Consider the following 52,876-nt stretch of genomic DNA (forward strand, 5'->3'; position numbering starts at 1 on the left):
GCTCTCCCAGCACTGCGATTTTTCCGAACAGGTCAGCGAACAGGGGGAGGCCGGTCGCCAACGGCCTGACGCCATCATCCGGCTGCCGGGCAACCGGCAGATCGTGATCGATTCCAAGGTGTCGCTGGACGCCTACATGGCTGCCAACGGCACCGATGACGCCGCCCAGCGCGGCGCCCATCTCAAGGCCCACGCCGCCAGCGTCCAGCGCCATGTGAACCTGCTCTCGTCCAAGGACTACCAGTCCAATCTCGGCAACCGGTTCGACTACGTGGCCATGTTCATCCCCGGCGAGAATTTCTTCGCTGCCGCGCTCGAACATGCCCCGGACCTGATCGAGAAGGCGATGGCCAAATCGGTGATCGTGACGACGCCAACGACGCTGATCGCGCTCGCCCGCACGGTGGCCCATCTCTGGCGTCAGCACGAGATGAACGCCAATGCGATGGAGGCGGCCGAGCTTGGCGCCGAGCTTTACCTCCGTATCGGCAAGATGCTGGAGCACATGCAGAAGCTTGGCAAATCCCTGAATGGATCGGTCGATGCCTTCAATGATGTCATGGGCTCGGTGGACAAGCGCGTGATGCCCACACTGCGCCGGTTCGAGGAGCTTTCGATCGCCCCGCCGGCCAAAACGGCCGTCGAACCGAAGCAGATCGAAGCCCGTGCCCGCCCGCCCGCGACGACCGGAGAGCTGGACCTGCCACCGCCGCGCAAGGCGCTGTCGGCGGAATAGACCCGTTGACGCACACGGAAGGCATGCATATCTGACCTCCATGGCCATCCGCGAAATCCTCACAGTCCCCGATCCGCGCCTGAAAGAGGTGTCGAAGCCCGTTATGGGCCCCGTCACCGACGAGCACCGCGCGCTCATGGATGACATGCTGGAAACCATGTACGACGCCCCCGGCATTGGCCTGGCGGCTATCCAGATCGGCGTGCCACTGCGCATCATCGTCATGGATCTGGCCCGTGAGGGCGAGGAAAAAGCCCCGCGCTATTTCGTGAACCCGGAGATCGTGGAAACGGTCGAGGAAACGAAGCCCTATGAGGAAGGCTGCCTCTCCGTCCCGGACATCTTCGACGAGGTCGAGCGCCCGGCCCGCTGCCGCATCAAGTATCTCGATTACAACGGCAACCCTGTCGATGAATGGGCGGAAGATCTTTACGCCGTCTGCATCCAGCACGAGATGGACCATCTCGAAGGCACGCTGTTCATCGATTACCTGTCCCGCCTGAAGCGCCAGCGCGCCATCGACAAGGTGAAGAAGGCCAAGATCCGCGCCATCCGCGAAGACGCGAACTAGCCGCCATTTCCCGGGCTCCGCGCCCTCCCGCGAAAACCGGGATCCCGCGCGCAATTGCGCAAGGCGGGCGGCGGGAACAGGCTTGTGTTTCTCCGCCCGATGATGTTCCGGTGCCAGGCAACCGGGAGACCACATGACCCAGCCCCTCCGCATCGCCTTCATGGGAAGCCCCGACATCGCCGTCGGTGTGCTGAAAGCGCTGACCGAGGCCGGGCACGAGATCGCCTGCGTCTATTCCCAGCCGCCGCGCCCCGCCGGACGCGGCAAGAAGCTGACCCCCACGCCTGTCCATGCCTATGCCGAAAGCCGGGGTCTGGACGTGCGCACACCGAAGAGCCTGAAAAAGGCGGAAGAGCAGGCCGCCTTTGCAGCGCTCGGTCTCGATGCCGCCGTCGTCGTCGCCTACGGCCTCATCCTGCCGCAGCCGATCCTCGACGCGCCGCGCCTCGGCTGTCTCAACATGCACGCCTCCATCCTGCCGCGCTGGCGCGGCGCGGCGCCGATCCAGCGCGCGATGATGGCGGGCGACACAGAAACCGGCATCGATGCGATGATGATGGAAGCGGGTCTCGACACCGGCCCTGTCCTCGCCTCCGTCCGTACACCGATCACGGCAGAGGATACGGCTGGCACGCTGCATGACCGGCTGGCCATCCTCGCCGCTGAACTGGCGCCCCGCGCGCTTGCCGGTCTGGCCGATGGCACGCTGAGGCCCGTGGCCCAGCGCGAGGACGGCATGACCTACGCTGCCAAGATCACGGCGGAAGACCAGCGCATTGACTGGACGCGGCCCGCCGCCGAGATCGACTGTCGGATCCGCGGCCTCTCGCCCGCGCCCGGCGCCTGGTGTGAATGCAAAAGCGATCAGGGTCCGGTGCGCCTGAAACTTCTGTTCAGCGAATTGTCGGACGTCTGGAGCCCCGGCACGCCGCCCGGCACGCTCCTTGACGACCGGTTGACGGTTGCCTGCGGCGATGGCCGCGCCGTCCGCCTTCTCCGGCTGCAAAAGCCTGGTGGCAAACCGTTTGGCGCGCGCGATTTCCTCGTCGGCACACCGCTTGCCGCAGGTGACCATTTCGCATGACCAGCTTCTGGATCCGCCCGACCCAGGCCGGTGACATGGATGCCATTGCGGCGCTGAACGATGCCGCCTTTGGCGGCCCGGACGAGGCCCGCATCACACGCCGCCTTCACGGCGATGGCGACAGTCTGGTTTCCCTCGTGGCGGTTGGGGAGTCCGGCATCTTGGGTCATATCGAATTCTTCCGCATCCGGATCGATGGTGAGCCAACGGGCGTCGGACTCGGACCGATGTGCGCCTGGCCGGGCCTTCAGCGCAGCGGGATCGGCAGCTATCTGGTCCGCACCGGTCTTGAAGATCTTGATGACCTCGGCGAGACAATCGTCTTCGTCCTTGGTCATCCCGCCTATTATCCGCGCTTCGGATTCTCCGCAGAGGCTGCACGACCGTTCGCGGCGCCTTGGTCTGGACCGCATTTCATGGCCCAGCGCCTGCGCGAAGGCGCCCCGGCTTCCGGTACGCTCACCTATCCCCCCGCCTTCAGCTGATCGATACAGGCATCTCGCATGACCCTCTCTCCCCTCGAACTGCTCGGCTTCGTGGCCGGCCTGTTCGGCACCTTCGCGTCCGCGCCTCAGGCGATCAAGATCATCCGCACAAGGCAGGCCCGCGATGTCTCCTTGACGACCTACCTGATGGCCCTGACCGGGTCGGTCCTCTGGGGGGCATATGGCTGGCTCGGGCACGCGCCCAGCATCATCTTCTGGAACGGCATGGCGATCATGCTTTTCTGCGCCATCATCTGGCTGAAGCTGCGCCACAGCGTGCCGGATGCCGCGCCCGGGAGTTGACCAAACCCCGCCGGACTGGCAGCGCCAAGCCATGCCCCGCTACAAGCTCCTCCTCGAATATAATGGCGGCCCGTACCAGGGCTGGATGAAGCTGCCCGGCGTGCCGACCGTGCAGGCCGCGCTCGAAGACGCCGCCGCCAAGCTCGACGGCCAACCGGTCGAGGTGACCGGGGCAGGGCGTACCGATTCCGGCGTCCACGCGACCGGCCAGGTCGCTCATATGGACCTCGCGCAGGACCGGCCGGACAAGGTCGCCGACGCAATGAACTTCCATCTGCGCCCGCATCCGATCGCCGTGCTCAAGGCCGAGCAGGTCAGCGACGACTTCCACGCCCGTTTCTCGGCCACCGCGCGCCACTACCGGTATGTCATCATCAACCGGCGCGCCGATCTGGCGTTGGAGCGCGGCCTGGCCTGGCGCGTTCCGTCAAAGCTGGACGCCGCCGCAATGCACGCGGCGGCGCAGCGCCTGCTCGGCCATCACGACTTCACGACCTTCCGCGATACGGCTTGTCAGGCTGCCAGCCCGGTCAAGACGCTCGACCGGCTGGACGTCGCCCGCTTCGGCGACCGGATCGAGATCACCTGCTCGGCGCAGAGCTTCCTGCACCGGCAGGTGCGCTCGATGGTCGGCAGCCTCGTCGAAGTCGGCCGTGGCTTCCAGCGCCCGGAATGGATCTCGGATATCCTCGCAGCCGCCGACCGCACCGCCTGCGGTCCCGTCGCGCCCAGTGACGGGCTTTATCTCGAGCGCGTGGACTATCCGGCCGCCCCCTGACGCGAAGGCAGCCTTTTTTGCCTGCGGGTTCGGGTTTAGCCTCTCCCCAAACAAACAGGGAGAAACGCCATGGCCATCGATTTCACGATTCCGGAAGAAGCCAACGAGATCCGCGCGCGCGTGCGCAAGTGGGTGCAGGAAGAATGCATCCCCGCCGAAAAGGAAATGGCGGCCGGCAAGGCGTACAAGACGGTGCTGAAGGAGTTGCGCCAGAAAGCCCGCGCGCAGGGCCTGTGGCTGCCCTTCTTCCCGGTCGAGCATGGCGGCATGGGGCTTGGCCCGCTCGCCAACGCCCTTGTGCAGATGGAACTCGGCCAGAGCCATCTCGGCGCCCTTTCGATGAATTCTCAGGGTCCGGACGATGCGACCATGCTGACGCTGCTCGCCCATGGCACGGATTTCCAGAAGGAGAAATACCTCAAGCCGCTGATCAACGGTGACAAGCGCATCTGCTATTCGATGACTGAGAAGGCCGCTGGCGCCGACGCGACCGGCATGCAGACCACCGCCGTGAAGGACGGCAAGGGCAATTATGTCCTCAACGGCGAGAAATGGTTCTCCTCCGCCGCCACCGCCGCCGACATCGCGGTCGTCATGGCCAGGACCAATCCGGAAGCGCCGCGCCACCAGCAATACTCAACCTTCATCGTCGAGCTGCCGAACCCCGGCTACAACATCATCCGAGACATCCCCACGATGGCCGTGCATGGGCCCCACTATGCCGAGATGGGCGGCGGCCATGCCGAGGTGAAGATCGAGAACCTTGTCGTGCCGGAAGAAAACCTGCTCGGCGGGGAAGGGCAGGGCTTCGCGATGGGCCAGCACCGGCTCGCTTACGGCCGTCTGCGCCACGGCATGCACAATGTCGCCATGGCCCAGCGCGCACTTGATCTGGCCACGGAACATGTCACCAAACGGTCCACGTTCGGCAAGAAACTCGACGAGCGCCAGGGCGTACAGTTCATGCTCGCCGATTGCGCGAGCAAGATCTATATTGCCCGCCTGATGCTGATGCACATTGCCTACAAGGCCGAGAACGGCATGGACATCCGCCAGGAAAACGGTATCGCCAAGGTCTATCTCGCCAACATGGTGCATGACGTGGTCGACACGGCGATCCAGTTGCACGGCGCGCTCGGCTATTCGCTCGATACGCCGCTCGCCGCCTGGTACACGCACGTTCGCTCCCAGCGCCTCGTCGATGGTCCGGATGAAGTGCACAAATGGATCACTGGCAAGAACGTCATCCGCGCCTTCAAGAAGGATGGCACGACGGCCGCCGCCTGCGGCGGGGATCTGCTCTAGTCCTTGCGCCGCATCACGCCGCGGATCAGCGGGAGTTGCCACAGCACCAGACCGCTGAGCGCCAGCCCGGGGAAAATCACGTACTTCGTGCTGGTCACGAAGAACGGGTTTTCCACCAGCGGCGAGTAGACATAGGCCAGAAGGATCATGCCGCCGGTGATATGCAGCCAGCGCAGGATTTCCCGTGTGAAATTACCGCCCATCACACGCCTCTGTCAGCCGGTACACGCGAAATCGTCCTTGCCCACAGGCTTGCACCAGGCGGGAAACCCGCGCGATTTCCAGAGGGCGAGGACGCCTTGCTTGCGGACCTGAGCTTTCCATTTCGGATGCTGGTAAATGCTGGCGGGTCTGAGGAAGAAAAGCGCCGGTTCGCTCTGGTATGCTGCGTCCCATGCAGGTTGCATCATGGCAATCGTCAGGTCCGGGTCCTTCAGCAAGATGGCAATCGTGCCGTCTAGGGTCGGGTTCGCCGCAAGCAGGGCGCGAAGCGCTGGCGCGCCCGCTTCTCCCTGACGGGCGGCAGACAGGGCTGACTTCACGTCCGCCATTGCGTCAGGCGGTATCAACCCCCTGTCAACAGCCATCTGGAACATCGCCTCGGCTTCGTCGAATTTACCGTCAATCAGGAGGGTTCGAAAAGGGTTCGTGTAGCCGTAGATCATGTCGGGGTTGATCTCCCTGACCTTTGCATATTGTTTCAGTGCTTCTTCTGCCGGATCGGGCGCGTCCGGACTTGCGCCGCTAAACGCCACTGCATTGCCGAGCGTGTTCCGGTAGATGGAGACCAGCGGATCACTCTCGACCGCCCGCTGTGCAAGGCTTCTGGCTTCCTGGCGATACCCTAGAGCTAACAGCATTTGCGCCGCAAGATCGAGGACGGCCGCGTTGTCAGGGGCAAGGTCAACCGCCTTGTCCAACTCTTCCGCGCCTGGGATAAGGTCGCCTGAGTAGACCATAAGCGACGCACGGCTCATATGGGCTTCAGCATTGCCCGGGTCGAGGGTAATCGCCCGTTCCGAGGCTGCAAGTCCGATCGCGCGCCACTGATGCCAATCGCCATCTGGTGGATTGCCCGGCTGGTAGGCTTCGTAGACGACATAGGTGTTACCGATCAGCGCCCAGGCAGGCGCAAAGTCCGGATCGCGCGCTGTGACTTCGTTCAACAGCAACAGCGCAGCATCAAGATTCTCCCGGCCGCGCGCCAGGAAGAGCTGGCGGGCTTTCAGGTATTTCTCATAGGCCTCGATGTCGTCCGTCCGGTCAACAATCAGCGACTCGTCTGACTTGAGGCCGAGCGACAGCGCAAGCTCCCCGGCCACCGCCTTGGCGATGTCATCCTGAATGTCGAACACATCCGTCAGTTCACGGTCATACGTTTCCGACCACATATGGAAGCCATCATTCGAACGGATCAGCTGCGCCGTGATGCGCAGCTTCGTGCCGGATTTGCGCACGCTGCCTTCCAGCACATGGTCGACGCCCAGCGCCGCGCCGATCTCGCGCAGGTCCTCGTTCTGTCCCTTGAAGGAAAAGCTGGAGGTCCGCCCCGCGACTTTCAGTTTCGGAATGCGCACGAGCACATTCAGGATTTCCTCGGAAATTCCGTCAGAGAAAAACTCCTGATCACCATCCGGCGAAAGGTCGATGAACGGCAGCACCGCCACGGACGCCGACGCCTCGCCTTTTGCCACTTGCGGCCCGGCGGCGCCTATCCCCGTCTCCGGCATCAGGCGGTCGCCGATGATCAGCGCGCCGACCAGCGCAAGACCGCCAATGATGATGAAGTCCAGCCGGCTTCCGGTCTTTGCGGCGATGCTCTCGCCTTGAGACACAGCCGCTGTGCGCTTCATGCCCTCCGGCGTCATCTCGAACGCCCACGCAAACAGCATCGCAATCGGGAATCCCGCCAGCACCAGCACGATGAAGAACGTATCCGTCCAGCCCGGCAGGTCCAGCGGTGCCTTCACGGCCACGATGATCTGGATCAGCAGCCAACCGACGACGGCGTACACGCCTGCCACCCGGAACACGTTCCGGCGCCGCAATTCCTGAAACAGTTTCCCCAAAAGTGTTTCCCCACTGACTTACGGTCCAAGGCCTATCATGCACCGAGAATCGCGCAACGCTTCTTCCGCCAAAGCCCCGGATTGAATGGAAAGAGGCAAGGGGCGCGCCTGGCTTGCGGGCATGATCAAACTCAACTTCTACTTCCGCCGCTTGCCGCAGCGCAGCCAGGAAGAGTTCCAGCGCTATTGGCGTGAGGACCATGCGCCGCTGGTGGCCAAGCACGCCAGCGCGCTCGGCAGTCTGCGCTACGTCCAGGCTCATACCGGCCATGGCTCCCTGAATGGCGCCATGCAGGCGTCACGCGGCGGCCCGGATGCCTATGACGTCGTCGCCGAACTCTGGTTCGAAAGCGACGCGACCATGGCCGCCAACACCAGTGAAGCTGCTGCCAGGGCCAGCGCTGAACTCCTCGCGGACGCAACGAATTTCATCGACCTTGCCAACTCACCGCTCTCGTTCAGCAATGAGCATGTGATCGTCGGCTAGCGCGCGTTGGTCCCCAGCGCGTCGGCCAGATCTGCGATGATGTCCTCGACATCCTCCAGCCCGACCGACAGGCGCACCAGCCCGTCGCTGATGCCATGCTCTAGGCGCTCTTCGCGCGAATAGGTCGAGTGCGTCATGCTGGCCGGGTGCTGGATCAGCGTCTCCGCATCGCCGAGGCTCACCGCGCGGCGGATCATCTGCAGGCGGTTCATCATCGCGATGCCCGCCTCATAGCCGCCTTTCAGTTCTAGTGCGATCATGCCGCCGAACCCGTCCATCTGGCGCTTGGCCAGCTCATGCTGCGGGTGGCTTTTCAGGCCCGGATAGTACACGGCCTCAACGCCCGGCTGCGCCTCCAGCCATTCGGCCACGCGCATTCCGCTCGCGCAATGACGCGCCATGCGCAGCTGCAGGGTCTTCAGGCCACGCATCACCAGCATCGCGTTGAACGGCGCCATCACCGAGCCGGTCATGTCCTTCACGCCAACCATGCGCACGTCCTTGATCGCATCGGCGCGGCCCAGCATCATGCCGGCGATGAGGTCGCCGTGTCCGCCGAGATACTTGGTCGCCGAGTGAACCACGAAGTCCGCGCCCAGTTCGATCGGCCGGGTGATCAGCGGCGAGGCATAGGTGTTGTCGACCACCACAAGCGCGCCGGCGCCGTGCGCGATCCGGCTCGCCGCAGCAATATCGACGAGGCGCATGTTGGGGTTCGCGGGCGTCTCGAAATACACGATCCGCGTCTTCGCGCTGATCGCCGCGGACAGGTTCGCCGGATCGCGCAGGTCCACATGCGTGATCTGGATGCCGAAGCGCGCGAGACCGTCGCGCATGAAGGCGAAGGTGCAGCCATACAGTGTCTTGTCGGTGATGATCTCGTCGCCGGGCTTCAGCAAGGTCCACATCAATGAACTGATCGCGCCCATGCCGCTGGCGGTGGCGAGGCCCGCCTCGGCGCCCTCGAGGTTCGCGATGCGCGCCTCCAGCAGGGCCACGGTCGGGTTCGAGATGCGTGAGTAGATGTGCCCCTCGGCCTCACCGGCGAACAGGGCGCCGCCTGTCTCGGCGTCGGGGAAGGCGAAGGTCGAGGTCAGGTGCAGCGGCGGGGTCAGCGCATTGCCGTTCTCGGCTGGGTCATAGCCGTGGTGGATTGCGCGGGTCGCGGGCCCCGCCGGGCGGGTTGCGTCATAGGCCATCGGTCAATCTCCCTTGTCTGACCCCAGTATAGCGCTTTCCCTTGGGTAAATCCTGCCATATTGTGCTTAAAATAGTTTGCAGATTGGCATGAAATACCATTATTAATCGATATGGACGCAATAGATGCCAATATCATTCGAGCCCTCCAGCGCGATGGCCGCCTCACCAATCTCGAACTGGCCGAGCAGGTCGGCTTGTCGCCTTCGCCCTGTCTGCGCCGCGTGCGCAACCTCGAGGCGTCGGGACTGATCCAGGGCTACACCGCCCTCGTGGACCAGAAAGCCTGCGGCTATCCCATCACCTGTCTTGTCCGCATCCGCCTCGCCAGCCATTCTCAGGAAAATGTGCAGGCCTTCGAGCGAAAGATTGCCGAAACCGATGCCATCCTGGATTGCTACCTGATGACCGGCGGCGCCGATTACGAGCTGCGGGTCGTGGCGCGCAGCCTCGACGATTATGAGCATCTGGTGCGTGAAACCATCCAGAAACTCCCGGCCATCGCCTCCATCGAGACGAGTTTTGCCTATGGGGTCGTCAAGAAGTCGCGGATCTTGCCGGTTCTCAGCGAAAGGCGCCCGTAGAACGCGCTTCCAAACCTGCTATGCTGGCAGCACATGACCCCACCCGACTCCCCGAATTCCCCTCCGACGCTGGTCAATCGCGCGCTCTCGTCCCGGCGCCCGGGCCGCTGGCGCATTGCCGATATCATCGACGGTCGGGCGCTGCGCGTAAAGCTGACCGCGGCCGCGCTGGACAACCTGTCCGACCCGTCTGCCGCCCGCAAAGGCGCACTGAACCTGCTGCATGGCGCCATGTTCCGTGGCCGCCTGATTGCGCAGGAGCGTCTCCAGCAAGGCGCTGACGGCCTCGACACCGGGCGCCTGCTCGCCGCCGTGCAGGACGAGGTAATCCACGCGCTCTACGATTTTACCGTCACCCACGTGCACCGTGCCTCGAACCCCACCGAGGCCGAGCGTCTCGCGATCGTGGCAACCGGCGGCTATGGCCGCGGCGTCATGGCGCCGTCCTCAGACACGGACCTGCTCTTCCTGCGGGCCTACAAGGCCAGTCCGCATACGGAGAGTGTGATCGAATACATGCTCTATGCCCTATGGGACATGGGCCTGAAGGTTGGCAACGCCTTCCGCACACCGATGGAGTGTGTGAAGCAGGCGCAGGAAGACGTCACCATCAAGACCAGCCTCCTGGATTCGCGCTTCATCTGCGGCGATCAGGATCTTGCCAATGACATGGTGGCGCTGTTCCAGCGCGAGGCCGTAAGGGGCAACGATGCCCAGTTCATTGCCGACAAGCTGGCCGAGCGCGACGCCCGCCATGCCCGCATGGGCGACGCGCGCTATGTGGTCGAACCGAACCTGAAAGAAGGGAAGGGCGGTCTGCGCGATCTGCAGACGCTCTACTGGATCGTCAAGCACATGAACGGCGGCATCACACTGGAAGACGTGATGCGCGATGGTCCGTTTACAGACCATGAGTACACGGTCTTCATCCGCGCAGCGCGGTTCCTGTGGACCGTGCGTTGCCACATGCATTTCGTCACCGGCCGCGCCGAAGACCGTCTCAGCTTCGACCTGCAGCCCGAGATCGCCGCCCGCATGGGCTACCGCGACCGCGAAGGCCAGCAGGGCGTCGAGCGCTTCATGAAGCGCTATTTCCTTGTCGCCAAGGATGTCGGCGGCCTGACGCGAATCATCGCGGCCAAGCTGGAAGCCGAGCACAAGAAAAAGCCGGAAGGCCTGCGCCGCTTCCTGCCGGTGCGCCCGCCCCAGGCGCTGCCGGAGCCGGGCTTCCTGATCGAGGCCGGCAGGATCAACATCACCAGCGACGATGTCATGGCGGCCGATCCACTAAACATGATCCGCCTGTTCACCATCGCCCGGCGCGAGCAGAAGGACATCCATCCCGCCGCATTGACCGTGCTCACGCGGAAGCTCCGGGGGCTGAACGAATCGGTCCGCGAAACGCCGGCCGCCCGCACCCTGATCCTCGACGCCATCCTCGGCGGCAGCGATCCGGGGCCGACGCTGCGCCGCATGAACGAGGCCGGCGTGCTCGGCCGCGCGATTCCCGAGTTCGGCACTATCGTCGCGCAGACCCAGTTCAATATGTATCATCACTATACGGTTGATGAGCATACGCTGCGCGCGGTCGCCATCATTGCAGACCTCGAACACGGGCGCGGCGACATCGCCCCGCTGGCCCATGAACTCTTCGGCACGATCGAAAACCGCCGCGCGCTTTACCTCGCGATGCTGCTGCACGATACAGGCAAGGGCAAAGGCGACCAGCAGATCGCCGGCATGATCACCTCTCGCAAAGCCTGCGAGCGGCTCGGCCTGCCGAAGGAGGAAACCGACCTCGTCGTCTGGCTGGTTGGCCACCATCTCGAAATGAGCGAGACGGCCCAGAAGCGCGATATCACCGATCCGCGCACCGTGGCGAAATTCGCCGGCCTCGTCGGGTCGCTCGAACGCCTGCGCCTGCTCTACATCCTCACCGTGGCCGACATCAAAGCCGTCGGGCCGGCCGTCTGGAATGCCTGGAAAGGCCAGCTCCTCGCCGATCTCTACCACAACACGGCCGCCGCCCTGCGTGGTGGGCGTACGGACGAAGCGGGCGTGCAGAGCGAACTTGAACGCCGCGCCGAAGACCGCCGCGCCGCCATCATCGACCGGCTCGGCAGCCTGCCGCCGCTCCTGCTCGAACTCGAAACAGCCTACTGGACCGGCTTCGATGCCGACGACATCGCCTGGCACGCCTCGGCGCTCGCCAAGGGCGGCGATGTCGTCACCACGCGAATGGCGCCCGAGGGCGGCGCGGTCGCGCTGCTCGTCTCGGGTGCGGACCGCACCGGCCTCTTCGCCGATCTCGCCGGCACGCTTGTGCGCCAGGGTGCCAACATCGTCGCCGCACAGGTCTTCACCTCGCGCGGCGGACGCATCGTCGACGTGTTCATGCTGCAGGACATCCGCGGTCTGCCCTTCGGCGAGGGCGATCCGGCGCGTCTGGTCACGCTGGAAAAGGCGATCCTGGCGGCGCTGGCCGGCAATCCGCCGAAAGGCGGCGTCAAGTCCCGCGCCAGCCGCCGCGAGGCTGCCTTCCTGGTCCAGCCCTCGGTGCAGATCCATGACGACATCTCGGCCGACTATACCGTGGTCGACATCGCCGCCCGCGACCGGCCGGGCCTGCTGCATGAAGTGGCCGAAGTCCTGGCCGAGCTGAAATTGTCGATCCACTCCGCGCACGTCGGTTCCTACGGTGAGCGGGTCTTCGATGCGTTCTATGTCCAGTCCGAGACAACCGCCGGCGGCCATCTGTCAAAAGCCCGCAAAGAGACCCTGAAAGAACGTCTTATGGCCGTTCTCTCGCGCGAAGAACCGGACGCGCCCCATACGCCGGCCCGCAAGCTCCGGCGGTCACGGGCCGTGGACAGCTTCTGAGAATTCAGGGAAAGCGGACGTCATGAGCCTGGTTCGCAACACCGCCGTGCAGGCGTCCCTTACCTTCGCAAGCCGTATCCTCGGCTTTGCGCGCGATATCATTCTGGCCGCCAAGATCGGGGCAGGGCCTGTCGGCGACGCATGGGCGACCGCCCAGCAATTCCCGAATCTGTTCCGCCGTATCTTTGCCGAAGGCGCCTTCGCCTCGGCCTTCGTGCCCACCTATGCCCGCACGCTGGAGGCCGAAGGGCCGGAGGCTGCCCGCGCGGTGGCCGACGACGCGATGCGCGTTCTCTTCGCCGCCACCGCCGCCCTCACCATCCTGGCCCAGGTCTTCATGCCCTGGGTCCTGCTGGTCATCCATGGCGGGCAGGCCGACGACACGGCGAATTACAATCTCGCGGTGATGCTGACGCGCATCACCATGCCCTACCTCACCTTCATGGCCATCGCGGCGCTCCTGTCGGGCGTGCTCAACTCGCTGGAACGCTTCGTCCTTTCGGCCGGCGCGCCGACGCTGCTCAATCTCTGCCTCATCCCGGCGGGCCTGCTCGGCACCTCGCCGCAGACTACCGCCACCTACGCCGCCATTGCCTTCTTCATCGCGGGCCTGCTGCAGGCCGGCGTGCTCTGGTGGGGCGTCTCGCATCAGGGTGTGAAGCTCGGCCTGATCGGCTGGCCGCGCCTCACCCCCGCCGTGAAGAAGGTGCTGATGCTCGCTGTGCCGGGTACGATCGCGGCCTCCGGCACACAGATCAACATCATCGTCAGCCAGTCCCTCGCGAGTTTCGAGGTCGGCGCCAAGAGCTGGCTCTACGCGGCCGACCGTCTCTACCAGTTGCCCCTCGGGCTGGTCGGCGTTGCGGTCGGCGTCGCCATCCTGCCGCGCCTCAGCCGCGCCGCGCGGGCAGGGGACACCGAAGCCGGTGCCCGCACCATGGATGAAGGCCTCGGCCTCGCCATGGCGCTGACCTTCCCCGCCGCTGCTGGCCTGATGATCGCGCCGGTCTTCCTGATCGATGCCTTCTTCGTGCGCGGGGCCTTCCTTGCGTCTGATGCCGCTGCCGCCGGCGGCGCACTGTTCCACTTCGCCTGGGGTGTGCCGGCCTTCGTGCTGATCAAAGTGCTCGCGCCGCCCTTCTTCGCCCGAGAAGATACCAAGACCCCGATGCGCTATGCGCTCGTCTCGGTCGCCATCAACACACTGCTCGGCGCGGGCCTGTTCTTCTGGCTGAACTCGGTCGGCCGCGAGGGATTTCCCGGCCTCGCCATTGCCACCAGCACGGCGGCCTGGTGCAATGCGCTGCTGCTTGGCTTCGCCCTCGCGCGGCGCGGCTGGTACCGGCCAGGCGCGCGCCTCGCCGGCGGCCTCATCCGGGCCGGCCTCGCGACGATGATCCTGTCCATCGGCATTGCGCTGATGCTCTGGCAGTTCCCCGCCATCCAGGCGGCCGTTTACGGCTCCAAGTCGCTCGCGGCCGGTCTGGTCGTCCTGGCCGCCGCCCTGATCTACGGCCTGGCCGCCCTGATCACCGGCGCCGTCCGGATCAGCGACATCCGGCAGGCTTTGCGGCGCTGATCAAACAGGCTAAACGCCCCGGATCATGACGAACACGACCCCCGCCTATACCGGCCCGCAACGCGTATTCTCCGGCATCCAGCCGACGGGAAACCTCCATCTCGGCAACTATCTCGGCGCCCTCAAGAAATTCGCAGACCTTCAGGCCGAAGGCCATGACTGCATCTTCTGTGTTGTGGACCTGCACGCCATCACCCTGCCGGTCGAGCGCGGCGCGCTGATCGACCAGACCCGCCAGATCGCCGCGGCCTTCCTGGCCGCCGGTGTCGATCCGGAAAAATCAGTGATCTTCGCGCAGTCCTCGGTCCTCGCGCATGTCGAACTTGCCTGGATCTTCAACTGCGTCGCCCGCATGGGCTGGGTCGAGCGGATGACCCAGTTCAAGGACAAGGCCGGCAAGGATTCCGAGCGCGCCTCTGTCGGCCTGTTCACCTATCCGGTCCTGCAGGCGGCCGACATCCTCGCCTACAAGGCCACGCACGTCCCCGTGGGCGAAGACCAGAAGCAGCATCTGGAACTCAGCCGCGACATCGCCGACCGGTTCAACCGTGAATACGGTGTGCCCGGCTTCTTCCCGCTGCCCGAACCCATGATCAAGGGCCCCGGCGCCCGCATCATGTCGCTGAAGGACGGCACCAAGAAGATGTCGAAATCCGACCCGTCGGACCTTTCGCGCATCACGCTGATGGACGATGCCGACGCGATCTCGAAGAAGATCAAGAAGGCCACGACGGATGCCGGCGTTATCCCCGCCACCGCCGAAGAGCTGAAAGGCCGCCCCGAGGTCGAGAACCTCGTCGGTATCTTCGCCGCGCTCTCGGACCGCACCGTCGACAGTGTGCTCGCGGAATTCGAGGGGAAGGGCTTCGGCGTGTTCAAGCTGGCGCTTGCGGAGGTCACGGTCGCCCACCTGTCACCGATTACCGCGCGCTTCCGGGAACACCTCGCCGATCCGGCGGGCATCGACCGTGTGCTGGCAGACGGCGCTGCACGCGCCAACGCCGTCTCGGCCCCGATCATGGACGAGGTCCGCCGCGTCGTCGGCTTCTGGCGTCCCTGAGGCGCGGCGCGCGGTCGCTGCGGCAGACTAAACGCTTGTCTTAAGCGGCAACGCTCCGCATCCTTCCGGTACCCCAACCGGAGGAACGACCATGCGCGTCCTGAACCGCCTCATTCTGCCCGCCATCCTGCTGCTCGGTGCCTGCGGTGGACCGGCTTCGGCGCCCGCCGCGGTTGAAAGCGCCGAGATCGAAGTGCGCGATGCCTTCATCGTCCAGCCGCCTGAAGGCCGCGCGGTCACCGGCGGCGGCCTGCATGTCAGCGTCACCGGCGCCCCCAAAGTACTCACCGGTGTCACCACGCCCGCGGCAGACAAGGTCGAGCTGCACACCATGTCGATGGAAAACGGCATGATGCAGATGCGCCAGGTCGAGTCCTTCCAGGTCTCGGAAGCCACCCCACTCGTGCTGCAGCGGGGCGGAAACCACCTCATGTTCTTCGGCGTTAAACCTCTCCAGCTGGGCGAGTCCGTGGACCTGATCCTGACGTTCACAGACGAATCAGGCACCGAAGAGCAGGTCATCACCCAGGCCGAAGTAATCCCGACCGCTGGTTAATGCACTTTATGTGGCCAATCACTGCACATATCTGAAATTTCATGCACCTTCGCCCTGTTATTGGCACAGTGTTCGCAGCATAGTTGTCTAATATGAAACCCTCCCAGCAACCCGCTCAGGACAGGCGCAAACCGATGCCCTCACGCGCAGCTGCCGCGAAGCTCCCGAAGGCCTATGACGAGGACCTTCGTGCCAAGCCGCGTCCGGCGCCGGAGCCCGAGCATTTCATTTCGCTGGAGCATGCTGAACCAAGCCCGATCATGCTGGGTTTCCAGAAGGCCTGGCGCCGGTTCGTCGGCCTGCTGAAGGTGTCTGCCTTGCTGGCCGTGATCGGCGCTTATCCGGCCGCCACGGTCCTCTCCAGCCATATCGATGACAGCGCCATCGTGATCCCTGGAGACCAGAGCTGGTCGGTCTCGGTCGTCGGCGTCGCCATCCACAAGATCGCCCGCGAGCTCGCCGGCGCCGGCTGGGCGGCCGACCGTCCGGCCTGGCATCCGCAGGCCCGTCTCACCGCGCTACCGGCTTGGCAGGAAGCCACCGCCTCCGGCCTGTCGGACCACACCGCCCTCCTCGCCGAGGTCGCTGCCAATGCCGATGGCCCGGACGATGACCTTTCCGCCGCCTCGCGCCTCCTGAAGGCCGTACCGGGCGAAGACATGCGCCCGCGCCTCACCGCCGCAGCCGAAGCCCTCAACCGCTTCGACACACGCGCCTCGCGCGGTCTCGCGGTTCGTCCTTCCCCGGAAGAAACGCTGCCGCGCGAGATGCAGCTCTTCGCCGCCTGGGCCGGGCAGGACCGCGCCGCACTGTCGGACCGGATCAATGCCGAGCAAAGCGCCTGGCCCGCCAGCACGGAAGACATCACCGCCTTCTACGCCGCCAAGGCCCGCGCTCATCTCGCTCACCAGTTGATCGTCGCCGGCAAGGCCCGCGCCTATGGCCTCACCGGTGACACCGAACTCTCCGTCGCGCTGAACCGTGCCGAAACTGCCTGGAAACGCGCCGCCGACATGAAGCCCGTCTTCGTCTCGAACCAGATCGGGTCCGGCGCCCTGTTGCCCAACCACCTCGCCACGATGGCCTATTACCTGACCGAAGCGGAGAACGCCTCGCGCTATCTCGCCGACCGTCTGGCCCCGCCGGCGCCGGTGATCGACGAGGTGGCCTCGGTCACGGCTGAGGACGAGGCGACCGGCGTCCCTTGAACTGGGGCTCGTTGCAGGCCATGTCTCCTGCAGAAAGCGAGGCCTGTCATGTTCATCCAGACGGAAGCGACCCCGAACCCCGATACGGTCAAATTCCTGCCCGGGCCGCCTGTCGCGGGCCATCTGGGCCCGTTTGACTATCCCGACGCCGCCAGCGCCCGCGCCAGCCTCCTGGCCCGCGCCCTGTTCCAGGTCGACGGTGTGGACCGTGTCTTCCTCGGCTCGGATTTCGTCTCGATCAGCAAGACCGCCTCCAGCGACTGGAAACATGTGAAGCCGATGGTGCTGGCCGCCATCATGGACCATTACATGGCTGGCCTGCCGGTGGTTGACGAGTCCGGGGTCGGCGCCAGCGATGATGAAATCGTCTATGAGGGCGAGACCGCCGAGATCGTGAACGAGATCAAGGAACTGATCGAAACCCGCGTGCGTCCGGCCGTGGCGCAGGATGGCGGCGACATCACCTTCCGCAGCTTCGATGCCGAAACCGGTGTCGTCCACCTCAACATGCGCGGCGCCTGCGCCGGCTGCCCGTCGTCCACGATGACGCTGAAATCCGGGATCGAGAACATGCTGCGCACCTATGTGCCCGAAGTCACCGCCGTCGAGGCCGTGCTCTAGACCCCCCTGTTCCTGCTCTTTCCCTCATTTCCAGACCTGATCAAAGGACCCCGCCATGGCCCACCCCGTCAACGATCATGCCCTTGATGTGATCTTCCGCGATGCCCGCAGCCAGAACGGCTTTCTCGAGAAGGACGTGCCCGAGATCCTCGTCCGCGCGGTCTACGACCTCGCCAAGATGGGCCCGACCAGCGCCAACTGCTCGCCCGCCCGGTTCGTCTTCGTGCACACGCCCGCCGGCAAGGAACGCCTCCTGCCGCTGATGAGCGAAGGCAACCGCGCCAAGACCGCCGCCGCGCCGTGGACTGTCATCGTCGCTTTTGACCTCGCCTTCCAGGAAAAGATCCCGCAACTTTTCCCGCACGCGCCCGGCGCGAAGGACTGGTTCAACAACAACCGGGATGAAACTGCCTTCCGCAATGGCTCGCTGCAGGGCGCTTATCTGATGCTCGCGGCCCGCGCCATCGGCCTCGATTGTGGCCCCATGAGCGGCTTCGATGCGGCCGGCGTCAACCGCGAGTTCTTCGAAAGCGAAGATGGCGAGATGACGCATTGGCGCGCCAACTTTCTCTGCAATATCGGCTATGGCGACAAGTCCAAGCTGTTCGACCGCAGCCCGCGCCTCGACTTTGACCAGGCCTGCCGCATCTTCTAACGCAGCGGCACCCCGAAAAGAAACGCGAATGCTCGTCCTTGGCCTGAACACCGCTTTCAGCACGATGGAAGCCGCCCTCGTTCGGGACGGCGAGATCCTGACGGACCTGCGCGAGGCGATGCCGCGCGGCCAGGAACGCCGCCTGCCTGGGCTCGTTGCCGAAATTCTGTCCACAGAGCATCTGACGCTCGCCGATCTGGACCGGATCGCGGTTGTCACCGGCCCGGGCAGTTTTACCGGCCTGCGCATTGGCGTCGCCTATGCCCGCGGCCTCGCCCTCGTGACCCGCGCCGAAGCGATCGGCGTCACCAGTCTTGAAGCGGCCATTCCGCCCGGCTTCGAAGGGCCCGCCCTCGGCTGCCTCCAGGCGCAGCGCCGCCCGCCGGACCAGACCTGGTGGGTGCAAGGCATCGCGGAAGGGGAGGGCATCGCCGAGGTGATGGAGGTTTCCCTCGCGGACCTGACGCACATGCTCACGGGCTTTCACGCGCCCGTCTTCATGGACGGCGCCGAAGCTCTCGGCCCGCTCGCAAAGTCGCTCGACCTGCGCCCGCTGCTGCCCAGCGCCATCACCGCCGCCCTAAAGGCTTCCGCCTTCAGACCCGCCAAACACCCCCCAACCCCCGTCTACGCCCGCGCCCCCGACGCCACACTTCCGGCGCCGAGGGGTTAATCTTACAGGCTCAGAATTTCAGCCGCACACCGCCATTCACGATGAAGCCGTCATTGCGCGACCAGATATCTGTCGTCCACTGACCATCCGGCGCCCGCTGCGGCAGCAAGAGTGGCTCCTCCTTCGTCTGGCGCACATCGAGGATGTTCTCCGCGTTGATGAACCAGCTTGCAGGCCCCCGCGTGATTTCTGCGAGGAAGCCGACATCGAGATAGGGATTGCTGACCGTCCGGTAAGGGCTGTCCTCCACGCGCTGTTCGCCTGTGTAGTACATCTCTAACCCCGCCCGGAATTCGCCGTGCCGTTCCCACATCGCCACCAGCCCCGCGGTATGCCGCGGTGTCAGGGCGATGTCCTGGCGTCCGCCGCCCGGGACTGGCTCGCTCGAATCGAGGAAGAGGTAGCTTCCTGTCAGCTTGAAGTCGCCCCACAGGTAGCGCAGCAACAGCTCGCTGCCCCGCAGCTCGGTCGTGCCGGTTATGTTGACCATCCGTACCCGGTCGAGTGCGCCGCCCGGGGTGCCGGCAAATGGCTCGAGCACCGTGACGTCGTCTAGGTCCGCCGCGAACAGGGTGGCATTCGCCTCGAAGCTGCCGCGCTTGTAGGCGGCATCCAGCGAATAGGTCCGCGCCGTCTCCTCGGAAATTCCCGAGAGCGGTTCGAGCCGCGACAGGCCGGCCGCCTCGATTTCCTCGACAAACGGTGTCGGCGCAAAGAAGCCCTTGGCAACCGAGCCCCGGAACGCCCAGTCCCCTGGCCGGTAGAGCGCCGACACGCGCGGGCTGAACTGCGCGCCATACGTACTGTGATCGTCGAGCCGGCCGCTGACCGAGATCGACAGGTCTTCATTCAGATCATGGTCGACCTGCCCGAACAATCCGGGCACGTCATAGTCATAGTCGAAGGCCGGAAAGGCCGCCGAGGCGTAGCGCTCGGACTGGAGCGCCACGCCCGCCACCCAGTTGGTGCGCCCCGCATCACCGGATACGGAAGCCTCGATCAGGTAGCTTTCGTGCCGGTCGTCCTCGCGGTCCGCGCCGAACACATGCTCATGGTTCTGCACCGTGCCCGACGCCCGCACCTGTGCGGCAAGCGAGTCCGACAATGGCAGGTCGGCAATCATACCGCCGTCTAGCCGTGTCGTATCCTGGTCCTGCGGAAAGGTGTTTCCATCCGCCACCGTGCGTCCGGTGCGCGTGCCGCCCCGGCGCTGCTCGGTCATGAAGCCGGCCGTGGCATACACTTCCGCGCCATTGTCGCCTTGCCAGAACAGGCGCGGCCGGGCCGTCCAGCGCTCATATCCGGGAAGGTCGATCCAGCCGTCCTGGTCGAAATCCTCAAGGCCCTGCCGGTGCTCGCCCGCAGTCAGCGACGCGCCCAGCGACCCGGTGAGCGGCGCGGCGGCATAGGCGGTCAGGTCCTGTCCGTCGCGAGACGTGATGTTCATCAGCACCTCGCCCTCCGCCTCATCGCCCGGCCGGCGGGAAACGAGGTTGATCACGCCGCCCAGTGCGGAAGCGCCATAGAGGGAGGTGGCCGAGCCCTTGATCACCTCGACCTGCCGAAGGTCCGTAGGCGGAATTTGCAACAGGCCCAGCGATGAGGCCTGCCCGCCATAGAGCGCCAACCCGTCGGACAGGAGCTGCGTGTAGCGGCCATTCAGGCCTTGCACGCGGATATTCGCCGCCCCAAGCGCAGGGGAGGTGACCTGCAAGCGGATGCCGCCCGTTTCGCTGACAATCGTTGCGATGTTGCCGGGCCGCATGATCGCCTTTTCCTCGATCTCTTCGCGGTTGATCACTTCGACCCGCATGGGCTCGTCCTGCAGCAGGCGGCCGGAACGCGTCGCCTGCACGACGACCGCTTCGAGTATGCGCGACGCCTCGTCGTGGCCGTCATGGCCGTCGCCCGCTTCATGCGTGTCGCCGGCCGGTTCGGTCTGGGAGAAAGCCGCGGCCGGCAGGAGACCGGACAGGGCAAGGGACAGCGCCGCAAGGCGCAGATAGTCTGACATTTGGAAAATCCTCTGGATGACTCTGGTTGAGGCAGCGTCAGCCTGTGACGCGCCGGTTCACGCAGAGTCAGGCCCGGGGAGGACGGAACAGTTCGCCCGGAAGCGGCGCAGGAACGCCCGCGACCCGCAGAGGATGGACGTCCGCGCGCCGCGCTGCCGGCAGGGACGGCCAAGGGCTGGCGGGCTCGATCAGGTGGACATGGCAAGAACCGCAGCCATGGGCGTGGTGGTCATGTCCGGTATGGTCGTCCGCGCCGCCCGGTCCTGACCCGGCGTCGCAGGCCACTTCCGCGACCGGTTCGCCCGCCGGCTCGGCCGACGCCACCGGCGCCAGCATGAAGGCCAGCATCGCGAGCGCGGCGACCAGCTTGCGCAGGAAGAAGACGGACGGATTCGAATACATGCGACGTCCCTCCTACAAGCAGACCTTCAGGCCCGCAAACCCCTCAGCGGATGCGGCATGCAAGCCATGTGCCTCTTTGGGTCACTTGGCCTTCGCCAGCCACGGCTCCAGGTCGTCCTCCTGCGCGATCAGCGCGAGGCCGTTGGCGATCGAGACGAACTGGTCGCCGGTCTCCACTTTCTCCCCGCCGAAGCGCGCCTCGAAGCTTTCGCGCAGCGCCGGCACATACGACGTGCCGCCGGTCAGGAACACCCGGTCGATTTTCGCCTCGGTCAGGTTCGCCCGTTTGAGCGCCTCGCTCACCTGCGCTTGGATCGCGCGCACATCGTCGCCGATCCAGCTGTCGAACTCCGCCCGCGCAATCGTGCGGCTCAGCTTCAGCTTACCGACATCAAGATCAAACAGGCCCTGGCGTTCCTGCGACAGCTGCATCTTCAGCTGCGCCACGGCGCGGTAGAGCAGGTAGCTCGCGTCCGCATCGAGGAAGGTGATGAAGGCCTGAATCAGCTCCGGCTCATTCGCCACCTGCAGCAGCTTCACGAGCTCCGCATAATCCTTCGTGTGCCGCATGATCGACAACTGGTTCCACTGTGCAAACCGGCTGTAATAGGCGAGCGGGATCGGCAGCGTCTTGTCGCCGCTCTTGAAGGTGCTGTCCTTGCCGAACAGGGGCGCGACGACATGCTCGATGATCTTCTGGTCGAACGCATCGCCCGCAATCCCGATCCCCGCATGCGACAAGGGCTCAGCGCTCAGCCGCCCGGCGCCCGGATCGAAGCGTATGATCGAGAAGTCGCTCGTGCCGCCGCCAAAGTCGGCCACCAGTATCGTCGCCGGCTCGGTCAGGCGCTGCGCATAGAAGAAGGCCGCCGCCACCGGCTCGTAGACGTGGTGGATCGTCTCGAAGCCGAGCCGTTTCAGCGCCGTCTCATAGCGTTGCTGCGCCAGGGCCCCGTCGGGCTGCGCGCCCGCAAACTGCACCGGCCGGCCAACCACAACGCGGCGCGGCCACGGCGTTTCCGACCGTTCGGCCAGCCGCCGCAGATAGGCCGACAGCAGGTCTTCGAACCGCCAGTTCCTGTTGTGGATCACGGTGGACGCAAACAGCGGGCTTGCCGCGAAGGTCTTGAACGACTGGATGAACCGGCAATCCCCGCCCAGCTCCAGGAACTGGTCGATCGCCCAGGGTCCGATCTCCATCCGCGCGGGCGATCCGCGTTCTTCCTCGTCGCGCCAGAAGCACAACACGGAGCGGCAGGCCGCGAAGGTCTCGCCGTCATGGCTGAACATCATGGCTTCGGTCGCGCCATTGCGGCCGGCAACCGCAGCCACGCTGTTGGTTGTGCCGAAATCGAGGCCGAGGGTGGAGATCGGTTGGGTCATGATGCGCACTTGTGCCAAGGCAAAGGGCAGGCGAACTAACAGAGGCAGGGGGCCGCAAGCAACCCTGCGATTGGACCATCTGGACCCGGAATGACCCTGCACCTGTGTGCCCTGACCCCTGACGACGCGGCCGCCGCTGCCGCCTTGCACGCGCTGGCCTTCGCGGATGCCTGGAGCGAGGCGGCTTTCGCCGCCCAGTTCAACGCCGCGGGCGCGGTCACCCTCGGCGTCTTCGAAGAGGGCGGCCTCGTCGCCTTTGCGCTGTTCCAGAACACCGGCCTCGAGGCCGATCTCCTGACCGTCGCCACCCATCCGGACCGGCGCAGCCAAGGCCTTGCACGCCGGCTGATTACCCGCCTGATGGACGATCTCGCGCGGGAGGCCGTCACGCGTGTCACGCTCGATGTCGCCGAAGACAACGCGCCTGCGCTCCACCTCTACGCTTCGCTCGGTTTCACTGAGGATGGCCGCCGCCCGTGCTACTACACAGCCGGCCGGCCTGTGCCCGTCGCCGCAATCCTGATGTCGAAAACGCTGGCCGCCTAGCCGCAGCCGGGCAGGGGTCTATATTCGGGGTCCAAGCAGAGGAGACCCGCCATGGCCGACGACCTGAAGTCCATCGACGTTCCGAAAGAGGTGTTCGGCCTCTACGACGCCTATTGCCACGGTGACCTCTCGCGCCGCGCCTTTTTCGACGGGCTCGCCAGATACGCTGTCGGCGGGCTAACCGTGTCGATGCTCGCGGCCTGCGTCCTGCCGGATTACGGCCGCGTGCAGACAACTGAAGGCGCCGAAGCCGATCTCGTCGAGGAGACGGTCACCTACGCTTCGCCCAACGGCGCGGGCGAAATGTCGGGCTATCTGGTCCGGCCTGCCGGCGCGAAGGGCAAGCTTGCGGGCATCGTGGTCGTGCACGAGAACCGGGGCCTCAACCCGCACATCCGCGACGTCGCCCGGCGCGCTGCCAAAGCCGGCTATGCCGCCTTCGCGCCGGACGCGCTCTATCCCCTCGGCGGCTATCCCGGCAATGACGATGATGGCCGCGCCCTGCAGGCCCAGCGCGCCGCGCCCGAGATGATCGAGGACTTCATGGCCGCCGCCGAATTCCTCCGCAACCACGAGGCCACCAATGGCCGGATCGCCTGCACCGGCTTCTGCTTCGGCGGTGCTGTGACCAATATCATGGCGGTGCGCCAGCCCTGGCTTAAGGCGTCCGTGCCCTATTATGGCGGCTGGCCGCCGGTCGAGGACGCCGTGAAGGTCGAAGTACCCCTGCAGATCCATCTCGCGGGCGACGACGAGCGCGTGAACGCTGGCTGGCCCACTTATGAGGCCGCGCTGAAGGCGGCCGGCAAGCCCTACGAGGTCTTTATCTATGAAGGCTGCCAGCACGGGTTCCACAATGACACGACGCCGCGCTTCAATCCGGAGGCCGCCGCCCTCGCCTGGAGCCGCACGCTGGACTTCTTCGCCCGCCACCTTGCCTGAGGCGCAATTTCAACCTGATCTGGACTTGCCGGCCAAGCCCGGGCAAAAGGGCGTTCATGGACCGTTTGGAAAAACTCTGCGTCGAAAAAGGTCTCCGCATGACGGAGCCCCGCCGCATCATCGCGCGGGTGCTTTCCGTGGCCGACGATCACCCGGACGCGGAGGAGCTGCACCGCCGCGCCAATTCGCTCGATGCCTCGATTTCGCTGGCCACCGTCTACCGGACCGTGAAGCTGTTCGAGGATGCGGGCATCATCCAAGCGCACGATTTCCGCGACGGGCGCGCCCGATATGAGGAAGTGCCCGAGGAGCACCACGATCACCTGATCAACGTGAAGACGGGCGCGGTAGTGGAATTCCATTCCGACGAGATCGAGCAGCTGCAGGAAGAGATCGCCCGCAAGCTCGGCTTCAGGCTGGTTGACCACCGGCTCGAACTTTACGGCGTGCCCCTCAAGGACAACGAATAGGGCAGGGCCCTATTCTTCCGGCACAACCTTGAAGATGCCGTCGAAATCCTTCGAGGCGACATACAGGAAGCCGTCCGGTCCTTGCACGACATCGCGGATCGCGAGGCTTTCGTCGCGTAGCAGGTCTTCCTTGCCGATCACCTTGCCGCCTTCCAGATCGATCCGCACCAGGACGAGTCCGGCCGGGCCGTTCATGCCGCCGACGAACAGGTCGCCGCGCCAGCCGGGATAGACATCGCTGTTCAACATCGTCAGGCCAGAAGGCGCAATCGACGGCACCCAATAGGTTTCCGGCTGAGCCATGCCTTCGGCTTCGGTCTTGTCGGAAATGATCGTGCCATCATAGTTGACGCCGTATGTGATCGCCGGCCAGCCATAATTGGTGCCCTTGGTGATGATGTTCAGCTCATCGCCGCCTTTCGGGCCGTGCTCGGTTTCCCACAGCGTGCCCGACACCTTGTCGTAGTAGAGGCCCTGTTCGTTGCGGTGGCCGTAAGACCAGACGGCCGGATCGCCGGACACACCATCCGCAAACGGATTGTCCGCCGGGATCGACCCGTCCGGATTGATCCGCACGATCTTGCCGAGCAGTTCCTTCGGATCCTGCGCCAGTTCCTTGTACTTGAAGCCTTCGCCCAGCGTCACGAACAGCGTCCCGTCATTCGCGAAGGCGAGGCGCGACCCATAATGATAGGCCGTGTCGCGCGTCTTGCTGCGGAAGATCTCTTCCACATTCTCCAGAGCCGAATTGTCGTCGCTGAGGCGGCCGCGCACGACCGCCGTGGCGTTGGCTTCCACCGTGCCGGATGACAGCGACACATAGACCAGCCGGTTGTCATCAAAGTTCGGGTCGAGTGCGATGCCCAGATACCCAGCCTGGCCTTCCGTAAGCGCCGGTGGCAGGCCGGAGACGGTCTTCGGATCGACGCCCGTGCCCGGCACCGCGTATTTCAGGCCGCCTTCCTTCTCGGTGAACAGCAGCGCGCCGTCCGATAGGAAAGCCATGCCCCAGGGCTGCTCGGCCGCAAAGAGCGGCTCCAGCTTCACCTTGGTCTCGCTCACGGTGGTCGGCGTAGCCGCGCCGCCCGTAGGCGTGCAGGCCGCCATCGTAGCAGCAAGGGCAAGGGCAGACAGGCGAATTGGGTTCGTCATGGCAGGCTCCGGATGCGGTCAGGATTCAGCACCAGACATAGAGCGTCCTGCCCGCCGCGCCAACGAAAAAGGGGCGGCCTCTCAAGGCCGCCCCCTCTCATTCGGTTTTGAAACCGGGTCTTACCAGCTCTTGGTGACCGACACGCCGTAGGTGCGCGGCTCGGTCAGGAAGATGTTGGTGAACAGGCCCGAGGAGTCATCGGTCATGTAAGCGCCCGTGATGACTTCCTTGTCGGCAATGTTCTTGCCGAAGGCTTCGATCCGGATGCCCGTGTCGTCGTTGAACAGCGAGACCGTGACGTTCACGTTGTCCCACGAGTCCAGCTCGTCGCGCACCGAGTTGTAGACGCGGCTGAAGCTGTCCGACTGGCGGTAGTAGTCGACGCGGCCTGTGAGGCCCCAGGCGCCGAACGAGCCCGGTTCCCAAGTGTATTCCGCGCCGATGTTCAGCGTGGTTTCCGGTGCACCCGGGATGGAGTTGCCATCCAGGTTCTTCGCATCGCCGTCGATCGGCTCGAGGGCCGTTGCGGTCCGCGTCACACCCTGCGAGTCCGTGTAGGTCACGGTCACGCCGGTCAGGCCGAACGCAGCTTCTGCGGCGGCCCGGCTTCCTGCGAAGGGCGTCGACGCCCCATACAAAGCGCCGTTGCAGAGGCCCCGGGTTGCGCCGGTCAGTGCCGGGTTGAGTGCGATGGCCCCCAGGATGGTGGCATAGCCCTGGGCCGAAATCACGCAGTTGGCGAAGGACGATGCGTTCTTCAGCGTGATCAGGTCCGCGCGGCCGTTCGTGCGGTCAAGCACGTCGATGCCGTAAGTGTCCTGGATCTTAGTGTCGAGCAGGCCGAGGTTGGCGTTGACAACGAAGGTCGACACCGGGTTCCAGATCGTCTCGATCTCGAGGCCTTGCAGCTTGGCATCGATGTTGAAGTTGGCAGAGGTGCGGTTCACGATCTGCGTGATCTGGTAGCCGGTATAGTCGTAGTAGAAGCCCGTGGCGTTGAGCTGCAGGGCGCCGTTGGCCAACGTGTTCTTCGTGCCGATCTCATAGGAGTTGATGAACTCCGGCTCGAAGGTCTGCGGGAAGAGGTTCGCTCCAACCGGTTGGGGCGGGTTGATGCCGCCGCCTTTGTACCCGCGTGAGTAGAAGGCGTAGAGCAGCGTGTCGTCGGAGAAGTTGAGATCCGGGGCCCAGTCGAAACCGAAGCGGCCCGTGACTTCTTCGAACTCGGCCTCAAGAAGGCCGGTGGAGCCGAGCGTGGCGCCCGGTGCGAACAGGATCGACGGAACGATGTCCTGCTCTTTCTTGTCGCTCGTATAACGCAGGCCGAGGGTCGCTTTCAGCGAGTCGGACACGTCATAGTAGCCTTCACCGAACACGGCGAAGGATTCGAGCCGGTAAGGCGAGAGCGAACGGAAGTAGTTGCCGCCATCGCCGACCAGCGCGCCGCCGAATGCCGATTCACCGCCCGTGCCATCATCGATGGCCACCGGGCCGCCGAAGAATGCACCGCCGGCCGCGTTGTTGATCTGGGCCAGGGCCGTCAGCGAGTTCGAGAACACATAATAGCCGTCGCCTGTGCGCGCCGGATCAATGGCTTCAAAGTCGACCATGATGGCGCCGAGGTTGAAGTTGAAGGCGCCGTCATAGCTGGACTGCAGGCGGAGCTCATGGCTCTTCTGCTCGGATTCGCCGCCCGACTGGTCAAACGTCCGGAAGATGTTCGAGCTGCCGAGTTGCGGATCCGAAACATTGCCGCCCGGGAACAGGAGCCCGTAAAGGGGCGGGGCCGCAGCGAACGGACCGGCTGTCGTGTTGAAGGTCGTGGTCGGAGCGATCTTGTTGTAGTCTTCCCGCGACAGGACCGAGTTCTTGCTGTAGCTGCCCAGATAGGTCAGCAGCAGCGAATCAGTGAGGTCGAACTCGAGTTTGCCAGTGAACAGTGTCTGTTCGGCCTCATAGCTCGGATCGAAAGCCGACTCGATCTGGCGAAGGTTGGGGTTCATCGGCGCCGTATAGGCGTCGCCGTTCAGAAGGCCGGCGATGATTGCGAGACCGCCGCCAAGGGTGCCTTGCGAATTGACCCGGTCATAGGAGTCGGAGAGCGCTGCTTCCTGACAGCCCAGCGAAGTGACCAGTTGGTCGAGCGGGGTGACTGCAATGCCGGCATAGCTCGAGAAGCCCGGATCCTTCTTGCAGAGCTGTTTGCCCGAACGGATACGGCTGTCGTCTTCTTTGAAGTAGTCATAGATCGCGAGAGCGCGGAACCTGTCGGTCGGCTCATAGGCGACCGACGCGCGGATGCCATAGAGTTTACGGCTGTCGATGTCGTTGCCGGTGACAGTGTTCTCAGCGAAGCCGTCGCGCTCAAGGTAGCTGCCGGCCACACGCACGGCGAGCTTGTCACCCAGCGGCACGTTCAGCATGCCTTTGTATTTCATCGTGCCAAAGTTGCCGAGCGTGGCCGATACGTTGCCCTGCCATTCTTCCATGACGGGCTTCGCCGTGATGGCGTTGAACACGCCGCCGGTCGCGTTGCGGCCGTACAGTGTGCCTTGCGGGCCACGCAGAACCTCGATGCGCTCCATGTCGAAGAATTCGGCTTCGAACAGGGCGTTGGAGGTCAGCGGCACGTCGTTCTGGTGAACGCCGACGCCCGCATCGCCGGACTGGGCCACCGCGTCGTTACCGATGCCGCGGACCTTGAAGTTGTAGCCGGCAAAGTTGCCTTTGGTGAAAGAGACGTTCGGGATCGATTTCACAAGGTCAGGGCCACCGGCCAACTGCATCTTGTTCAGTGCTTCCTCGTCGAAGGCCGAAACGGCGATCGGAACGTCCTGGATGGATTGCTCGACCTTCTGGGTCGTCACGGTGACCGTGCCGAGGCGGCGCGCATCATCGGGTGCGTCCTCTTCCTGGGCGAATGCGGCTTGTCCGAAAAAGCTCATGGCAAGCACGGAGGCACCTGCCAACAAGACGTATTTCGAGTCTGTGAATCGAGTCATTCGAATTTTCCTCCCCTCGGGCCGCAACATGCAAGGCACCGATTCTGTTGCTGATTTTCGAGCAATCCTCATTGGCGGGACCACTTCCATGACATCACAACGGCAGGTTTGGGGCCGTGTCAATCGGTCTCGCTAGGGGAAGGGGAAAACACTTTGCGGGGGTGTCAAAAATGTTACGGAAAGCTCACCTGAGCCGCGGGCGACTACGTACTATCCCCCATTCAGGCGCTGTTTCCCGCCCGAATCCGCCCTATATCCTGCTGAGCGAAGTCGAAACTTGGGCGTGCGCGCCAACCGCTCGATCCTTCGACTTCGCTCGGGATGAGCTCCTTTGCATTGCGCAAGTTCGGGCTTGCGCAACAAACAGGGCCAGAAATTCACCCCCTGCCTGTCCCGGCGCACGAAAGCCGGGATTGGATCAGAAGTTCTTTCGAGGCCGAACTCATCCCGAGCGTTGCCCGAAGTCCGGGGTGGCGCACGGCGGCTGCCAGGCGTGCTAACCTGCAAACACCTATCCTGGACGCTCGCCGCGCGCGGCTCCTCCTAAGGCCGAGCCAAACGAAAACGCGGAGGAAGAACCCCGAACACAACCATCCCCAAGGAGCCCTCGCTGTCTCGATCCCGCAAAGGCCGCCGCTTCCCGGTTCTCCTGCTTCCAACCGAGGTGCTGGCGGACATTCTCCGGAGGGCAGGCCGGCCGCGCAGCCTGATCGCCAGGCTGCACCGCGCCAGCCTCGACCCGCCGCCGAAGGGTTGCGCCCGGGAAGGGGGCCGGTAAGGTCGGCTGAATCGCACCATGGCCTGAGTTCCAGAGAGGCTCGCTTGCTTCACGACGTGTCCGTTCCGTTCCCGGCCGCCCTGCCGGCGGTGGAGAAGCTCTGGAACATGCTCAGCCGATGGGGCCGCGAAGCGGTGGCCGACCTCGCCTCGCCCGACACGGTCTGGCAGATTGTCGCCATCGTCGTCGCGGCGGCGCTGGCCTATCTCTTGTCGCGCTTCCCGCGCAAACACCTCATGGCCGCAGCCGAGGCGCGCGGCCGGATCGATTTCGTGCTGCTCGCGCTCGTCTCGGTGCTGCGCATCCTCTGGCCGACGATCACCGTGCTGATTCTGGTGCCGGTCACCGCCGCCTTCGAATATGCCGAGCTCGGCAGCCGCTCGCTGAACATCGCCATCAGCCTGCTGGTGGTCTGGATCGCCGTGCAGGTCGTCACCGCCAGCATGCGGCGCGGCCTCATCTCGCGGATGGTGGCCTATTCACTGTGGACCCTCGCGGCCCTTTATATCGTCGGCTGGCTCGGCCCGTTGAACCAGGCGCTCGATTCGGTCGTGCTGCATCTCGGCACCGCGCAGGTAACACTGCTGCACCTGATCACCAGCCTCGTCCTGGCGGCGATCGCGCTCTGGGTCGGCTGGCTGATCGGCAATCTCGCCCAGTCGCAGCTGCGCGGCGCGCAGAACCTGCCGCCTTCGGTCGGCGGCCTGTTCGGCCAGACCGTAAAGATCGCTGCGATCATCATTTCGATTTTCGTGGCGTTGAACCTGGTCGGCGTGGATCTCGGCGCGCTCACCTTCTTCTCCGGTGCGCTCGGTGTCGGGATCGGCTTTGGCCTGCAATCGATCTTCTCGAACTTCATGTCGGGCGTCATCCTCCTGATGGAGAAGACCCTGAAGGTCGGCGACTTCATCGAGCTGCAGGGCGGCCTGTCCGGCCTCGTGAAGGAGATCAACTTCCGCTCCACGGTGCTGACGACTAACGACAATATCGACATCATCGTGCCTAACGAGGCGTTCATCAAGAACCAGCTGATCAACTGGACGCACGCCGATGCCAAGCGCAGGATCCACGTGCCGTTCGGGGTCGCTTACGGCACGCCGAAGGAGCTGGTGGAGAAGGCCGGGTTGGAAGCCGCTGCCGCCTTGCCCTGGACGTTCGACGACAAGGCCGAGCGCAAGCCGCAGGTTTGGCTCGTCAAGTTCGGCGAGTCGCGTCTCGAGTTCGAGTTGATCGTCTGGCTGACCGACGAAGCCGTGCTGCGCCCGCAGAAAGTGATGGCGGACTATGTCTGGCAGGTCCATTCCGCGCTCGAACGGCACGGAATCCTGATCCCGTTCCCGCAACGCGACCTGCACCTGAGATCGTCGGAAACGCTCAGCGTGCGGATCACCGGGGACGAATAGGCAGCCTAGTCGACCGTCTCAGCAAAGCGCGTGGCAAACCGGCTCGACGCGCGCTTGGCGTCCTGCCAGGTGGTGATGCCGGCCTGGCGGATGTCATGCTCGTACCAGTCATACTCGAACGGTTCGCTCGCCGCGCCGGAGGCGTCATAGGCCACCGCCGACAGTTTCATGCCGCCGAGGCTGACCGAGCGGAACATGTCTAGACCAGGCGAGTCTCCGCCCTGTTTGAAGGTCGGCCGCGAGGGCTTTGCGTCGAGGATCGTCACGTCCACCCGGGCGACATCCGCGCCGGCCCGCTCCAGGGCGCGCTCGAGGTCGCGGCGGACACTGTCTGCGAGATAGTCGCCTTCGCGCAGGCCATAATCCTCGGTCAGCTTCTCGGTGAAGTCCGGGGCGAGGTTCACATTGATCTCGGTTGCGCCGGCAACCGGCGAAAGACCCAGAAGGACGGCAGCGGCCAGAAGATGTTTCATCGTCATACTCCCGAATAGGCCAGACAAAAGCCCGGCCAGTTGGGTTCATCCTACACCAAACCGGCCGGGCCCAGAAGTCACGCCCGCGTGAGCAGGCCGTCAGATCGTGTCGACCAGCACCAGCTCGGCGGAGTTGACGCCTTCCAGCCTCAGCGTCTCGCCGCCGGAAATGGCCGCGCCGTCACGGGTGCCCAGCGCCTCGCCGTTGAGGGTCACTTCGCCATCAGCCACTACGAGATAGCCGTAGCGGCCCTCGGGCAGCGTATAGGTCAGCATCTCGCCGGCCTTGATCGTTGCGCCGAGCACCTTGGCATCCTGGTTGATCGTCAAGCTGCCGCCCTCGCCGGTGCCGGAGGCCAGCACTGCCCAGTTGCCGGAGCGGTCGCCCTTCGGAAACTTGCGCGCGCCCCAGTTCGGCTTGCCGCCCCGGCTGCGGGGCAGGATCCAGAGCTGGAACAGCTCAGTCTTAATATCCTCGGCATTCCACTCGGAATGCTGGATGCCCGAACCTGCGCTCATCACCTGCACGTCGCCGGCCTCTGTGCGGCCGGTATTGCCGAGCGAGTCCTTGTGCGTGATGGCGCCCTTGCGGACATAGGTGATGATTTCCATCGAGTCATGCCCATGCGGCGGGAAGCCGGTGCGCGGCTGGATCTCGTCATCATTCCAGACGCGCAGCGCACCATGCTGGATGCGGTCGGGGTCATAATACTGGGAGAAAGAGAAGTGATAGTGGGCGTTGAGCCAGTCGTTGCGGAACCGGCCCAGCTTGTCGAACGGACGAACGTCAATCATCGAAGGCCTCCATCGGAAGGGTTGCTGTTGGCCGTCATATGAGCCGGGCCCCGCGGTGAGAGAAGGCGCCGGAACCGGTGACATTCATGCGCAGCGTGCATGAATAGAGCGGCCCACGCGACAGCGCGGCGGCGAAATGGTAGCCAGCCAGCAACGGAAGGCAGGACGTGTCCTTATCGGGACATAGCTGACAGTTCATTCTGATCACATGGTTTACACTTTGACGCATTTGGGGAGGCCCCTGAATGCCCTGGAACGAGTGCAAACCCATGGACGAACGTCTCAGATTCATCGCCCGGCTTCTCGAAGGAGAGAAGATGGCGCCGCTTTGCCGGGAGTTCGGCATCTCCCGCGTCACGGGCTATAAGATCTACGAGCGCTATCAGGGCTGCCAGCAGATCACGCTCTGGCTTCCACAGGACGGATATTCCGGATACGGCACATTCCGCATCCGTGGCTCCGGCGGCGCGCGGCTGGAGGCGGAAGATGTCACCCGCCGCCTCAATGGCCGGGTGCAGATCCTGATCGATACCTATCATTGGCCGCCGGGCGACTACACGATCGAGATCTTCCACCGGGAAGGCTGGTCGCACGAACTCGGCCTCCGGAAGCTGGAGGTGGGCGTCGCCCCGCCCATGCCCGAGCCTCTACCGCCGCCCGAACCGCTCAGCGAGCCCATCGTCGACCACGATGGCACCGGAAAGATCCTGCCCAATCTCGATCTCGAAATGCGCGCCAAGGGCCTTGCCCGCCTCGCGGCCCGGTTCAGCCGGCGGCTTGAATTCGATGGCAGTTTCCGCGCCGGCACGATCCACTATATCGAAGGCGACATCCGCTTGCCCTTCTATCACGAGATGTGCGGTGGCGGCGTGCACTTCAGCATCGACATCCCGCCACCAGAAAAGTGGGAAGCTGCCACCGGCTGCCCGCTCGCCGAGCGCGATGACATCATTGCCTTTCTGGCTGAGGAAACCCAGCGCCGGCAGGCCCGGACATGGAACTACGTGATCCTCGCCGACCGGATCGACTTCGTGGATTAGTGTTGTGTGCGGATGGACAGAGCGCCGAGCCGTTCGACCAGCGCATAAAGGAAGAGACCTGACCCGATCATCTCCAGCGATTCCTCGAACAGGATGATGAAATCGACGGTCCGGTTCTGGAGGGTCGCCAGATCGAGATCCGGCTGGGCGGCTAGAATGCCTTCGACCTGTTTCGACTCGAGTAGTTCGAAGCCCACGGCGCCGAGCACGTAGAGGAAACCGGCGAGGGCAAAACGGATCTGGCTCGGCCGGTCGAGCCGAAGGAACCAGGGCAAGAGCATTACGGCCAGCACCACGAGACCGCCGAAATACGGAACCACCCAGGCGAGTTGCGGCAGCCAGCTGGCATGGAACATCTCCCGCATCGGCGCCGAGACGAATTCATGGATCATCGTTGCTTCATCGACCGCCAGGAAAAGGAAGACACCGCTGAGCACGCCCCAGGGCAGACAGTCCTTCAGCGCCGGCCGGGACAGGCTCGCCGTCAGCGCCAGAACCATCGAACACGAGAGCAGCAGCAGAGACTGGACGTAGGCGGTGACATTGTCCTCTCCGCCGAAATCGAACATGTCCACGAGGCCGAACACGTAGGTCTTGCCGAATCCCCAGACCAGCGTCAGCAGGCCGGACTGGATGACGATCAACCCGCCGATCAGGAGGACCAGCGCCTTCGCGACGCCGCGCGGCGAAATGCTGACCGTCTGCCCGTCTGCGGCTTCGAATGTCGTATCTGTGCTCATGTGAACCGGGCTCCAAAACGCGCTACCCAGAGTGAAGCATTCGGGTGAATTTTTTGCTTCCGGCCGGCGCGGCGGGCCCGCCGGCCCGCGGGCCTTGCCCCGAACCGCGGTGTCCGGCACACCGTGCGGATGATTCCCGGCATTGGTCTCGACGAAGCCCGCGCGCTGCTGAAGCGCGTCTATGGCTATGACGCCTTCCGCGGTCTGCAGGAGGGTGTGATCGCCGATGTGATGGCAGGCCGCGACGCGCTGGCCGTGTTGCCAACCGGCGGCGGCAAGTCGCTCTGTTACCAGATACCGGCGCTGCTGCGGGATGGTGTCGGCATCGTCGTCTCGCCGTTGATCGCGCTGATGGCCGACCAGGTTGACGCGCTGAAACAGGTCGGCGTGCGGGCCGAACGGCTCGACAGTTCGATGGAGTTCATGGCCCGCGCCGAAGCGCTCGACGCAGCCGCTCGCGGCGAAATGGACCTGCTCTACGTGTCGCCCGAAGGCCTCGGCACGAACCTGGCTGAGCGGCTTGCCAGCATGAAGGTCTCGCTGATCGCGGTGGACGAGGCGCACTGTGTCAGCCAATGGGGCCACGACTTCCGCCCCGACTACCGGGCGCTCGGCCGGCTGAAGGGCCTGTTCCCTGGTGTGCCGCGCCTCGCGGTCACAGCGACCGCCGATGCCCGGACCCGCGACGACATCCTGGCCCAGCTGAACCTCGCTGACCCGGCGGTGCATGTTGCCAGTTTCGACCGGCCGAACCTCATCCTCTCGGCCGAGCCGAAGGAAGGCAACCGCACCGCCCGCGTCACCCACCTCGTCAGGGCCCGCAGCGGGGCGAGCGGCATCGTCTATGCGGCCACCCGCAAGGCAGTGGAAGATGTTGCCGAAGCACTGGAAAAGGCCGGCGTGCCGTCGCTCGCCTATCATGCGGGACTCGAGGCCAATGTCCGCGCCGCCCGCCAGCGCCAGTTCCTGCTGGAAGAGGGCCGGGTAATGGTCGCCACGGTCGCCTTCGGCATGGGCGTCGACAAACCGGACGTGCGCTTCGTCATCCATGCCGATCCGCCCAAGACACTGGAAGCCTATTGGCAGGAAGTCGGCCGGGCAGGGCGCGACGGCGAACCGGCCGAGGGCATCGCGCTTTACGGGCCGGCCGACATGAACCGCTCGCTGCAATGGACCTGGTCCAGCGATGCGCCGGATGAAGTGAAGCGTGTGCAGCTGACCAAGACGCGCCAGCTGTTCGCCTTCTTCAATGGCGATGAGTGCCGGCGGGGCGCGGTGCGGCGCTATTTCGGTGAGGAGAAGGTCGATCCCTGCGGCGTGTGCGATGCCTGCAAAGGCGAGCTTGGCACCCGCCATGATGCGACGCGGTGGGCGCAGATGGCAGTCTCCGCCGTGCTGCGCTGCGGCCAGCGGATCGGGCGGGGGCGGCTGGTGCAACACCTGCTCGGTGAAGCGAAGGATGATTTCGATACCGAGCTATCCGCCCTGTCGACCTTCGGCATCGGCAGGGACCTGCCGAAGCCGGCCTGGAACCGGGTGTTCGATGCGCTGATGTTCGAGGGCCTGATCGCCGAAGGCGGCGAAGCGATGCGCCCTGTGGTGATCGTGCCCGATGCCGAAGCGGCCAAGGCCCTGTTCCGGGGTGAGCGGACCGTCAGCCTGCGCGAGGACCTGACGGCGCCCAAACGCCGGCCCCGAACCAAGGGCGCGGCCCGCGCCGCCCTTCAGGCCGATCTGTCGGCGCGCGACCAATCCGTGTTCAATGCGCTGCGCCTCTGGCGCACCGAACTCGCCAAGGCGCGCGGCGTGCCGCCCTATGTGATCTTCCATGACCGCACACTGGCCGAAATCGCCCGCGAACGTCCCTCCAGCGCCGAGGCGCTGCGCGAGATCAGCGGCGTCGGCGAAAAGAAGGCGCAGGCCTATGCCGGCGACGTGAAGCGGATCATGGATGAAGCGGCCTGAGGCCGGGCGTCACTGACGCGCGAGAACTGTTGCCTCGCCGCCAAGGGCGCGGAAGCTGACACCGCCCAGACGTTTGACCATCGTGTAGAGGAACAACGACACGCCGATGAATTCGCAGGCTTCCTCGGCGGTGGCGAGCAGGTCGATGCTGAGGGTGCGATAAACTTCGCGGTCCTCGGGCAAGGACGTGTAGAGACCCGACGCCAGGAATTCGAGGCCGATGGCGCCAAACAGGAAGATGCCGCCCGACATCAACAGCGAGACCTGCATCGGACGGTCGAGTTCGAGGAACCAGCGCAGCAGGTAGGCGCTGGCCAGCAGCACGGCGGCGCCGTAGGGCAGGATCCAGGCGAAGAGCGGCAGGTCGAGCCCGGCAAACTGTTCATGCATCCGGTCGCCCAATTGTTCATGCAGGCTGAGCAACTCATCCGCCGCGAGGAAGAGGAAGACCAGGCTAAGCAACGCCCAGGTGCGCCGATGGCGGGGCCGGGCCGATTCCAGCGCTCTGGTCCAAGCGCAGGTCAGCGCCGAGCACAGGAGCAGCCCGAAGGCGACGAAGGTCGGCACATTGTTCTCGAAGTCGACATGGAACATCGGCACGAAGCCCAGGACGACGGGGTAACCCAGCCCATGCGCCACAAACAGGGCGAGGCCGTTCATGAAGAAGACCGACACAAGCAGGAGTGTGAGCAAGCGTGCCGTTCTGGCCGGCGTCAGGATCAGCCTCTGATAGTCCGGATGCATGTAGCGCCGCCTTGAAAGAGTCCGGCCCGGCGCACAGGCTCCGAGCCAGAAATGTGTAACATTGATGACGGATTAGCCACGCCAGAGGCGGGCAGCAAAACACGATTCCCCCTTGGCGCGAAAAACCGGGCCGGGCGGGCGGTTGGACGGGCTTGGGGAATAGTGAGGGCGGCGCCTTGACCCGGGCAGTGTGGCACCGCACGTATACGGCCTACCGACGATTCCCCTCTCCGGAGCCCGTATGACCCATTTCCGACTAGACGACGAAGACGACAAAGAAAAAGGCCCCGCCACGGAGCCCAATTCCTTCCTTGAGGCGGCCCTGTTCAAGGCCCGCACGATCCTGCTGACCGGCGGGATCGACTTCAAGTCCGCGCAGCGCGTGTGCGAGCGCCTGCTGGCGCTGTCGTCGGAAAGCTCGGACCCCATCCTGCTGGTCCTGTCCTCGCCCGGCGGCCACGTCGAAAGCGGCGACATGATCCATGACATGATCAAGTTCGTGCCCGCGCCCGTGAAGATCCTCGGCACCGGCTGGGTCGCCTCGGCCGGCGCGCTGATCTACTCGGCTGCGGTGAAGGAAAACCGCTATTCCTTGCCGAACACCCGCTTCCTGCTGCACGAACCCCGCGGCGGCGTGGGCGGCCAGGCTACAGACGTCGAGATCCAGGCGCGCGAGATCATCAAGATGCGTGAGCGTCTGAACAAGATCTTCGCTGCGGCCACCGGCAAGTCGCTGGAAGTGATCAAGAAGGATACCGACCGCGACTTCTGGATGAGCGCCGAAGAGGCGATGGCCTATGGTTTGGTCGGCAAAATCGTGAAGCATCACAGCGAGATAAAGTGATCGCGGACGGGCGGGAGGCGTTTGCCTCCCGGTAAGGTTTCTGGGTGATGGTTGCGCCTTAACCATAATCCGGTGCCAGACCCCCTCCCGATGCCAGTCCGTTTGAAAGATATCGCGCTGCCTGTGGCGCCGATCACGCCCGCGACAACCGCTGCGGCGGCCTTCTCCCTGTTCCTGAACGATGCGGCCCTGTTCGCCGTTCCGGTGCGTCTGGGCGAAGGCAGTGATGTGAGCTTCGGCCTCGTGACCCGCACCCGTCTGACCGAGGCCTTGGCCGGCCCCAACGGGCGCGACGTCTTCGCGGCGCGCTCGGTGTCCCACCTTGTCGGTTCCCAACCGGTGGTGGCGACCGGCGACACGCTGGCCGCTGTGATCGCCAAGACGGCTGCGGAAAAGTCGACGAGCGCGTTGACCGACGGCGTGATCGTAATGGAGCAGGGCGCCTATGCCGGCATCGTTTCGCCAATCGCCCTGCTGAAGGCGGTCGCGGAGGAAAACGCGGCCCGGGCCCGCGCCCAGCAGGCTGCGCAGAAGAAGCTGGAAGAGATGCAGCGCCAGATGGCGCGCCTGTCCGATGCCAGCGCCCGCACGCTCGCCTTCGTCGGCCACGAGATCCGCACGCCGCTGACTGGTATCCTTGGCGTCGCCGACCTGCTGGAAGGCCAGCTGCCGGCCGGCGAACCTAAACGCCTTGCCCGCACCATCTCGCAGAGCGGCCAGCATCTGGAACGCTTGCTGACCGATCTCCTGGACCTCTCCCGCATCGATGCGGGCAAGCTGGCGATCGTCAACCAGCCGCTTGATCTGCGCCAGTTCGCCATCGAGGCGCGCGATCTCTGGATGCCGCAGTTCGACGAAAAGCGGATCAGCCTGCGCATCGGCGTGGCCACGAACGCGGTCTCACGCATCGAAAGCGACGCCGCCCGGCTGCGCCAGATCCTGTTCAACCTCGTCAGCAATGCGGTGAAGTTCACCGACCGAGGGCAGGTCACTGTGACGCTCGCCACCTCGCCCTCGCCGGACGGCCTGATGCTGACCATGCGCGTGGCCGATACCGGGCGCGGCATCAGCGATGCCGACAAGAAGCGCCTGTTCCAGATGTTCGAGCAGACCGATCATGCCGACGCCTTCACGGGCAGCGGGCTCGGCCTGTCGATTGCGCGCAGCCTGGCGCGCCGGCTCGGCGGGGATATCATCCTCGCCGACAATCCTGGCGGCGGCTGCGTGTTCACGGTTGCCCTGCCGGTGCAGAAAGCGGGACCGCGTCTCGCCGTCGAGAACAAAATGGAGGCCCATTCTGGCCGCTTCGATCTCGGAGAAGTGCTGCTTGCCGAAGACCATGAGGCGAGCGCTCTGGTCATCCGCGAAGCCTTGATTGCGGCGGGCTGGAAGGTCGAGATCGTCGCCGACGGAGCTGCGGCCGCGCAACGCTTGGGTCAGCGGCGCTACCAGGTGATCCTCACCGACCTGCACATGCCCAATGGCGGCGGCGACGCCGTGCTGAAGGCCGCCCGCTATGGGCATGGGCTGAATGCGCTGACCCCGGTTGTGGCCGTGACGGCGGACACGAGCCCCGAGCGCCGCGCGGCCTGCGACCGCGCGGGCTTTTCAGGCCTGATCGAGAAGCCGTTGCGTCCGCGCGCCCTGGTGGCCACGCTCGCCGACATCCTGATCTCCAGTATTCAAGCGAAGCGGGCTGCGGGCGCCTAGCGCCTCATCGCCTTTCTCCGCATGCGGAATGTGCGCCATTGACGCCGGCGCGCGGTGCAAAACGGCTTGGGCGCCGGTGCCTCGGTCTCGCCATACCCGTCGATCGCGCCCAGCGGGGCGGACGTGTGCGAGGGGGCTTCAAACATTGTCGTCTCCTTTGTTCTGCGACAACGCTTGAAATTGGTCGGGGGAGTGCATAGTTCCAATCGAATGATATGAATATTTCGATAGGAAAAAGCTATTCATGAGGCCTACCCTCCGGCAACTGCAATACATCACCGCCATTGCCGATACCGGCCGGTTCGGCGAAGCGGCGAAGCTGTTGAACGTCAGCCAGCCGAGCCTTTCGGCGCAGGTGGCCGATCTGGAAGAGCAGCTGGGCGTGCTGCTGGTCGAGCGTGGACGCTCCGGGGCTTTGATGACCCCGGCAGGCGAGGAAGTCGTGCGGCGGTCCCGGCTGATCCTGCGCGACGTGGCGGAATTGAAGGCCTCGGCCGGCGGCAGCGAGCATGGTCTGTCCGGCCGGCTGAGGCTGGGCGTTCTGCCGACCATCGGGCCCTACCTCTTGCCATTGGTGACGCGCGAGATGCACAGGAGCTTCCCGCAGCTGCGGCTCAGCGTGCGCGAGGAGCGGACCGTCGATCTTGATACCCACCTCAACAATGGCGGGTTCGATACGGTGATCTCGACGGCAGAGGACCACCCGGAAACCCAGCACGCGCCGCTGTTCTGGGAGAAGCTGTATATCTGCGCGCCGCCCGAGGACCGGCTGGCCAAGATCAGCGGCCCGGTATCGCTGCAGGAGCTAGCCGGCCATGACCTGCTCACGCTGGGGCAGGGCCACCGCCTGGACGCCATCATCCGGCGGATTGCCGAAACGGCCGGTGCGCGGGTGAGCCACGAGTATGAGGGCACCAGTCTCGATGCGATCCGCCAGATGGCCGAGATGGGCGCGGGCGTTGCCATTCTGCCGAGCCTCTACGCGCTGACGGAGGCACGGCGCGACCCGCTATTGGCCGTGCGCCAGATCGACGACCCCATTGCCTCGCGCTGCATTTCGCTGATCTGGCGCGATACGTCGCCCCTGCAATCCGGCTTGCGGCTCATGGCGCAGATCCTGGCTCGGGCGGCGGGCAACCTGCTCCAACATGAGCGATAGTTTTAAACTATCGACCCTGTCAGATCATTCGATTTGATCCTTAATGTGGGTCTGGCGCATAGCCGGGTCACGCACAAGGACGTTCCTTGTCCGGATGAATTCTGACACTCTGGAGAAAACGACTATGCTGACTTTCAAACAAGGTGTGGCTGCTCTGGCGCTGGGCGCCGTTATGGTGCCCGCGACGGCGTGCGCGTCATCGGCGGGTGCCGCGCCAGCCGCCGCCACCGAGATGCAGGCGCCTGCGCCGATTTCGAAAGCCGACGTGCTGGCGGCACAAAAACTCTGGTCGGACGGGATCGTCACGATCGGCGCGGCGTTCAAGGCTGGCGGCGACTACCGCAAGGCCGCCGAAGACCACATCGCGACCCTCTACGCCTACAATCAGGGCGGCGTTCTGTTCAAGCCGACGCTTGCCGCACAGGACCAGTTCCGCGAAACGAAGGATGAGGCGCTGTCTTACTTCGTGGGCGGATCAATCTCGGAAGACAAGGGTTTCGCGATCCGGCCCTGGACGAATGTGCGTTGGGGCGAGCAGGAGATCCTGACGCAGGGCGACACCGCTTACGCTATGGGCAACTACTATTTCACACCCGATGGCAGCACGGATGAAACCAAGGTAGAGTTCACCTTTGTCTACATCCGCGACCCTGAAGGCCAGCTGCGCATCAGCGTGCACCATTCCTCGGTGCCTTACACGCCGTAAGACGCCGGCCGAACAATCCGTAAACGAACCAGGCACCGCCGCAGCCATCCTGAACTGCGGCGGTGCTTTTTGCCTGAGCATATGATGGCCGGCCGCGCAGCGGCGGGCGAAACGGGGGCTTGCCATGGATATTGCTTTCGCCACGCTACTGTCGCCGATGGTGCTGTTTTTCCTGCTAGGTCTCTGCGCGGCGCTCCTGAAATCGCAGATGTCTATCCCCGAGGCCTTTGCCAAAGGGCTCGCCATTTACCTGATGATGTCGATCGGCCTCAAGGGCGGGGTCGAGATGTCGAAGAATGCGCTCGGCCAGGACGTCGTGCTCGTCATGCTGTCCGGCATCGCATTGTCCTTCCTGCTGCCGATCATTGCTTTTGCGTTGTTGCGCGCGACCAGCCGGTTGGAGCGGACGGATGCGGCCGCAGTCGCCGCGCACTATGGTTCGATCTCCATCGTCACCTTCGTGGCGGCAGGGCAGGCGGTCGAAGCCGCAGGCCTCGTCACATCCGGATACCTGGTCGCGGTTGCGGCCATGATGGAAGTGCCCGCCATCATCTCGGCACTGATGATCGTTTATCGCCGCGGCCAGAAGGATTCCGCGATTGCCGGCGCCGAGCGCGGCGAACTGGCGCAGGAAGTGCTGCTGAACGCTTCGGTGGTCGTGCTGATCGGTTCACTGGTGATCGGTTGGCTGACCGGCGCGCACGGCATGGAGCGAATCGCTCCCTTTTTTGTCGAGCCGTTCCAGGGCGTGCTGTGCCTTTTCCTGCTCGATATGGGCCTGTCGGCCGGGCGCGGCCTGCGCAATGGGTGGCGCCTGCTGGGACCCGCGACTATCGGCTTCGGCCTCTACATGCCATTGATTTCAGCCTGTCTGGCGGCTGGTCTTGCCCTGCTGAACCGGATGCCGGCAGGCGATGCGGCCTTGCTGATCACGCTGGCAGCGTCTTCGTCTTACATCGCCGTTCCCGCTGCTATGCGTCTGGCCCTGCCCAAGGCGAAGCCGGCGATCTATCTTACGCTCTCTCTCGGGATCACTTTTCCTTTCAACCTCATCATCGGCCTGCCACTTTACATCTGGTTGGCCGAACTCGTTACGCGCTGAAGGAGGCGACGATGCACATCCGGCACCGGCTTGAGCTGATCATCGAACGCATGGCGACCCGCCGCGCCTGCAATATCCTCGAAGCTGCGGGCCTGACGGGCTATACCGTGCTGCCCGCCTTGTCCGGATACGGACGGGGCAATCACTGGAACCGGGACACCGACCTTTCGGCCGCCGGTGACATGGTGGTCATCGTGTCGGTCGGCAGCGCCGGCGCCATCGAAACAGCGCTTGCGCAACTGGAGGCGCTGCTGTCAGCCCATATCGGCGTGCTGAATGTTTCCGAAGTGAAGGTGCTGCGGCCGGACCGGTTCTGACCTCAGGATCAGAATGTGCGGCCGATCAGCAGGTAGGCGGATTGGCGGCCGCCTTCGGAGCGGCCGAAGGCGAGGTAGACCGGGCCAAATGCGGTGCTGGAGGCGACATAGACACTACCGCCGAAGCGCAGGTCGTCCGTGTCGAAGCTGCTGCTGCCCTGCCACACATCGCCCAGCTCGATTGATCCGCCCACGTACAGGGGCAGGCCGAAGATCTGCTCGGAATCATTGAGCAGCTTGCGCCGGTAGATCATCTGCGCCGTTAGGAAATTCTCGCCCGCGAGTTCCTCTTTTCGATAGCCAGACAAGCTGAATAGGCCGCCGACCCGGTAGAGCGCATCGAGCGGCGCGGTGCCGTCGATCCTCTGGCCGGCGGCAAGGGCCGCGATGAATGTGTTCGGGCCGACGCTGGTTGCCGTCAGCGTCGAAGCGTTGAGCGACTGGAAGTCGGCGTTGTCGCCGAGGGCTTCGAAGCCGTGGATCCATGTCGCTTCGGCCCGCACGCCGCTGCGGGGGAAGAAGGGATCGTCGAGCGTGTCGTAAGCGCCGGAGGCGATGAGGCGGCCGATATCGATGTCGACTTCGGAAAGCGAGGCGAAGCCTTCGTTGAGCTTGGCGCGGCCGGAGCCAAGTTCGACTCCAAGGCGGACTTCGCCAACATTGCCGAACTGATAGCCGCCTTCGAGCGCGGCGAGGCCGTAGGTGAGGTCGAAGCCCGCCTCCTTGAAGCCGCGCGTGGAGTAGAGGTTGACCGGGCGGTTGCGGATCTCGCCGCGCAGGGTGGTGAACCAGTTCTGCGACGGATCCAGCAGGCGGAAATATTCAGCCGAGAGTTCGTTGAAATCGCCGAGCGTGGCGCGCGCCTCGATCTCGGAGCCATAGGCATCGAGCACGGGGCTGCGGAAGTCGACCGACAAGGCGGCGTCGGATTCGGTGTTGAAGTCGTTCTCCACAATCAGGCCGAAACGGACACGGCCGGCATCGGGCACATTGTCTTCGGCGCGCACGACCAGGCCAGTCTGGCCATTCTCGTCCGCATAAGCATAGTCGACCCGTTCGAAGGGGCCGAGAGCATAGATGCGGTCCAGCGCCTCGTCGATCGCGGCCGAGTCCGCCGGCTTGCCGACAAGATCGATCAGCTTGTTTTCCAGCAGGGACTGGTTGAGGCGGGAAGTGTTCTCGATGCGGACGAAGGAGATCACCGGTGACGCGTCAGGCATCGTGGAGGCATAGACCACGGGCGGGCGCGACTGGGCGAGGGCGGCCAGGCGGCTGGATTCCGCGTTCGCGGCCTTGCGGCCGGCGGTGATCAGCTCCACGGCGCGGGCGAAGGCGGTCGGGCCGATATCGCCGGTATCGACCTTGATGAGGAAATCCTCGTCCGTCAGGGTGCCGACTTCCGCACGCTCATTGGCAAGGATCAGCAGGCTGACGGTTTGCGAGAGCACATCGACCACCGAGCCGATATCCGATTCCGGCAGCAGCGCGTTGGGCGTCCAAACAGCGATCACGATATCGGCGCCCATGTCGCGGGCGACGCTGATCGGCACATTGGCGGCCAGCCCGCCATCGACCAGAAGTTTGTCGTCGAGGCGCACGGCCGGGAACACGCCGGGCAGGGAGATGGAGGCGCGCATCGCCATCGGCAGCTCTCCGGACCCGAGCACCACAGCGTCGCCCGTAGCGATGTCTGTGGCGACCGCGCGGAAGGGGATGGCGAGGTTGTCGAAATTGTCGAGGCGGGTGCGGGCCGGCGTGAGGCGGCGCAGTTCCTTCATCAGCATCTGATCGGGAACGGCGCCGGTCGGCAGCAGGATGCCGGCCGGCGAGACGCCGAGCGCGGCGGTGCCAGGGAACTCGGCCTGCTGCTGCTTCTGGCGGAAGGTCAACTTGTCCCGGTCAGGCTGGGGCGAGAAGACGCCGGCCCAGTCGACGTCCTCGACCACCGCTTCCAGTTCGGCGCTGTTGAGGCCGGAGGCATAGAGGCCGCCAATAACGGCGCCCATCGAGGTGCCCACCACCATGTCCGGCCGGATGCCGAGGCGTTCGAGTTCCTGGATGGCGCCGATATGGGCGAGACCCAGCGCGCCGCCGCCGGACAGGACCAGCGCGATCTTCGGATGATGCTCAGGCGCCTCCGGCGCTGTGGCCGATGCCTCCTGGGCTGCGGCCAGACCGGCGAGCAGACCTGCGCCGAAGGCGAGGCCAAGCCCGCGCAGGGCGCTGCGGAAGGGGAGGAAACGGAACAGCAGCATGCGGCCACATCTCTAACTCGCAATGCGCGCAGGAAGCCAGCCGCTTGTGAATGGTGGTTCGGGAGAGACTTGAACTCTCGACCTCGCGATTATGAGTCTGAAAAAGACAGATCGAGAGAGGATAAAAAAGAATAAAAACAAGGCTTTGGAGGCCTTTGGTGATCACAAACTAACACGCAAAATCGCTCAAAATCCGGGTTTGCGTGAGTTGACGCGAAATCCTATTGCGGGGCCATGGCCCGCAGCATCGAATCATATTGTGTTTGGTACGGGTAAACTACCCGGTTGCCTCGACGGGTTTTTAAAACTGCCTGTTGGCTACTTCTGCCGTGCTTAGTTTGAAGGCAGCGGGGTAAGCATCTTGGCAGGGGATTGCCTCCGGATACGGAGCGTTATCTCCAATTTCGTTACCGCCGCCAGGCACGGGGTTCCAAGGCAGCATGTCCTTACGTGTACTGACCGACCGTGAGGCGGCCTGCGCGCGTATTGCAATTACTGCGATGACGGCCTCCGTTGCTCGGCCCGTTACCTTGCCGGAAGGCTTATAGGCTGAGCCCGGCGCAACCTGCTAGAGCCAGCACCGCCGCTACCGCCTGCTTTGGAGATTCCGGCAAGCTCGCGACACTATTGCGAAGCGCTTCCAGGCATTTGACCTGATATGGGAACGTCGGCTGCGTCCATGTGCGCCCGTCTATTTCCGCCGAAAGGCTGCCATCGCTGCGCTCCGCGGCGGCGGCATTGGCAAGCAGAAAGGGAATGTAAACGCGCCCAATTTCGGAGAGCAAAGGACCCAGAGCCGCGCGGGCCTCCTCGGGTGAAAACCATTCGGCTCCATTGGACTTCAGGCCGGATAGGTCTTCGACAAGGTCCACCCAGGCTCGGACGCGTGGAAAGTCGCGGGCCATGATTGCCGCCGACGTTGGCTCGATAACACCCAGCTGTGTCAATTGGCCGTAGATTGCGAAATCTGCAGCGCTCGGCCGAGCGCCAAGCACATAGCCCCGGATCTGCAGGAGTACATCGAGTATACGGAGGAACCGGATGTAGCTATCCTCGATCGTCCGAGCGGTCACCTCATTCGACCCGACGACATAGAGCCGCTCGAACTGCGTCTTCGTGATCTGGTCCGAAAAAGCCTCCGCGTCCTGCCGGGGAGACGTGTTAACACTCCAGTATGCGATCATCGGGCCCGCATTGGCGCGGTCTGGCGCATGGTACCAGCGATAGTGGAACATCGGCTTGGTCAACCATTCATCGGCATAATCCTCGATCAGGTCGCAGTAGAATTGGAGCTCAGGATCGACCGGCAAGGCAGCTCGGCCGGCATAGTCCTTCTCGAGGCGCCGGATGATCGGCGTTGAATCGACTGCCGGTGTCAAGCTCCCGTCCGTCTCCGGAAAGAAGACAGTCGGGAGCAGCTTCACCTTAGGCCGGGGATAGCCTTCGGGCGGCACGCGGTATCCAGCCCAGATAACGCTGTATGGAATGTGTCGATAGCGCAAAAGCGCCAGCATCTTGCGCGTGTAGGGCGATCCCGGCACCCCCATCAGTTCCAAACGTTGAGGCATCCTCTTACCCTTCATGAGATTCTGACGCACACCTGCGTGCTATTGATCGACTTCCTGCATTTGACGGACTTGTTTCAATAACACCTTCTTGGGCAGGAACGGCATGATGCGCGTTGCAAATCGCTGTCCAGGCGACAGGCCGGTGATCACATCGAGTGATCCGTTCAGCATTCCCCGGTAGCCTGCTTCTGCGACTTGCCTTGGCGATACCGCCTTGTCGAACAGGGCTGTAGCGTCCATGCCGGATGTGGCTGCAAACCCGGTATCTGTCGCGCCCGGCATAAGAGCGGTGACGGTAACGCCGGTGCCACGCAGTTCTTCAGCGAGCGCATTGCTGAAATAGGTCACGTAGGCCTTTGTGGCGTAGTAGACCGCCTGCAACGGACCCGGCATCAGGGCTGCTGTGGACGAAACATTGAGGACCTTTCCGGACTTGCGCGCCACCATGGCCGGCAGGAGTAATCGCGTCAGCGCGGACAGGGCGACGATATTGACCTGAATCATGTCGCGATCCTGTTTCCAGTCTCGCTGGTGAAACAAACCGCGCCCACCGAAGCCAGCATTATTCATGAGGAAATCGATTTCGATATTCTGGCTACGGAGAAGATCGAAAATCCGTTGCGGCGCGCCTTCATCGCTCAGGTCTTCGGGAATGATCCGTACCTGGACATGGTGCTCGCCCTCAAGCTCCGCCTTGAGCTGTTCCAGCCTGTCCTGCCTCCGTGCCACGAGGACAAGGTCTCCGCCTCGCGCCGCATGGATGCGAGCAAGTTCTGCGCCGATTCCACTTGACGCTCCGGTTATCAATGCTGTCTTTTCCATTCTTTCCTCCCAATTATTGTAAATTTCAGTTCTGGATGTTCGTGCTCATCCGGGTCTTCGACGGCGCTGTCGAAGGAACAGGAAGGCGGCACCAGCGATCAGGACGAGAAGAAGACCCGCAAGAACAGGGCTTGCCCGCTTCAGCATCATGTTTCGGGCGTTGATGCCGATCTGCTTTTTGACATCGAAGTCCTTGGGCAGGTCGACCACGCCCAGTGCAGCGGCATAGCGGGCATAGTCGCCAATCAGTTCTTCCCGCAGCGCTGGCTGGTCAGCCGACAGGTCTCGCACTTCTGCCGGATCCGAACCAAGGTGGTGTAGGCGCCATTCAGCATCGCCATGCGGCAGCGTGTTCCGCGTCAGCTTGTATTCGCCTTTAAACAGGGCCGAGTTGCCGCCGACCTCCAGACCAACCGGGTCCTCCTTGTTGTAGACCCCCGCAGATTGTCCTGAGAGGACCGGCACCAGGCTGCGGCCATCCATGTTGGCGCCGTAAATTCCTGCAAACTCAGTAAGAGTGGGCGCAATATCGGTGACGAAGCTCAGCGCGCCATTGAACCCCTGAGGCAGGATACCTGGTCCGCTGACGATCAGTGGGACCCGTGTGCCGCCCTCGCTCGCATACATCTTGAACAAGCTGCCTGGCGCCGCCGCCGCACTTGCCCATTCAGGCCCTATGGCAGCCATGCTGCCTTTCTCACCCATGGTGTCGAAATCATCATTGTACCCATTAAACGACATCCAGACCCTGAAAACGGGGTCTGTCGTAGGGTCGCCGAACTCCGGGCCATTGTCGGAGGTGACGACAAAAATCGTGTTGTCGAAATCGCCGGTTGATTTGAGATAGTCGATCAAGCGGCCGATATTGAAGTCCATCGCCTCCAGCATGCCGGCATTGACCATCATCCGGCGTTCAAGGTGCGCTTGTTCGTCAGGTGTCAGCGATTCCCATTTGCGAAGGTTTGGGTGGAGTGCTGGTGGAACGGCATCTTCGGGAACGAGGCCCAGGATCTTTGCACGCTTGAAGCGCTCCTGCATCAAGGCTTCCCATCCACCCGAATACACACCTTTGTAGTTGTCCGTGAATTCCTTGGGTGCCTGGACCGGAATGTGGATCGCCTGGAAGGCAACATAAGCAAAGAACGGATGGTCGCGGTCCCGAGCTCCGAGATAGTCAATCATCTGGTCGACAAGGAAGCGGGAAGAGTAGAAGTCATCCGGCAACCGGGCAGGCTTCCCGTCCTCATACCAAGGTGCCTCTGCGTAGAACGGCATGAAAGGCTTCTGTTCCCAATTGTCCGCCCCCGATGCATCCAGTGCGAAGGACCGATTGAAACCATGGGTATCCGGCAGGTCGCCCGGACCGCGTCCAAGGTGCCATTTGCCGGTCATGAACGTTTCGTAGCCGGCATCCTTCAGCCTGCCGGCAATCGTCTCGACGCCCGGCAGGAGATGCAGACTGTAGGCATCCGATCCCCGTTGCTCCTTGCGCAGGATTTCCGGGATCGTTCCAACCCCCGTGCGATGGCTGTCGAGACCCGTGAGGAGCATGGCTCTAGACGGCGAACACAGTGGGGAGGTGTGATAGTTGCTGAAGCGCACGCCGGCATCAGCGAGTTGCTCGATGTTCGGCGTGCGCGCTTCACCGCCATAGCCCCCGAAGTCCATGAACCCGGCATCGTCGACCAGGATCACGACAATGTTCGGCTGTTCACTTGCCGCTGAGAGCGGCGCCAGGAGCGGGACCAGGCAAACGAGCGATCTGAGCAGAAAAAGGAATTTCCTCACGGTCAGCATCTCAACCGATCCGGCCTTCTGCGCGATTTGGCGCAAACACCTTGATCGCCTTGTTGAAAGGGGCGAGGCGCTCGGTGTCATATCCGGATTTGGCCACGACCTCCTTGTCCCAAAGAAGACTTGCGTCGGGATAAGGCAGCAGTCGCTTCACGATGTCCCGCGCAGCGGGCGTCAGGGCATCGAAATGCTCGCGCAAACGTTCAAGGCACCAGACCCGGTACTGCGATGTCGGCAGTTTCGCGTAGTGGCATCCCTGCATGGTCATCTGGAAATGCGGTTCATTTTTTCCGTACGCGACCGCATTCTCGCGCAACTGAACAAGGTGGGTTTCGCAAATTTCCTGCAGCATCGGCGCAGCATCTTCGGGCACCTGACTAAGCAGGGCCGTTTCGCCATATCGTTGGCGGGCATTCCAGACCCGGCCGACCCAATTGAATACCGCGGGCGCCTTGTCTCGCATGATAGCAGTCGGGTCCGGGTCCTGGCTGAAGTGACGGAACATGGGTCCCATGAATCCGAAATCGGCAATCGAGGGTGAATTTCCCAGCAGGAACGGGCGGTCCTTCAGCATGACCGCCATGTTGCGCAGCGCATTGAAATAGCCAGCCTCAACATGATCCCAGGTCTCGGCATTGACGCCGTCATTGACGACATATCCGACGCGCTGGCGGTACTTCATCAGGTGACGGCGGAAGATACGCGGATACCATAAATGGCTCAGGATCTCGTCGGCCAGCACCCGGGAAATCAGTTCACGGCCATGATCATAGCTCCAGCGGTAGTGCATGGCGGAACGCCACAGCCATTCGTCGGCATAGTCTTCCATCAGCAGAGCAATGAACCGGACAATCGGATCGTCCGGAAATACCGGGTTGTCGGGATACTCTGCGTCGAGCTGCTGAATCATCGGCGTTGTGTCTGACATCCAGCGACCGTCATCGCGTTCGATCAGCGGAACCTGGATCGCTCCGACATGTTCGCGTATCCGCTTCTGGTCGGCGAAAGGATGGCTCTTGTCATAGGCAATCCCCTTGTAGCGAAGATACGCCTCCATTTTTCCAGTGAAATAGGACACCGAAACACCATAAACCTTCATGTCATCGTCCTCCCTGACGGCGGTCAGCTTTTTCTCAGGCTTTGACTCTAGCGCCGGAATGGGGGCAAGAATGCTAACAAGTTACATTCTGGCGAAGCATGAAAATTCTGCGGGAAAAGAACACGACGCTGGCGGACTTACTGCCGCAGGAGACGATGGCGCGCCTGCGCAAGGCAGGCAGTACAAAGGCCTACACCGCCGGGCGGAGCATCCAGGAACGCGGCGACACTTGGCAAGGCGTGTCGATCGTCAATTCGGGTCAAGTTGTTGTTGGGAATACGGGCGCAGATGGATCCTTTCTTGCATCCGCCATTCTCCGGCCGGGCGAGTGTTTCGGTGAATTCACAGCTCTTCTGGGTTTGCCCCGGACACATAGCCTCTGGGCACAGGGAGCCTGCAGCATCACGCACATAAGGCGGGCCGCCTTTATCGACCAGATGGACAAGGATCCGGCGATCACGCGCGCGCTGCTGACGCTGACACTCCTTCGAAACTACGAAATGCTCGATTTCCTGGATTCGCAGCGCCGTCTTTCTCTTCCCGCCCGGATCGCGCGCCTACTTCTGACGGCAGCCGCAGGAACGTCGAATACAGCGACCGTCGAGTGCAGACAGGAAGACCTCGCCGTCATGCTGGGTCTGTCAAGGGTCGCGATTGGAAAGGCGCTCAAACGCCTCGAAAAGCAAAGGCTCGTCCAGTTGGGATACGGTCAAATTTGTATTCTCGATGTTGAAGCTCTTCGGAACTGCGTGAAGCACGAAGACCAGTTCCTGCCGATAGCCGTCGGCCCAAACATTCATGCGGACTGACAAATGTTCAGGCAGTCGCGCGCGTGTCGTTTTTTGGGGAATGGCTAAGGCGACCAAAGGAAGCCCTCAGAAACAGGCACGGATCACCTGGTTGCAGCCATTCGATCGAACGCGTTCAGACGACTTAAAAGGGCCAATGCGGCTCCGATGTTCGATTTCGGCGTCTGACAGTGTCGCCTAAGTCCTGTCATTCGGCCGCTTCATGAGAACTAGGCCGGAGTTCGCCAGAAACCGCCGGACGGACATCTTTCGCGAATGACCGAATAGCAGCGCCTACACAGGCGTCGTCACTTGGGCAGGACCGGAAACAAAAGCGGCACCTGGGCAATGGCGAAGTCAATGAAAGTGCGAAGCGGACGCGCGATCTGGCGTCCGCCCAGGTGAACCATTGAAAGCGTTTCGGTTCCAAGCTTCCAGTTCGGCATCACTTCCACAAGCTTGCCGGACGCGAGAAGATCCGGTCGCACAATCGGCGGCAAATCACCGATACCCGCGCCAGCAACAACCGCCGCCGCAAGCCCGGCATAATCATTCATGGCCAGAACAGGTTGAAATGTCACGCTTGTGGACTCGCCGCCCCGCCGGAACGTCCACCGGTGCTGGGATGCCACGTTACCGAACGCCAGCAGCCTGTGGTCACGCAAGTCTTTCGGGTGCTTCGGGGCTTTGACGCGGGCAAGGTAGTCCGGACTTGCAACAAGGCGGCGGCGGTATGTGAGCAGCGATCTTGCGACCAGGCTCGAACTTTTCAAATCACCGACCCGAAGCGCCAGGTCGATACCTTCCGAAATGTGATCGACAAACCGGTCCGTCACCATCACGTGAACCGTCACACCGGCGTTGGCCGCCTGAAAGGCCGACAGCAGGGGCGCAAGCAGGCCGTCACTGATGCTTGGCGGTGAAGACAGGCTGATACGGCCCTTCACCTCGGTGAGGCGGTTGGACACCATCTCGCTCACCGCATCGCCGACGTCTGCTGTGCGCTGCGCCTCGCGCAACACATCTGCGCCAATCTCCGTCAGCCGCAAATGGCGCGTCGAGCGCTCGAGCAGGCGCACGCCCAGGTCGTTTTCGAGGCTGGCGATTTTTCGCGAGACTGTGGAGATGGGCATGCCAAGGCCGCGCGCCGCCTCCGAGAAACTCAGCGTTTCGGCCACGCGGGCAAAGATCGAGAGGGCATTGAGGTCCATTATTATTTTTCCATTTTTGGGAAAATCTTTCTCGGAATTTCAGACTAATCCCGTCCGTGGGAAATGGCTAGATCAGCATCACCGCAGAGAAGAAATCTGACCAGAAGGAGATTTTAAAATGAAAAACATTGTCACGGCCGGCCTTATCGCCGGTGCGCTAGCGGCTTCATCCGGCGCGTCGGCGCAAACGATCGAGCAAGAATCAGCTGCGATCGAGCAAGTGCTTGCGACCTACGAGACGGCGCTGAACGGCAAGGACACAGACACGATCATGTCTCTCTATACAGATGACGGCGTGTTCATGCCTCAGCACAGCCCGCCTCAAGCCGGCAAGGATGCAGTGCGCGCGGCTTACGTCGGGGTGTTCGACGCGATCACGCTCGACATCGAATTCATCGTCGATGAAATCGAGCCTGTGTCGCCCGATTGGGCGTTCGCGCGGACACGTTCAGAAGGCACCGTGACGATCAATGCAACGGGTCAAAGCGCCCCGGAGGCCAATCAGGAAATGTTCCTGTTCCACCGCTCCGCTGATCGGACCTGGCGGATTGCCCGCTACATTTTTTCCACCACAAACCCGCCGCGCCAGTGAGCAGGAGAGCGGCGATGTTTGATCGATTCCTTGCTTATGCAGATGTGCCAGCGCGCGCGGCCATGTCGGCCATCTTTATCATTTCCGGTGTCAATCGGCGCGCAAAATTGACCCCCTATCGGCGTGCAAAATTGACCCCACCTGCGCGGTGGTAGCTGGCCCAGGCCGGTGCAACTTTTCAAACGAGTGGAACCGGCCTGGGCCAGCGGGCGGCAAGGCGCTCAGGC

General features: G+C 63.7%; 49 protein-coding genes and 1 pseudogene (1 of these 50 running past the window's edge). 31 read left to right on the forward strand and 19 right to left on the reverse strand.

Annotated elements, in window-relative coordinates; translation table 11 throughout:
• From rmuC to GC148_RS14610, 7 genes are all read left to right on the forward strand, one after another.
• Nucleotides 1–736 carry the 3' portion of a DNA recombination protein RmuC gene (gene rmuC, locus GC148_RS14580; RefSeq protein WP_291071856.1) on the forward strand. Its footprint begins 608 nt before the window's first position, so the window shows 736 of its 1,344 coding nt (coding positions 609–1,344); its start codon lies off the left edge, out of view; its stop codon occupies nt 734–736.
• Nucleotides 737–776: 40 nt separating this feature from the next.
• Nucleotides 777–1,307, forward strand: coding sequence for a peptide deformylase (gene def, locus GC148_RS14585; RefSeq protein WP_291071858.1), 531 nt, complete (start codon nt 777–779; stop codon nt 1,305–1,307).
• Nucleotides 1,308–1,440: 133 nt separating this feature from the next.
• A complete protein-coding gene (gene fmt / locus GC148_RS14590; protein ID WP_291071860.1) occupies nt 1,441–2,391 on the forward strand; it encodes a methionyl-tRNA formyltransferase in 951 nt (316 codons plus the stop codon).
• On the forward strand, nt 2,388–2,876 hold the full coding sequence (locus GC148_RS14595; RefSeq protein ID WP_291071862.1) for an N-acetyltransferase: 489 nt from the start codon (nt 2,388–2,390) through the stop codon (nt 2,874–2,876). Before fmt ends, GC148_RS14595 begins: the two co-directional genes overlap by 4 nt.
• A gap of 18 nt (nt 2,877–2,894) precedes the next feature.
• Nucleotides 2,895–3,179, forward strand: a complete 285-nt coding sequence (locus GC148_RS14600) for a SemiSWEET family transporter (protein ID WP_291071864.1) — start codon at nt 2,895–2,897, stop codon at nt 3,177–3,179.
• A 31-nt stretch (nt 3,180–3,210) separates the two neighbouring features.
• On the forward strand, nt 3,211–3,957 hold the full coding sequence (truA, locus tag GC148_RS14605) for a tRNA pseudouridine(38-40) synthase TruA (protein WP_291071866.1): 747 nt from the start codon (nt 3,211–3,213) through the stop codon (nt 3,955–3,957).
• A 69-nt stretch (nt 3,958–4,026) separates the two neighbouring features.
• The gene (locus GC148_RS14610) at nt 4,027–5,262 is read left to right on the forward strand and encodes an acyl-CoA dehydrogenase family protein (RefSeq protein ID WP_291071867.1); all 1,236 of its coding nucleotides are present in this window, start codon (nt 4,027–4,029) and stop codon (nt 5,260–5,262) included.
• On the opposite strand, the gene GC148_RS14615 is transcribed toward GC148_RS14610, so the two are convergent.
• The gene (locus GC148_RS14615; protein ID WP_291071869.1) at nt 5,259–5,465 is read right to left on the reverse strand and encodes a hypothetical protein; all 207 of its coding nucleotides are present in this window, start codon (nt 5,463–5,465) and stop codon (nt 5,259–5,261) included. The two genes, GC148_RS14610 and GC148_RS14615, sit on opposite strands and share 4 nt — an antisense overlap.
• A gap of 12 nt (nt 5,466–5,477) precedes the next feature.
• Nucleotides 5,478–7,331 (reverse strand): hypothetical protein, encoded by a 1,854-nt coding sequence (locus GC148_RS14620; RefSeq protein ID WP_291071870.1) that lies wholly within the window; start codon nt 7,329–7,331, stop codon nt 5,478–5,480.
• Nucleotides 7,332–7,452: 121 nt separating this feature from the next.
• Here GC148_RS14620 and GC148_RS14625 point away from each other — a divergent pair, with 121 nt between their 5' ends.
• Entirely contained in the window at nt 7,453–7,818 is a 366-nt protein-coding gene (locus GC148_RS14625) for an EthD domain-containing protein (protein ID WP_291071872.1), read from the forward strand.
• Here GC148_RS14625 and GC148_RS14630 read toward each other — a convergent pair.
• Complete coding sequence (locus GC148_RS14630) at nt 7,815–9,017, reverse strand: methionine gamma-lyase (RefSeq protein WP_291071875.1); 1,203 nt, start codon at nt 9,015–9,017, stop codon at nt 7,815–7,817. The two genes, GC148_RS14625 and GC148_RS14630, sit on opposite strands and share 4 nt — an antisense overlap.
• 111 nt (nt 9,018–9,128) lie before the next feature.
• Between GC148_RS14630 and GC148_RS14635 the strand changes: the two genes are divergently transcribed.
• The 9 genes from GC148_RS14635 to tsaB all read left to right on the forward strand — a co-directional run bounded on the left by GC148_RS14635 (nt 9,129) and on the right by tsaB (nt 18,831).
• Nucleotides 9,129–9,599: an Lrp/AsnC family transcriptional regulator gene (locus GC148_RS14635; RefSeq protein ID WP_291071877.1), complete on the forward strand. Its 471-nt coding sequence runs from the start codon at nt 9,129–9,131 to the stop codon at nt 9,597–9,599.
• A 33-nt stretch (nt 9,600–9,632) separates the two neighbouring features.
• Complete coding sequence (locus GC148_RS14640) at nt 9,633–12,479, forward strand: [protein-PII] uridylyltransferase (protein ID WP_291071879.1); 2,847 nt, start codon at nt 9,633–9,635, stop codon at nt 12,477–12,479.
• A 22-nt stretch (nt 12,480–12,501) separates the two neighbouring features.
• Nucleotides 12,502–14,058, forward strand: coding sequence for a murein biosynthesis integral membrane protein MurJ (gene murJ, locus GC148_RS14645; protein WP_291071881.1), 1,557 nt, complete (start codon nt 12,502–12,504; stop codon nt 14,056–14,058).
• Nucleotides 14,059–14,083: 25 nt separating this feature from the next.
• A complete protein-coding gene (gene trpS, locus GC148_RS14650) occupies nt 14,084–15,118 on the forward strand; it encodes a tryptophan--tRNA ligase (protein ID WP_291071883.1) in 1,035 nt (344 codons plus the stop codon).
• 91 nt (nt 15,119–15,209) lie between these two features.
• Complete coding sequence (locus GC148_RS14655) at nt 15,210–15,674, forward strand: copper chaperone PCu(A)C (RefSeq protein WP_291071885.1); 465 nt, start codon at nt 15,210–15,212, stop codon at nt 15,672–15,674.
• Between the two features lie 134 nt (nt 15,675–15,808).
• Complete coding sequence (locus tag GC148_RS14660) at nt 15,809–16,882, forward strand: hypothetical protein (RefSeq protein ID WP_291071887.1); 1,074 nt, start codon at nt 15,809–15,811, stop codon at nt 16,880–16,882.
• A gap of 48 nt (nt 16,883–16,930) precedes the next feature.
• Nucleotides 16,931–17,503 carry a NifU family protein gene (locus tag GC148_RS15985; RefSeq protein WP_366063999.1) on the forward strand — a complete coding sequence of 191 codons (573 nt, stop codon included), beginning with the start codon at nt 16,931–16,933 and terminating at the stop codon, nt 17,501–17,503.
• Nucleotides 17,504–17,558: 55 nt separating this feature from the next.
• A complete protein-coding gene (locus GC148_RS14675; RefSeq protein WP_291071889.1) occupies nt 17,559–18,158 on the forward strand; it encodes a malonic semialdehyde reductase in 600 nt (199 codons plus the stop codon).
• Nucleotides 18,159–18,186: 28 nt separating this feature from the next.
• The gene (tsaB, locus tag GC148_RS14680; protein WP_291071891.1) at nt 18,187–18,831 is read left to right on the forward strand and encodes a tRNA (adenosine(37)-N6)-threonylcarbamoyltransferase complex dimerization subunit type 1 TsaB; all 645 of its coding nucleotides are present in this window, start codon (nt 18,187–18,189) and stop codon (nt 18,829–18,831) included.
• Between the two features lie 10 nt (nt 18,832–18,841).
• Here tsaB and GC148_RS14685 read toward each other — a convergent pair whose 3' ends face one another.
• The 3 genes from GC148_RS14685 to GC148_RS14695 all read right to left on the reverse strand — a co-directional run bounded on the left by GC148_RS14685 (nt 18,842) and on the right by GC148_RS14695 (nt 22,631).
• Nucleotides 18,842–20,845, reverse strand: a complete 2,004-nt coding sequence (locus GC148_RS14685) for a TonB-dependent receptor (protein ID WP_291071893.1) — start codon at nt 20,843–20,845, stop codon at nt 18,842–18,844.
• Nucleotides 20,846–20,912: 67 nt separating this feature from the next.
• A complete protein-coding gene (locus tag GC148_RS14690) occupies nt 20,913–21,248 on the reverse strand; it encodes a DUF2946 family protein (RefSeq protein ID WP_291071895.1) in 336 nt (111 codons plus the stop codon).
• Between the two features lie 81 nt (nt 21,249–21,329).
• Nucleotides 21,330–22,631, reverse strand: a complete 1,302-nt coding sequence (locus GC148_RS14695; RefSeq protein WP_291071897.1) for an Hsp70 family protein — start codon at nt 22,629–22,631, stop codon at nt 21,330–21,332.
• A gap of 90 nt (nt 22,632–22,721) precedes the next feature.
• Here GC148_RS14695 and GC148_RS14700 point away from each other — a divergent pair, with 90 nt between their 5' ends.
• The 3 genes from GC148_RS14700 to GC148_RS14710 are packed head-to-tail and all read left to right on the forward strand — an operon-like array spanning nt 22,722 to nt 24,589.
• Entirely contained in the window at nt 22,722–23,177 is a 456-nt protein-coding gene (locus tag GC148_RS14700; protein ID WP_291071899.1) for a GNAT family N-acetyltransferase, read from the forward strand.
• A 51-nt stretch (nt 23,178–23,228) separates the two neighbouring features.
• Nucleotides 23,229–24,119 (forward strand): dienelactone hydrolase family protein, encoded by an 891-nt coding sequence (locus GC148_RS14705; protein WP_291071901.1) that lies wholly within the window; start codon nt 23,229–23,231, stop codon nt 24,117–24,119.
• A gap of 56 nt (nt 24,120–24,175) precedes the next feature.
• Nucleotides 24,176–24,589, forward strand: a complete 414-nt coding sequence (locus GC148_RS14710; protein WP_291071903.1) for a Fur family transcriptional regulator — start codon at nt 24,176–24,178, stop codon at nt 24,587–24,589.
• A 9-nt stretch (nt 24,590–24,598) separates the two neighbouring features.
• On the opposite strand, the gene GC148_RS14715 is transcribed toward GC148_RS14710, so the two are convergent.
• Nucleotides 24,599–25,741: a PQQ-dependent sugar dehydrogenase gene (locus GC148_RS14715; RefSeq protein WP_291071904.1), complete on the reverse strand. Its 1,143-nt coding sequence runs from the start codon at nt 25,739–25,741 to the stop codon at nt 24,599–24,601.
• A gap of 120 nt (nt 25,742–25,861) precedes the next feature.
• Nucleotides 25,862–28,744 carry a TonB-dependent receptor gene (locus GC148_RS14720; RefSeq protein ID WP_291071906.1) on the reverse strand — a complete coding sequence of 961 codons (2,883 nt, stop codon included), beginning with the start codon at nt 28,742–28,744 and terminating at the stop codon, nt 25,862–25,864.
• 834 nt (nt 28,745–29,578) lie between these two features.
• Between GC148_RS14720 and GC148_RS14725 the strand changes: the two genes are divergently transcribed.
• Nucleotides 29,579–30,925 carry a mechanosensitive ion channel domain-containing protein gene (locus GC148_RS14725; RefSeq protein WP_291071908.1) on the forward strand — a complete coding sequence of 449 codons (1,347 nt, stop codon included), beginning with the start codon at nt 29,579–29,581 and terminating at the stop codon, nt 30,923–30,925.
• A 5-nt stretch (nt 30,926–30,930) separates the two neighbouring features.
• Here the strand turns inward: GC148_RS14725 and GC148_RS14730 are convergent, their stop codons facing one another.
• Together GC148_RS14730 and GC148_RS14735 are read right to left on the reverse strand one after the other, a co-directional pair.
• On the reverse strand, nt 30,931–31,398 hold the full coding sequence (locus GC148_RS14730; RefSeq protein ID WP_291071910.1) for a hypothetical protein: 468 nt from the start codon (nt 31,396–31,398) through the stop codon (nt 30,931–30,933).
• A 99-nt stretch (nt 31,399–31,497) separates the two neighbouring features.
• Nucleotides 31,498–32,193, reverse strand: a complete 696-nt coding sequence (locus GC148_RS14735) for a pirin family protein (protein WP_291071911.1) — start codon at nt 32,191–32,193, stop codon at nt 31,498–31,500.
• A 245-nt stretch (nt 32,194–32,438) separates the two neighbouring features.
• On the opposite strand from GC148_RS14735, the pseudogene GC148_RS15990 reads away from it, so the two are divergent.
• Nucleotides 32,439–32,579: pseudogene (locus GC148_RS15990) on the forward strand (helix-turn-helix domain-containing protein); the annotation flags it as partial.
• Between the two features lie 650 nt (nt 32,580–33,229).
• Here the strand turns inward: GC148_RS15990 and GC148_RS14745 are convergent.
• Complete coding sequence (locus tag GC148_RS14745; RefSeq protein ID WP_291071915.1) at nt 33,230–33,973, reverse strand: hypothetical protein; 744 nt, start codon at nt 33,971–33,973, stop codon at nt 33,230–33,232.
• A 129-nt stretch (nt 33,974–34,102) separates the two neighbouring features.
• On the opposite strand from GC148_RS14745, the gene recQ reads away from it, so the two are divergent.
• Complete coding sequence (gene recQ / locus GC148_RS14750) at nt 34,103–35,938, forward strand: DNA helicase RecQ (protein WP_291071949.1); 1,836 nt, start codon at nt 34,103–34,105, stop codon at nt 35,936–35,938.
• A gap of 9 nt (nt 35,939–35,947) precedes the next feature.
• On the opposite strand, the gene GC148_RS14755 is transcribed toward recQ, so the two are convergent.
• The gene (locus GC148_RS14755) at nt 35,948–36,682 is read right to left on the reverse strand and encodes a hypothetical protein (RefSeq protein WP_291071917.1); all 735 of its coding nucleotides are present in this window, start codon (nt 36,680–36,682) and stop codon (nt 35,948–35,950) included.
• Nucleotides 36,683–36,923: 241 nt separating this feature from the next.
• Between GC148_RS14755 and GC148_RS14760 the strand changes: the two genes are divergently transcribed.
• Nucleotides 36,924–37,526: an ATP-dependent Clp protease proteolytic subunit gene (locus tag GC148_RS14760; RefSeq protein WP_291071918.1), complete on the forward strand. Its 603-nt coding sequence runs from the start codon at nt 36,924–36,926 to the stop codon at nt 37,524–37,526.
• 90 nt (nt 37,527–37,616) lie between these two features.
• Nucleotides 37,617–39,236 carry an ATP-binding protein gene (locus GC148_RS14765; RefSeq protein ID WP_291071921.1) on the forward strand — a complete coding sequence of 540 codons (1,620 nt, stop codon included), beginning with the start codon at nt 37,617–37,619 and terminating at the stop codon, nt 39,234–39,236.
• On the opposite strand, the gene GC148_RS14770 is transcribed toward GC148_RS14765, so the two are convergent.
• Nucleotides 39,233–39,382, reverse strand: a complete 150-nt coding sequence (locus GC148_RS14770; RefSeq protein WP_291071923.1) for a hypothetical protein — start codon at nt 39,380–39,382, stop codon at nt 39,233–39,235. The genes GC148_RS14765 and GC148_RS14770 overlap by 4 nt on opposite strands.
• A 98-nt stretch (nt 39,383–39,480) precedes the next feature.
• On the opposite strand from GC148_RS14770, the gene GC148_RS14775 reads away from it, so the two are divergent.
• The 4 genes from GC148_RS14775 (at nt 39,481) to GC148_RS14790 (ending at nt 42,520) form a co-directional block, all read left to right on the forward strand.
• A complete protein-coding gene (locus GC148_RS14775) occupies nt 39,481–40,395 on the forward strand; it encodes a hydrogen peroxide-inducible genes activator (protein ID WP_291071925.1) in 915 nt (304 codons plus the stop codon).
• A gap of 124 nt (nt 40,396–40,519) precedes the next feature.
• Nucleotides 40,520–41,101: a phosphoribosyl-AMP cyclohydrolase gene (locus GC148_RS14780; RefSeq protein WP_291071927.1), complete on the forward strand. Its 582-nt coding sequence runs from the start codon at nt 40,520–40,522 to the stop codon at nt 41,099–41,101.
• Between the two features lie 124 nt (nt 41,102–41,225).
• Nucleotides 41,226–42,203, forward strand: a complete 978-nt coding sequence (locus tag GC148_RS14785; protein WP_291071928.1) for a sodium-dependent bicarbonate transport family permease — start codon at nt 41,226–41,228, stop codon at nt 42,201–42,203.
• 11 nt (nt 42,204–42,214) lie between these two features.
• The gene (locus tag GC148_RS14790) at nt 42,215–42,520 is read left to right on the forward strand and encodes a DUF190 domain-containing protein (RefSeq protein WP_291071929.1); all 306 of its coding nucleotides are present in this window, start codon (nt 42,215–42,217) and stop codon (nt 42,518–42,520) included.
• Between the two features lie 8 nt (nt 42,521–42,528).
• On the opposite strand, the gene GC148_RS14795 is transcribed toward GC148_RS14790, so the two are convergent.
• The 5 genes from GC148_RS14795 to GC148_RS14815 all read right to left on the reverse strand — a co-directional run bounded on the left by GC148_RS14795 (nt 42,529) and on the right by GC148_RS14815 (nt 50,058).
• The gene (locus GC148_RS14795; protein WP_291071931.1) at nt 42,529–44,775 is read right to left on the reverse strand and encodes a patatin-like phospholipase family protein; all 2,247 of its coding nucleotides are present in this window, start codon (nt 44,773–44,775) and stop codon (nt 42,529–42,531) included.
• Between the two features lie 542 nt (nt 44,776–45,317).
• Complete coding sequence (locus tag GC148_RS14800; protein WP_291071933.1) at nt 45,318–46,343, reverse strand: glutathione S-transferase N-terminal domain-containing protein; 1,026 nt, start codon at nt 46,341–46,343, stop codon at nt 45,318–45,320.
• Nucleotides 46,344–46,382: 39 nt separating this feature from the next.
• Nucleotides 46,383–47,165, reverse strand: coding sequence for an SDR family oxidoreductase (locus GC148_RS14805; RefSeq protein WP_291071935.1), 783 nt, complete (start codon nt 47,163–47,165; stop codon nt 46,383–46,385).
• 45 nt (nt 47,166–47,210) lie between these two features.
• Nucleotides 47,211–48,953, reverse strand: coding sequence for an arylsulfatase (locus tag GC148_RS14810; RefSeq protein ID WP_291071937.1), 1,743 nt, complete (start codon nt 48,951–48,953; stop codon nt 47,211–47,213).
• 10 nt (nt 48,954–48,963) lie between these two features.
• On the reverse strand, nt 48,964–50,058 hold the full coding sequence (locus tag GC148_RS14815) for a glutathione S-transferase N-terminal domain-containing protein (RefSeq protein ID WP_291071939.1): 1,095 nt from the start codon (nt 50,056–50,058) through the stop codon (nt 48,964–48,966).
• 98 nt (nt 50,059–50,156) lie between these two features.
• On the opposite strand from GC148_RS14815, the gene GC148_RS14820 reads away from it, so the two are divergent.
• Entirely contained in the window at nt 50,157–50,867 is a 711-nt protein-coding gene (locus GC148_RS14820; RefSeq protein ID WP_291071941.1) for a Crp/Fnr family transcriptional regulator, read from the forward strand.
• Nucleotides 50,868–51,154: 287 nt separating this feature from the next.
• Here GC148_RS14820 and GC148_RS14825 read toward each other — a convergent pair whose 3' ends face one another.
• Nucleotides 51,155–52,057, reverse strand: a complete 903-nt coding sequence (locus tag GC148_RS14825; protein WP_291071943.1) for a LysR family transcriptional regulator — start codon at nt 52,055–52,057, stop codon at nt 51,155–51,157.
• 118 nt (nt 52,058–52,175) lie between these two features.
• Here GC148_RS14825 and GC148_RS14830 point away from each other — a divergent pair, with 118 nt between their 5' ends.
• Nucleotides 52,176–52,649, forward strand: a complete 474-nt coding sequence (locus tag GC148_RS14830; protein ID WP_291071945.1) for an SgcJ/EcaC family oxidoreductase — start codon at nt 52,176–52,178, stop codon at nt 52,647–52,649.
• The last annotated feature ends 227 nt before the right edge of the window (nt 52,650–52,876 follow it).

The organism is Hyphomonas sp. (genome assembly GCF_016125515.1).
In the GTDB taxonomy this organism is placed as follows: Bacteria; Pseudomonadota; Alphaproteobacteria; order Caulobacterales; family Hyphomonadaceae; genus Hyphomonas.

Bases quoted from the DNA above. Each gene is read 5' to 3' on its own strand.
- GC148_RS14640 (WP_291071879.1), top strand. From the start codon at position 9,633: ATGACCCCACCCGACTCCCCGAATTCCCCTCCGACGCTGGTCAATCGC.
- GC148_RS14775 (WP_291071925.1), top strand. From the start codon at position 39,481: ATGAGGCCTACCCTCCGGCAACTGCAATACATCACCGCCATTGCCGAT.
- GC148_RS14730 (WP_291071910.1), bottom strand. From the start codon at position 31,398: ATGAAACATCTTCTGGCCGCTGCCGTCCTTCTGGGTCTTTCGCCGGTT.
- GC148_RS14770 (WP_291071923.1), bottom strand. From the start codon at position 39,382: ATGTTTGAAGCCCCCTCGCACACGTCCGCCCCGCTGGGCGCGATCGAC.
- truA (WP_291071866.1), top strand. From the start codon at position 3,211: ATGCCCCGCTACAAGCTCCTCCTCGAATATAATGGCGGCCCGTACCAG.
- GC148_RS14735 (WP_291071911.1), bottom strand. From the start codon at position 32,193: ATGATTGACGTTCGTCCGTTCGACAAGCTGGGCCGGTTCCGCAACGAC.
- GC148_RS14685 (WP_291071893.1), bottom strand. From the start codon at position 20,845: ATGTCAGACTATCTGCGCCTTGCGGCGCTGTCCCTTGCCCTGTCCGGT.
- GC148_RS14595 (WP_291071862.1), top strand. From the start codon at position 2,388: ATGACCAGCTTCTGGATCCGCCCGACCCAGGCCGGTGACATGGATGCC.
- GC148_RS14625 (WP_291071872.1), top strand. From the start codon at position 7,453: ATGATCAAACTCAACTTCTACTTCCGCCGCTTGCCGCAGCGCAGCCAG.
- GC148_RS14720 (WP_291071906.1), bottom strand. From the start codon at position 28,744: ATGACTCGATTCACAGACTCGAAATACGTCTTGTTGGCAGGTGCCTCC.
- GC148_RS14715 (WP_291071904.1), bottom strand. From the start codon at position 25,741: ATGACGAACCCAATTCGCCTGTCTGCCCTTGCCCTTGCTGCTACGATG.
- def (WP_291071858.1), top strand. From the start codon at position 777: ATGGCCATCCGCGAAATCCTCACAGTCCCCGATCCGCGCCTGAAAGAG.
- GC148_RS14710 (WP_291071903.1), top strand. From the start codon at position 24,176: ATGGACCGTTTGGAAAAACTCTGCGTCGAAAAAGGTCTCCGCATGACG.
- GC148_RS14825 (WP_291071943.1), bottom strand. From the start codon at position 52,057: ATGGACCTCAATGCCCTCTCGATCTTTGCCCGCGTGGCCGAAACGCTG.
- fmt (WP_291071860.1), top strand. From the start codon at position 1,441: ATGACCCAGCCCCTCCGCATCGCCTTCATGGGAAGCCCCGACATCGCC.
- murJ (WP_291071881.1), top strand. From the start codon at position 12,502: ATGAGCCTGGTTCGCAACACCGCCGTGCAGGCGTCCCTTACCTTCGCA.
- GC148_RS14615 (WP_291071869.1), bottom strand. From the start codon at position 5,465: ATGGGCGGTAATTTCACACGGGAAATCCTGCGCTGGCTGCATATCACC.
- GC148_RS14800 (WP_291071933.1), bottom strand. From the start codon at position 46,343: ATGCCTCAACGTTTGGAACTGATGGGGGTGCCGGGATCGCCCTACACG.
- GC148_RS14600 (WP_291071864.1), top strand. From the start codon at position 2,895: ATGACCCTCTCTCCCCTCGAACTGCTCGGCTTCGTGGCCGGCCTGTTC.
- GC148_RS14745 (WP_291071915.1), bottom strand. From the start codon at position 33,973: ATGAGCACAGATACGACATTCGAAGCCGCAGACGGGCAGACGGTCAGC.
- GC148_RS14760 (WP_291071918.1), top strand. From the start codon at position 36,924: ATGACCCATTTCCGACTAGACGACGAAGACGACAAAGAAAAAGGCCCC.
- trpS (WP_291071883.1), top strand. From the start codon at position 14,084: ATGACGAACACGACCCCCGCCTATACCGGCCCGCAACGCGTATTCTCC.
- GC148_RS14795 (WP_291071931.1), bottom strand. From the start codon at position 44,775: ATGCTGCTGTTCCGTTTCCTCCCCTTCCGCAGCGCCCTGCGCGGGCTT.
- GC148_RS14830 (WP_291071945.1), top strand. From the start codon at position 52,176: ATGAAAAACATTGTCACGGCCGGCCTTATCGCCGGTGCGCTAGCGGCT.
- GC148_RS14765 (WP_291071921.1), top strand. From the start codon at position 37,617: ATGCCAGTCCGTTTGAAAGATATCGCGCTGCCTGTGGCGCCGATCACG.
- GC148_RS14635 (WP_291071877.1), top strand. From the start codon at position 9,129: ATGGACGCAATAGATGCCAATATCATTCGAGCCCTCCAGCGCGATGGC.
- GC148_RS14820 (WP_291071941.1), top strand. From the start codon at position 50,157: ATGAAAATTCTGCGGGAAAAGAACACGACGCTGGCGGACTTACTGCCG.
- GC148_RS15985 (WP_366063999.1), top strand. From the start codon at position 16,931: ATGTTCATCCAGACGGAAGCGACCCCGAACCCCGATACGGTCAAATTC.
- GC148_RS14610 (WP_291071867.1), top strand. From the start codon at position 4,027: ATGGCCATCGATTTCACGATTCCGGAAGAAGCCAACGAGATCCGCGCG.
- GC148_RS14805 (WP_291071935.1), bottom strand. From the start codon at position 47,165: ATGGAAAAGACAGCATTGATAACCGGAGCGTCAAGTGGAATCGGCGCA.
- recQ (WP_291071949.1), top strand. From the start codon at position 34,103: ATGATTCCCGGCATTGGTCTCGACGAAGCCCGCGCGCTGCTGAAGCGC.
- tsaB (WP_291071891.1), top strand. From the start codon at position 18,187: ATGCTCGTCCTTGGCCTGAACACCGCTTTCAGCACGATGGAAGCCGCC.
- GC148_RS14785 (WP_291071928.1), top strand. From the start codon at position 41,226: ATGGATATTGCTTTCGCCACGCTACTGTCGCCGATGGTGCTGTTTTTC.
- GC148_RS14790 (WP_291071929.1), top strand. From the start codon at position 42,215: ATGCACATCCGGCACCGGCTTGAGCTGATCATCGAACGCATGGCGACC.
- GC148_RS14690 (WP_291071895.1), bottom strand. From the start codon at position 21,248: ATGTATTCGAATCCGTCCGTCTTCTTCCTGCGCAAGCTGGTCGCCGCG.
- GC148_RS14675 (WP_291071889.1), top strand. From the start codon at position 17,559: ATGGCCCACCCCGTCAACGATCATGCCCTTGATGTGATCTTCCGCGAT.
- GC148_RS14630 (WP_291071875.1), bottom strand. From the start codon at position 9,017: ATGGCCTATGACGCAACCCGCCCGGCGGGGCCCGCGACCCGCGCAATC.
- GC148_RS14815 (WP_291071939.1), bottom strand. From the start codon at position 50,058: ATGAAGGTTTATGGTGTTTCGGTGTCCTATTTCACTGGAAAAATGGAG.
- GC148_RS14705 (WP_291071901.1), top strand. From the start codon at position 23,229: ATGGCCGACGACCTGAAGTCCATCGACGTTCCGAAAGAGGTGTTCGGC.
- GC148_RS14755 (WP_291071917.1), bottom strand. From the start codon at position 36,682: ATGCATCCGGACTATCAGAGGCTGATCCTGACGCCGGCCAGAACGGCA.
- GC148_RS14780 (WP_291071927.1), top strand. From the start codon at position 40,520: ATGCTGACTTTCAAACAAGGTGTGGCTGCTCTGGCGCTGGGCGCCGTT.
- GC148_RS14655 (WP_291071885.1), top strand. From the start codon at position 15,210: ATGCGCGTCCTGAACCGCCTCATTCTGCCCGCCATCCTGCTGCTCGGT.
- GC148_RS14660 (WP_291071887.1), top strand. From the start codon at position 15,809: ATGCCCTCACGCGCAGCTGCCGCGAAGCTCCCGAAGGCCTATGACGAG.
- GC148_RS14695 (WP_291071897.1), bottom strand. From the start codon at position 22,631: ATGACCCAACCGATCTCCACCCTCGGCCTCGATTTCGGCACAACCAAC.
- GC148_RS14700 (WP_291071899.1), top strand. From the start codon at position 22,722: ATGACCCTGCACCTGTGTGCCCTGACCCCTGACGACGCGGCCGCCGCT.